We start from the raw sequence: 55,195 nt of genomic DNA, 5'->3' as shown, positions 1-55,195 counted from the left end.
GCTCGTCGAGCAGCACGATCTCCGGCTCGTTGACCAGCGCCCGGGCGATGGTGAGCCGCCGCTTCATGCCGCCGGAGAGCGGCTCGACCTTGCTGTCGGCCCGCTCGGCGAGCTGCACGAAGTCGAGCAGCTCGCCCGCGCGCGCCCGGGCCACCCGGCGCGGGATGCCGAAGTAGCGCGCGTAGGTGGTCAGATTTTCCCGGACGGTCAGCTCGGGATCGAGGTTGTCGAGCTGGGGGCAGACGCCGAGGCGGGCCCGGATGGCCGGCCCGTCGCGCACCGGATCCATGCCGAGGATGCGCAGCTCCCCGCCGCTGGGCGGCGAGATGCAGCCGATCATCCGCATGGTGGACGACTTGCCGGCGCCGTTGGGCCCGAGGAAGCCGAACGCCTCACCGGCGCGGACCTCCACGTCGATGCCGTCGACGGCGGTGAAGTCGCCGAACCGCTTCACCAGCCCCCGTGCCTGGATGAGAGTCACGTGCCGACCCTAGCGACCCGGTCCGACACTCCCCACCGAGTTACCGGCAAACCATGATCGGATACGCCACACCGACCCGACACGCCGAGCCACATGCCGCTCCCGCGTATTCGATCGTGCGTCCCGGCTCCGACGGTGAGGATGCCGTTGTCAGAAGCTGATCTGATACACGATGAAGCCTCGATTCAGTGCGACCTCGTCGTACAGTCGGCGCGCCGTGGCGTTGGACTGCCGACGAGGCGGCCATCGATCTTCGCGCCGAGGGCGTGCACTCTGGGGTCGTCGGCGAAGGCTGCCCAGGCGCGATCGATCTCCTCGGCGGTCAGGGAACCTCGTGAAGTCAAGATAGCCGCGGAAATGCTCTTCCCAGTGGATGCGGTCGCGCTGGTCGAGCTAGCCGACTGTGATCATGCCTGATCCTATGGGCTAGAGCCCGGGGGCGGCGCCCCGTCCGGTCAGGCGTCCCGGGGCGTCGTCGCGGCCCGGGCGGCGGCGACCAGGCGGTCGGTCTCGGCCAGCACCTCCGGGTCGTCGGCCGGGGTGCCGGGCTCGAAGCGGACCGTCCAGGTCAGACCGTCGACTCCGGGCACCCGGCGGGCGGCGATCCGGCCCGCTCCGCCGGGCACCGGGTGGGCCTCGGTGTACGCCACCGACTTGGTGACCCGGGCCCGTACCTGGTGCGGCAGGTCCCCGGGGTCGAGCAGCAGGTACGTCTCGGCGGGACAGTCGGCGACCACCAGGTAGCCGTCGCGTTCGGCGACGCGCTCGGCGGGGGTGACGGTCAGCTCCCGGCCGGACCAGACCGCCTTGAGGAGGTCGTGCCAACCCAGCAGCTCCGCGCGCCCCGGCAGCCAGAGCCCGAGGTTGGTGGCGACCAGCACGCCGTCGCCCTCGCCGTTGCCGGCGGCGGCCCAGGCCAGCACGCGCTCGTCGGGGCCGAGCGGCGGACGGTCGGCCGGCGGCAGCTTCGGCCGGCGACGGAACAGTGCCATCTAACGCCCTCCTGCGGAGAGTGCCACCTACAGCCCTCCCGCGGCCTGTTCGCGCAGCGCCCGGGCGTGCTGCTCCAGCGACAGCAGCTCGCCGAAGGCGGCGAAGTACTCGTCCTTGTTGCTGACCGGGTTGATCCGTTGGATCTTCGACTTCAGGTCCCGGATCCGGCCGGTGACCGAGCCCCACTGGAGGCGGGCCATGGTGACCGAGACGTAGCGCGGATCCGGCTCGCCGTCGATGCGCAGCGGCTCGACGGCCAGCTCGCCGACGAGCGCCTTGGCGGCGAGGTCGTCGCAGGCGTCCCGGACCGACTCGATCCACACCGCGCCGCCGGTGGCCGCCGCCGCACCGCCGGCCACGGCGACCGCCGCCCGGACCGCCACGTGCACGGGGTGCCGGTACTCCGGGGCCTCGACCGCGTCGAACATCGGCCCGGCGAGCACCGGCACCTGGAGGGCGAGCTTCAACGCCTCCCGCTCGACCATCGACCGCGGGCTGTCCACGCTCGGCTCGGCGGGGCCGGGACGCGGCGACGCGCCGTCGCCCCGTCCCGGCGGCGGGGCGTGTCCGGCCGCCAGCACGGCCCGCTGCACCGGCTCGATCTCCATGCCGAGGTCACCGGCGAGCTTGCGGACGTACTCCGGGCGCTTCTCCCGGTCCTTGATCTTGGCGACGAGCGGCGCCGCCCGGCGCATCGCCTCCACCCGGCCATCGACGGTGTCGAGGTCGTACCGGCTGATCACGTGGCGCAGCGCGAAGTCGACCAGCGGCTCGCGGCGCGCGACCAGGTCGCGGACCGCGAGGTCGCCCTTGGCCAGGCGCAGGTCGCACGGGTCCATGTTGTCGGGGCTGACGGCGATGAAGGTACGCCCGACGAAGCGCTGGTCGTCGTCGAACGCGCGCAGCGCCGCCTTCTGGCCGGCCGCGTCACCGTCGAACGTGAAGATGATCTCCCCGGCCACCGCGTCGGTGTCGAGCAGCAGCCGGCGCAGCACCCCGATGTGGTCGGCGCCGAACGCGGTGCCGCAGGTCGCCACGGCGGTCGGCACGCCGGCGAGGTGGCAGGCCATCACGTCGGTGTAGCCCTCGACCACGACCACCTTGCCCTGCTTGGCGATCTCCCGTTTGGCCTGGTCGATGCCGTAGAGGACGTGCGACTTCTTGTAGATCGGCGTCTCGGGGGTGTTCAGGTACTTCGGACCGTCGTCGTCGTCGAAGAGCTTGCGCGCGCCGAAACCGATGACGTCACCGGTCAAATCGCGGATCGGCCAGAGCAGCCGGCGACGGAAGCGGTCGATCAGGCTGCCGGAGCGCGCCGGCCGGGACAGCCCGGCGGTGACCAGTTCGTCGTGGGTGAAGCCGCGCTGGCGCAGGTGCTTGGTCAGCAGGTCCCACCCGTCGGGGGCGAAGCCACAGGCGTACCGCTCGGCGGCGGCCCGGTCGAAGCCGCGCCGGGCCAGGAACTCGCGGGCCGGGCGGGCGCCGGGCGTGGTGAGCTGGGCCTGGTAGAACTCGACGGCGGCGGCGTGGGCGGCGACCAGCCGCTGCTTCTGCCCCTGCTGCGGGCGCGCGCGCGGCGCCGAGTTGTCGCTCTCGACGTACCGCAGTTGGAGGCCGGCGCGCGCGGCGAGGCGCTCGACGGCTTCGACGAAGCTGAGGTGCTCGGCGTCCATCAGGAACTTGATGGCGTCGCCGCCGGCACCGCAGCCGAAGCAGTACCAGACGTTGCGGGCGGGCGAGACGTTGAACGACGGGCTCTTCTCGTCGTGGAAGGGGCAGAGCCCCTTCAGGTTGCCGCCGCCGGCGGACCGGAGGGTGACCGTCTCGGAGATGACGTCGGCGATCGAGGTGCGCTCGCGGACCAGCGCGATGTCCTCGTCCCGGATCCGCCCCGCCATTGGCCGCCACCTCCTCGCCGTACATCCTGCCCTGCCCCACCGACGATCCGTCGCCGGGGGACACCGCGTGTGGCGACCACCGCTGTGGTCCGCCACGGTCGGCGTCCCGCCGGCGCCGGGCGGTGGGCGCGGTCGGCGTCACGCCGGCGCCCGGCGGCGGGCGCGGTCAGCGCGGCCGGCGGCGGAGGTAGCGCCGGACCGGCGGCGGGTCCTCCTCCTCGTACGACCGGGCGGCCCGGATCGCCGCAGCCAGCCCGTACCGCCTGCTGGGGGCCGCCGGGCGGACCGCCGGGTCCTGGGACATCTCCTTGACCAGCGACACGGCGAGGCCGAGCATCACCACCACGAACGGCAGGGCAACCATGATCGTCGCCTGTTGCAGGGCGCTCAGGCCACCGACCAGCAGCAGCACCGCCGCGGTCGCGCCGATCAGCACTCCCCAGGTGACCACGAGGACCCGGTGCGGGCGCAACGCTCCCCGGGAGGTGAGCGACCCGAGCACCAGCGAGGCCGAGTCCGCGCTGGTGACGAAGTACAGCGCCACCAGCACCATGGCCAGCACGCTGGTCAGCGCCGCCAGCGGCAGCGCGTCGAGCAACCCGAACAGCGCCTGCTCGGTGCCGGCGGCGGCGTCGGCGACCAGGTCACGGGTGCCGGTGGCCTGCACCCGCAGCGCACTGCCGCCCAGCACCGCGAACCAGATCGCGCTCGCCCCGCTCGGCACCAGCAGCACGCCGACCAGGAACTGCCGCACCGTACGCCCACGGGAGATCCGGGCGATGAAGGTGCCGACGAACGGGGCCCACGAGATCCACCACGCCCAGTAGAAGATCGTCCAGGAGCCCAGCCAGGACGGGTCGGAGAAGGCACCCGTCCGGGTCGACATGAAGATCAGGTTGTCGAGGTAGTCCCCGATCGAGGCGGGCAGCACCTCCAGGGTGTAGATCGTCGGGCCGACCACGAACACGAACAGCATCAGCGCCACCGCCAGCACCACGTTGGTGGTGGACAGCCACTTGATGCCCCGGTGCAGCCCGGAGAAGGCCGAGATGACGAAGGCCAGCGTCAGCGAGCCGATCACCACCAGCTCCACCGTGGTGGTGTCGGGCACCCCGGCGACCAGGTCCAGGCCGGCGGCCACCTGGAGAGCGCCGAGGCCGAGGCTGGTCGCGGAGCCGAAGACCGTGGCGAAGACGGCCAGCAGGTCGATGATCCGGCCCGCCGTGCCGTCCGCGTGCGCGCCGAGCACCGGCCGGAACGCCGCCGAGATCCGGTTCTCCCGGCCCTTCCGGAACGTCGAGTACGCCAGGGCGAGCGCCACCACCGCGTAGATCGCCCACGGGTGCAACGTCCAGTGGAACAGGGTGAACTGCATGGCGGCGGAGGCGGCGGCACCGGTCTCCGGTTCGACACCGGTGGCCGGCGGCGGGGTCGCGTAGTGCTGGATCGGCTCGGCGACCGCGAAGAAGACCAGCCCGATGCCCATGCCGGCGCTGAACATCATGGCGACCCAGGCCAGCGTGCTGAATTCGGGCTGGTCCGAGTCGCCGCCCAGCCGGATCGCGCCGAACCGGGACAGCGCCAGCACCACGGCGAGCACCAGGAAGGCGTCCGCCGCGACGACGAAGAACCAGCCGAACGTGTCGATGACCCAGGCCAGCCCGGACGCGCCGACGCCGGCCAGCGACTCCCTGGCCAGTACGCCCCAGGCCACGACCGCCAGGACACCACCGACGCCGAGAGCCAGCACCAGGCGGTCCGGGCTCCCGGTGACGGGCCGTTGCCCCACCTGCTCGCCCATGGTCACCCCCTGCCCATACTGCGGGTCGGGCGAGCGACGCGCGGTCGATATCGACCGACGGCCGCGCCTCCCCCGGGTTCCTAACGAGGGCGGGCCGGGCGACGCGGCGTCAGGCGGCGAGGGCGGCCGACTCCTCGATCTCGACCTGGCGGTTCCAGTCCGGCTTGCTGGCCCGCCAGCCCTCGTCGTCCAGGCCGCGACGCCAGTAGCCGGAGATGGACAGCCACTCGCGGGGGATGCCGCGCTCGACGCGCAGCAGCCGGCGCAGCTCCTTGACGAAGGTCGCCTCACCGTGCACGAAGGCGTGCACGTCGCCGGGCGGGAAGTCCAGCGCGCGGACCGCCGCGACGAGCGCCTCCCCGACCGGCCGGTCGCCGCGGTGCAGCCAGGTCAGCTCGACCGCGCCAGGGCTGGGCAGGGGCTGCTCCTCGGCCGGGCCGCCGGTCTCGACGAGGACGGTGGCCGGCGCGCCGGCGGGCAGCCGTTCCAGCGCGGCGGCGATGGCGGGCAGCGCGCTCTCGTCACCGACCAGCAAGTGCCAGTCGGCCTCCGGGCTGGGGGCGTACGCGCCGCCGGGGCCGACGAATTGCACGGGGTCGCCGGGGCGTAGCGCGGCCGCCCACGGGCCGGCGAGCCCCTCGTCGCCGTGGTGCACGACGTCGACGGTCAGCTCGTTGGTGACCGGGTCGAAGGCCCGCACGGTGTACGCGCGCAGCCGGGGCCACTGCGCGGGTGGCAGGTCCCGACGGATCGCCGCGAGGTCCATCGGCTCGGGGTAGGCGACCCCGGGTACCGGGAAGAGGATCTTGATGTAGTGGTCGGTGAACTCGCCCACCGGCAGGCCGGCCAGTTCGTCGCCGCCGAGCACCAGCCGGACCAGGTGCGGGGTCGGCCGCCCGGTGCGGACGACCCGGGCGGACGTGACCTTCTTCGGGCGCTCCGTCATGCGGGTTAGGCTAACCTAAGTTGCGCGGGCCGCCCACCGCGGGTCGCCCGTCCGCCGCCTCGCCGGCCAGCCGGGCGTGCCAGGCCACGGCCGCCGGGTCGGTCAGCGAGGCGACCTGGTCGATCACCACGCGCAACCGGGCCGCGTCGTCGGGGGCCGCCCGCCACAGCGGCGCGAAGACCACGTCCAGCGCGTCCGGAGCCCGGTCGGTCAGGATCTCCACCAGGTCGGTGAGGATCCGCCGCTGCCGCTCGTAGCGGCCCCGGGAGCCGGGGCGGCGCATCACGTACCGCAATGCGATGCCCTTGAGCAGTGCGCACCGCGCCCGGATCCCGCGGGGGACGACCAGGTCGGCGGCGTAGCGGCGGTGCGGACCGGAACCGAAGTGCGCCTGCGTCGCGGCCACCGCCGCGGAGACGAAGCCGCCGGTCAGCACGCTGGTGGTGGCCTTCAGCGCGGCCTGCGCCCGGTGACTGCCGTCGTAGTGGGCCAGCGGCGCGAGCACCGGGTCGGCGAGCAGGTCGACCAGCACCTCCGCCAGGTCGGCCGGGGACTCGCCGGAGTACGTGGCCGCCACGTCGGCGCAGAGCGCGGCCCGCTCGTCCGCGTCGGCCAGCAACGGGCGCAGCGTCACGTACCCGCCGTGGATGCCGTCCTCGACGTCGTGCACCGAGTACGCGACGTCGTCGGCCCAGTCCATCACCTGCGCCTCCAGGCAGCGGCGCGCGTCCGGGACGCCGGCCCGCAGCCAGTCGAAGACCGGCCGGTCGTCGGCGTACACGCCGAACTTGCGCTCGCCCGGACGCCGGGTCCACGGGTACTTGCTCACCGCGTCGAGGGAGGCCCGGGTGAGATTCAGCCCGGCGGAGGCGCCGTCCGGACCGATGACCTTCGCTTCCAGGCGGGTGAGGACGCGTAGCGTCTGCGCGTTGCCCTCGAAGCCGCCGCACGGTGCGGCCAGGCCGTCCAACGCGTCCTCACCGTTGTGCCCGAACGGCGGGTGCCCCAGGTCGTGCGCCAACCCGGCGGCGTCCACCACGTCCGGGTCGCAGCCGAGCCGCGCCCCCATCTCCCGGGCGATCTGGGCGACCTCCAGCGAGTGCGTCAACCGGGTCCGCAGGAAGTCGTCGGTGCCGGCCATGTGCACCTGCGTCTTGGCGGCGAGCCGCCGGAACGCCGCCGAGTGCAGCACCCGGGCGCGGTCCCGCTCGTACGCCGTGCGGCCGTACCCGGTGTCCTTCGGCGGCTCGTCGACCCACCGCCGCTCGTCCGGATCGGGGCCGGTCACCCCCCACGCTGCCGCAGGACGCAGAACTCGTTGCCCTCCGGGTCGGCCAGCACCGTCCACCCCACGTCGCCCTGGCCGACGTCGACGTGCCGGGCGCCCATGTCCACCAGCCGCTCGACCTCCGCCTCCTGGTCGTCCGGACGCAGGTCGACGTGGAGCCGGTTCTTGCCCTCCTTGCCCCCCGTCACCGCGACGAACACGATGCCGGGGAACCGGTCGGGCGCCTGCCGGATCTCCACCTCGTCCGGCTTCTCCGTGACCACCTGGTAGCGCAGCGCCTCGGCCCACCAACGGGCCAGTCGGGACGGGTCACGCGCATCGACGGTGAGGCTCTCCCAGGCGCTGCTCATCCCGACAGGTTACGCCGGAGGGCATCGACCGGCGCGCCGGGCGACCGGCGTCGGCCGGCGTCGCAACCCCCGTTCAGTCGGGAGTTGCCGACCGATCGCCGAGGGTTACGGGATCGCGGGCGACGGCGGGCGGCCGGTAACGTTCCCGACGCGGAACGTCACCAACCAGCCAATCCGACGACGGGGGAGACTCTCGTGGACGTGGACACGATGGTGGGTACCGAACTGCTCCGGTTGCGGCGCCGCCGGCCGGAGGTGGCCGGCGCCGTGCTCGCGGGGACCGACGGACTGGTCATCGGCAGCGACCTTCCCGGGACGGAGGCCACCTACCTGGCGGCGCTCGCGGCGGCCGGCTTCGGAGTGGCCAGCCGGGTGGCGACCACGGTGCGGCGTGGCGCGTTCCAGGAGGCGCTGGTCCGCACGGCGGGCGGCACCGTCGTGACGTACCCGGCCGGGCGCGACGCGCTGCTCACGCTCATCGCCGACACCACCGACGACCTGGAGGGGCTGCACGCCGAGGCCCGAAAGGTGGCGCACCGGGCCGGTTCGGCGCTGGACGCACGGCCCCGCGCGGCGACGCCCGACGCGCACGCCCCACTCGCGCACCGTCCGGCGAGGACGACGCTGCCGCGCCGCACGACGCACCACACCTGGAGCCGACCGCCGATCCGCTGACGCGCCGATGGCGGGCCCGCGCCGGGCCCGCCATCGCGTCGTACGTCCGTCAGCGGCTGTCGGAGCCGGTGGTCTCCACCGCCGCGCGACCCGCCTCCAGTCGGGCGACCGGCACCCGGAACGGCGAGCAGGAGACGTAGTCGAGCCCCACCTCGTGGAAGAAGTGCACCGACTCGGGGTCGCCGCCGTGCTCGCCGCAGACGCCGAGCTTCAACCCGGGCCGCGCCGCACGCCCCTCCTCGGCGGCGATGCGCACCAGCCGGCCCACGCCCTCACGGTCGATCGACTCGAACGGCGAGATGCCGAAGATGCCCAGCTCCAGGTACCGCCAGAAGAACGCGCCCTCGACGTCGTCCCGGGAGAAGCCCCAGGCCATCTGGGTCAGGTCGTTGGTGCCGAACGAGAAGAACTGCGCCGCCTCGGCGATCTGGCCGGCGGTCAGCGCCGCCCGGGGCACCTCGATCATCGTGCCGATCAGCACCTCGACGCCGCTGTCCCCGACCACCTCGGCGATGATCTTCTCAGCCTCGGCGCGTACCGTCTCCAGCTCCTGCACCGCGCCGACCAGCGGGACCATGATCTCCGGCTTGGCCACCGCGCCGGCGCGGGTGACGGTGACCGCGGCCTCCGCGATCGCCCGGACCTGCATGGCGAAGAGACCGGGGATGACCAGGCCGAGGCGGACGCCGCGCAGGCCCAGCATCGGGTTCTCCTCGTGCATCCGCCGCACGGCCGCGAGCAGCGCCTCCTCCTTCGCCACGTCCTCGCCCCGCTCCTGGGCAACGGCGACGTTCACCGCGAGCTGCTCCAGCGGCGGCAGGAACTCGTGCAGCGGCGGGTCGATCAGCCGGACGGTGACCGGCAGGCCGTCCATCTCGCGGAAGATCTCCTCGAAGTCGGCCCGCTGCAACGGCAGCAGCGCGGCGAGCGCGGAGTCCCGCTCGTCGTCGGTGCGGGCCAGGATCAGCTTCTCGACCAGCTCCCGCCGCTCGCCGAGGAACATGTGCTCGGTGCGGCACAGCCCGATGCCCTCGGCGCCGAAGCGCCGCGCCCGCGCGGCGTCCGCTCCGGTGTCGGCGTTCGTGCGTACCAGCAGCCGCCGCCGGGCGTCCGCGTGCGTCATGATCCGGTGTACGGCCTTGACCAGCGCGTCGTCGGTCTGCTCCGGGTCCAGCTCGCCCTCGAAGTACTGCACCACCTCGGACGGCATGACCGGCACCTCGCCGAGGTACACCTTGCCGGTGGTGCCGTCGATGGAGACGACGTCGCCCTCGCGGACGGTCTGCCCGGCGACGGTGAACGTCCGCCCCGGGATGTCGATGTCCAGCTCGTCGGCGCCGGAGACGCAGGTCTTGCCCATGCCGCGGGCGACCACCGCGGCGTGGCTGGTCTTGCCGCCCCGGGAGGTGAGGATGCCCTGCGCGGCGATCATGCCGTTGAGGTCGTCGGGGTTGGTCTCCCGGCGGACCAGGATCACCTGCGCGCCCTCGCCGGCCAGCTCCACCGCCCGGGCGGAGGTGAAGACGACCTTGCCGACGGCGGCGCCCGGGGAGGCGCCGATGCCCTTGGCGACCGGCTGGAACTCGTGGTCGAGCTTGAAGCGCGGGAACATCAGCTGCGCGAGCTGGGCGCCGTTGACCCGGTGCAGCGCCTCGTCGAGGTCGATGAGGCCCTCGTCGACGAGTTGCCCGGCGATGACGAACGCCGCCGCGGCGGTGCGCTTGCCGACCCGGGTCTGGAGCATCCACAGCTTGCCGCGCTCGATGGTGAACTCGATGTCGCAGAGGTCCTTGTAGTGCCCCTCGAGGCGGGCCATGTAGTCGAGCAGCTCGTCGTACGACTTCTTGTCGATCCGCTCCAGCTCCTGCAGCGGCACGGTGTTGCGGATGCCGGCCACCACGTCCTCGCCCTGCGCGTTCGCGAGGTAGTCGCCGTAGATGCCCTGCGCGCCGCTGGCGGGGTCGCGGGTGAAGGCGACACCGGTGCCGGAGTCCGATCCGAGGTTCCCGAAGACCATCGCGACCACGTTGACGGCGGTGCCGAGGTCGGCGGGGATGCGCTCCTGGCGGCGGTAGATCACCGCCCGCTCCGCGTTCCACGACGCGAAGACCGCCTTGATCGCGAGGTCGAGCTGCTCGCGCGGGTCCTGGGGGAACTCCCGGCCGGTGTGCTTGCTGAAGATCTTCTTGTACGCGTCGACCAGGCCGCGCAGGTCGCCGGCGTCCAGGTCGAGGTCGTTGGTGGTGCCCTTGGCGCGCTTGGCGTCGTCGAGTGCGTGCTCGAACTCCTCGCCCGGCACGTCGCAGACGGTCTTGCCGAACATCTGGACCAGGCGGCGGTACGAGTCCCACGCGAAGCGGTCGTTGCCGCCGGCCTGCGCGGAGAGGCCGACGACGCTGCGGTCGTTGAGGCCGACGTTGAGGACGGTCTCCATCATGCCGGGCATCGAGAACTTGGCGCCGGAGCGCACCGAGACCAGCAGCGGGTCCTCCGGGTCGCCGAGCTTCCGGCCCATCGCCGCCTCCAGCGCCCCGACGCGGGCGCTGATCTGGTCGGCCAACCCGGCGGGCTGCTCACCGGTGGCGAGGTACGCCTTGCACGCCTCGGTGGTGATCGTGAAGCCCGGCGGTACGGGCAGGCCGAGGTTGGTCATCTCGGCCAGGTTGGCGCCCTTGCCCCCGAGCAGGTCCTTCTGATCCTTGTTGCCCTCGGCGAAATCGTAGACGTACTTGTGATCGACCGTCTCTTGCGCTGCCACCAGAGCCTCCCACGCGCGCCGGAATTGACACTTAACGAAGGTTCAGCTGCCACATACCCCGGAGCCGACCACCGGTAATCCCGGGGTACATGCCGATCGGTGGGCGAAGGTTAAGCGAACATCGAGTGGCCTGGGACCGTTCGGTGACAATAGGCACAGCTATCACGACCATCCGCGTTCGTGGCGTTTTTTGGGAACGCTTCCATGCGCAGGATCACGCAATCGCCGGCCCCCTCGTACTCTTGACGTCACCGCATCCCGGTGAAGGTCACCTTTGCCATAACAGCCGCGAATACACCCCTCGGAGCCGTCGTCGTGTCATCCGCCCCCACCGCCGCCCCGGACCCGCTGGACGCCGGGACCGCGCCGCGGCGCGCCGACGAGCCCACCCGCCACGCCGACCCCGCGCCGCCCGTCCTGGCCGACCGGGCGCCGGCGGCGCCGGAGCTGGCCCGGGCGGCCGCCCGCACGGCCGGGGACCTGCTGGCCCCGCCGTCGCCGGTCCGGCTCGGCGACGTCGTTCCGGCCCCCGAGCAGGTCACGCCCGACCCGGCGGCGGACTTCGTCCTCCTCCCCGAGGCGGCGGTCCGGGTCAGCACCGACCCCGCCGCGCTGGCCGTCGGAGAGCAACTGGCCGCGCTGCTGCGCCCCGCCACCGGGTACCCGCTGCCGGTCACCGACGCGGCCCGCCCGGAGCCGGCCGGCGGCATCGCGCTGGCGCTCGACGACGACCCGGCTCTCGGCCCCGAGGGGTACCGTCTGGACGTGACACCGGCCGGGGTACGCATCTGCGCCGCCACCCCGGCCGGGCTGCTGCACGGCGTACAGACCCTCCGGCAGCTCCTCCCGGCGGCCATCGAGAACCCGACCCCGGTGGCGGAGCGCTGGGTGGTGCCCGGCGGGTCGATCACCGACCGGCCCCGGTTCGCGTACCGGGGCGCGATGCTCGACGTCGCCCGGCACTTCTTCGGCGTGGACGACGTGCTGCGGGTGATCGACCACCTGGCCCGGTACAAGCTCAACCACCTGCACCTGCACCTCACCGACGACCAGGGCTGGCGGATCGCCGTCGACTCCTGGCCCCGACTGGCGACGGTCGGCGGGGCGACGGCGGTCGGCGACGCCCCCGGCGGGTCGTACACGACGGCCGACTACCGGCGCATCGTCGCGTACGCGGCCGAACGGCACATCAGCGTCGTCCCGGAGATCGACCTGCCAGGGCACACCAACTCCGCGCTGACCGCGTACCCGGAGCTCGCACCGGACGGGGTCGCGCCGCCGCCGTACACCGGCACCGAGGTCGGCTTCAGCTACGTCGACCCGGCCAACGAGCGGACGTACGACTTCGTCACCGACGTGCTCGGCGAGGTCGCCGCCCGCACCCCCGGCCCGTTCCTGCACGTGGGCGGGGACGAGGCCTTCAAGGTCAAGGGGACGGCGTACACCGGATTCGTCGAGCGGGTGCAGCGCATCGTGGCGGACCTCGGCAAGACCGTGGTGGGCTGGCACCAGCTCGCCCCGGCGGCGCACACCGACGGGCGGGTCCTCCAGTGGTGGGGCACCGACGGCGCGGACCCGGTGACCGCCGACGCCGTACGCCGCGGCGCCCGGCTGATCCTCTCCCCCGGTAACCACGCTTACCTGGACATGAAGTACGCCCCGGACACCCCGATCGGGCACGACTGGGCGGGCCTGATCGACGTGCGTCGGGCGTACGACTGGGATCCGGGGACACACGTGGCCGGCGTGCCGGCGGAGGCGGTCCTCGGCGTCGAGGCCCCGCTCTGGACCGAGTCGGTCACCTCGCTGGCGGAGATCGAGTTCATGCTCCTGCCCCGGCTGCCCGCCGTGGCCGAGCTGGGCTGGTCGCCGCGCGCCACGCACGACTGGACGGCGTTCCGCGAGCGGCTGGCCGGGCACGGCCGGCGATGGGCGGCGGCCGGCATCACCTACCACCGGGCACCGGAGATCCCGTGGCCCACGGACGAACCGGTCACCGCACACATCCCGACCCAACCGGGCACCCGCACCACAACCGCCTGACCTCCGCCCCGGCGCCTCCGACGCTCCGGCGTAGATCTGGAAGATTTCGGTCCCTCCGGCCATTCTTTCCCAAGATCCCACCGGCAGCGTCCGTCGTGTCCGACTGACCGGTTTCGGCCCTGGGGTCCCGTGGCCGGGGCCACCCGGCAGACGGAATCGGTGGGCCGCCCGGGCCGTTGTACATACCGTGACCAGGGCCGCCGCGCCCCACCGGTCCGCACCGCCCGGCCCCACCGGCCGGAATGGCCCGCGACCCCGGACGGTTACATCTCCGGACGCCCGAGCGGCATCCCCCAGCCGGGCGTGCGGCCCGAGTGTGACACCGGGCTCCGTGAGCGACGCCGGCGACGTGCATCCCCTTGCCCGCCGCGCGTCACCCCCGAGCGAAAGGCTTCGATCATCATGCGTACCGATTTCCTGCGTACCCGCAAGGCCGCCCTGGCCGCCGCCGGTCTCGCGGTGACCGGTGGCGTGATCACCGGTGTGATCCCCACCGCGTACGCCGACGACAAGCCGGCCGCCACCCAGGCCGAGCGCACCGGCGACTTGATGGGCGAGCTCAAGGGCGACCGCGAGCTGGCCGTCGACTACCAGGCTCAGCCGAACTTTTACTACTGCGGCCCGGCCGCCACCCGGAACGCCCTGTCCGTGCAGGGCAAGGCCGTAGACGTGGACGCCATGGCCGAGCGGATGGGCACCACCGAGGCCGGCACCGACTCCATCCACGACATCACCCCGGTGCTGAACGACGAGACCGGTGACGACGTCTACCGCAGCGTCGAGATCTCCGAGGGCCGGGCCGACGTGAAGCAGACCAACAAGCTGCGCAAGGACGTCAAGCGCACCGTCGACGAGGGCCGCGCCGTGGTGGCGAACATCGCCGGCACCGCGACCGACACCGAGGGCGGGGTGCACTCCTTCGAGGGCGGCCACTACATCAGCGTGGTGGGCTACCGCGACGGCGCCAAGCAGGTGAAGATCGCCGACTCGGCCAACCCGGACACCGCCTCGTACTGGATGACCACCGAGGCCCTGGCCGACTGGATCGCCACCCGCGGCTACAGCACCTCCTGACCCACCGGCGTCACGACAGGGCCGGCCCCCACCGGGGGCCGGCCCTTCGTCGTCTCGCCCCCTTCGCGAGGCAGCCGACATTTTCGGGGAAGTTGCTGCCTCGGCGCGGAGCGAGGGGACAACTTACCCGAAGTTGCCGCCGCCAAGCGCCGTCCGAGGCGGACAAGCCGGAGTCAGCCGCCGGAGTCGTCCAGTTCGGCGCCCTCGGGGACGGTGTCGTCGTCGCGGCTGGCCAGCCAGCCGTCCGGCAGGAAGACCTTGCCCGGAGAGTTGGTGCGCCCGCGCGGCTGGCCGAGCGTCTCCACCGGGAACGGCACGGCCGGGTCGAGCTTGCCGAGCAGGTCGTCGAGCTGGGCCAGGCTCTCGATCATGGCGAGCGACCGGCGCAGCTCGCTGCCGACCGGGAACCCCTTCAGGTACCAGGCGACGTGCTTGCGGAAGTCCGTGCAGCCGTCCCGCTCGCCCCGGGCGGCGTCGCGGGCGCCGGCGGTGAACTGCTCGACCAGCAACTCCGCGTGCCGCCGCATCGTCGCCGCGACCTCGCCCAGCATCGGCAGCCGGCGCTCGGGCGACCCGTTGAACGCGGCCTCCAGGTCGGCGAAGAGCCACGGGCGGCCGAGGCAGCCCCGGCCCACGACCACCCCGTCGACGCCGGTGTGGGCCACCATCCGCAGCGCGTCGTCGGCCTCCCAGATGTCACCGTTGCCGAGCACCGGCACGTCGAGAGCCGCCTTGAGCGTGGCGATCGCGTCCCAGTCGGCGGTGCCCGAATAGCGCTGCGCCGCCGTACGCCCGTGCAGGGCCACCGCCGCGACGCCCGCGTCCTGGGCGGCGAGGCCGGCCTCGACGTACGTCAGATGGTCGTCGTCGATGCCCTTGCGCATCTTGACCGTGACCGGCACCCCCGCGGGCGACGCGGCGTCCACCGCGGCCTTGACGAGGCGGGCGAAGAGCCGGCGGCGCCACGGCAGCGCTGAGCCGCCACCCTTGCGGGTGACCTTGGGGACCGGGCAGCCGAAGTTGAGGTCGATGTGGTCGGCGAGGTCCTTCTCGACGACGATCCGCACGGCGGCGGCGGTGATCTCCGGGTCGGTGCCGTAGAGCTGGAGGCTGCGGGGCGACTCGTCCTCCCCGAAGGCGATCATGCGCAGCGTCTTCGGGTTGCGCTCGACCAGCGCCACCGTGGTGATCATCTCGCAGACGTAGATGCCGCCACCCTGCTCCCGGCAGAGCTGGCGGAACCCGACGTTGGTGATGCCGGCCATCGGCGCGAGCACAACCGGCGGCCACACCTCGTGCCGCCCGATCGTCAGCGGGCGCAGCACAGGAGCCGTCATCGTGGTCACCGCCCAAGTGTAAGGAAGGGCCCCTTCTTAACGTCTCCGGTAGAGCAGGGGCCCATTCTTAACACGGCGCATATCACAAGCGGCCGCCAGCCGGGAGTTGTCCACAGGAGCGTCGGCTGTCCACAGATCCGGCCGCGCGGGCAGAAAGCGGACGAGCGACAACCGCATCCTGCGATGCATGCCTGAACACCCGCCCGAACTCGTGGACGTGGCCGAGCGCCAGCAGCAGATCGTCAGGCGCTCAGCTCCTGGCCGCCGGGTTCGACGACATGTACCTGTACCGGCAGACCCGGCGCGGCCTGTGGCAGCGGGTGCTGCCGGCGACGTACGCGCTGGTCACCGGCACCCTCACCGAGCGGGTGAGCGTAAGAAGGGGCCCCTTCTTACGCCAGGCGTTAAGAAGGGGCCCTTCCTTTCCGGCTCAGCAGCCGGGGAGGTGGTCGATGAGGTAGTGCTCGATCTGGTCCAAGGGGACGCGCTCCTGGGCCATGGTGTCCCGGTTCCGCACGGTCACGGCGTTGTCGTCGAGCGTGTCGAAGTCCACCGTCACGCAGAACGGGGTGCCGATCTCGTCCTGGCGGCGGTACCGGCGGCCGATGGCCTGCGAGTCGTCGAACTCCACCACCCAGCGCTTACGCAGGTCGGCAGCGAGCTGCCGAGCCTTGGGCGACAGCGCCTCGTTGCGGGACAGCGGCAGGACGGCGACCTTGACCGGGGCCAGGCGCGGGTCGAAGCGCATCACCGTGCGCTTGTCCACGCCGCCCTTGGTGTTGGGCGCCTCGTCCTCGTCGTACGCCTCCAGCAGGAACGCCAGCACCGCGCGGGTGAGGCCGGCGGCCGGCTCGATGACGTACGGGATCCAGCGCTCCTGCTTGGTCTGGTCGAAGTAGGACAGGTCGACGCCGGAGTGCTTGCTGTGCGTGGACAGGTCGAAGTCGGTGCGGTTGGCGATGCCCTCCAGCTCGGCGAACTCGGTGCCGCCGAACTGGAACCGGTACTCGATGTCGACCGTGCGCTTCGAGTAGTGGGAGAGCTTCTCCTTCGGGTGCTCGTAGAAGCGCAGGTTGGTCTCGGACAGGCCGAGGTCGATGTACCAGTTCCAGCGCTCCCGCAGCCAGTACTCGTGCCACCCCTCGTCGGTGCCCGGCTCGACGAAGAACTCCATCTCCATCTGCTCGAACTCGCGGGTACGGAAGATGAAGTTGCCCGGCGTGATCTCGTTGCGGAACGACTTACCGGTCTGGGCGATGCCGAACGGCGGCTTCTTGCGGGCCACCGTCTCGACGTTTTTGTAGTTGACGAAGATGCCCTGCGCGGTCTCCGGACGCAGGTAGTGCAGGCCCTCGTCGCTCTCCACCGGGCCCAGGAACGTCTTCATCAGGCCGTTGAACATCTTCGGCTCGGTGAAGGTGCCCTTGTTGCCGCAGTTGGGGCAGTTCAGTTCGGCCAGCGACGCCGGCGGGTTGCCGTGCTTCGCCTCGTACGCCTCCTCGAGGTGGTCCGCACGGAACCGCTTGTGGCAGAACTGGCACTCGGTCAGCGGGTCGACGAAGGCGTCCAGGTGGCCGGAGGCGGCCCAGACGTCCCGGGCCAGGATGACCGCGGAGTCGAGGCCCACGACGTCGTCCCGCTGCTGGACCATGGTCTTCCACCACTGCCGTCGGACGTTCTCCTTCAGCTCCACGCCGAGCGGACCGTAGTCCCACGCCGAGCGGGTGCCCCCGTAGATCTCACTGGAGGGGAAGACGAAGCCCCGGCGCTTGGCGAGGCTGACAACGGCGTCGATACGGTCGGCTGGCATGTTTCCTCCTACGCCGGCTGGCGGTCGGCGGGGACAGGGTGGGATGTGACGGGCAGTTCGGGACAACGGTACGACCAGGGACGTCCCGAGCCCAGGAGAATACCGGGGGCGGGTCAGTTGACCCCGCACACCTCCAGCTCGCCGGTCTGCCGGTCCTGTTCGAGGTTCACCTGCTGGCGGTCGCGGTCGCCGCCGGTGTAGGTCACGTCGACGGGCACGGTCAGCGTGTTCGGGTCGACGTCGCCGACGCGGAAGGACGCGACCTGCGGCTCGTCGGACACGCGCCGCTCGAACTCCCGGCGCGACTCCCGCCGCTGCGCCGCGTCGCACAGCTGGTCGTAGGCGGCGCCGTACCGGCGTTCCGCCAGGGCCCGGTAGTAGTCGGCGGAGACCGCCCGCCCCTGCTCGTCGATCGCCTGCACTCCGGTCACGGCGAGCCCGATCACCGCCGCGCCCCCGCCGCCGCAGCACAGCAGCAGGGCGAGCGCGCCGGCGCCGAGCCCCAGCCAGAGCCGGGTGTTGCGGCCCTCGGTGGGCGGTGCGGCGAACGGCGGCGCGACACCGGGGCCGGCCGGCGGGGTGGGGACCCCCGGGTGCGCCGGCGGGCCGGGCACGGCCGGCGGGTGCGCGCCGCCCTCCTGGCCGGGCACCGAAGGGTACGGCGAGGAGGCAGCCGGTCCGGGAGCGGTCATGAGATCAATGTAGTGGTTTCCGGCTCACCGGTAAGGACCGGCGGACCTATCGCTCGCCGCCACGACCACCTCACCGCCGGGCGCGGCGGTGGCGAGCGCCTCGTACGCGGACGGCTCGTCCACCGATTCGGCGAGCAGCGGGATCGCGGTGACCTTGACGTCGAAGTCGCCGAGCGCACGCCGGTAGGTGCCGACCGACTCCCACTCCGTCAGCAGGCACCAGTGCCGCGGGTCGTCCAGGGCGCGTACCAACTGGCCGCGCAGGTACCCGGGCCGGGCGGCGAGCGCGGCGAGCGCGGCGTGCGCCCGGGCGGTGAAGTCGTCGGCGACATCGACCTCGACCACGAACCGGTTGGTCACCAGCACCGGGTTCCTCCTCGTAGAGTCTGTGGGATGCAGCGTACGCAGAGCGGGTTGCCGGCCCGGTTGGCCCGGGCGAACCCGACGACGGTGTTCCTGGTCACCCTGGTTCTGGTGCTGGTCGCGTTCTTCACCCCGGGCGTGGTCGGCGGGCTGCTCACGCTGGCGCTCGCGGCGGGCGTCGCCGCGCTGCTGGTCACCACCTGGGCGGTGCAGACGCCGCCGACCCGGGTGATCCGGCTGCTGGTGCTGACGCTGCTGGTGACGGCGGGCCTGGTGAAGCTGCTCTGAACATGCACTCATGCGTTTTTGACAATCATTATCGTTGTCGCGGACAGTTGACGTCATGAACATCCGCTCCGCTCCGCGCACCCTCGCCGCCGCCGCGACCGCCCTGCTGGCCCTCGGCGGCGTCGCCGCCTGCTCCGACGACCAGGCCGGCGCCGACCCGCAGCGGGTGGACGTGGTGGCGGCGTTCTACCCGTTGCAGTTCCTGGCGGAGCGGATCGGCGGCGACGCCGTCACGGTGAGCAACCTGGTGAAGCCGGGCGCCGAGCCGCACGACGCTGAGCTCAACCCGGGCCAGGTCGGCGAGGTCGCACAGGCGGAGCTGGTCGTCTACCTCAAGGGCTTCCAGCCCGCCGTCGACGAGGCCGTCGAGCAGAACGCCGGGGACAAGGCCCTCGACGTCGCCACGGTGCAGCCGCTGCTCGACGCCGCCGCCGGTGGGCACGACCACGAGCACGAGGGCGAGGAAGCCGGGCACGCCGAGGAGTCGGGCGCGGCCGAGGAGCCGGGCCACGAGGAGGAGACCGGCGGCAAGGACCCGCACCTCTGGCTCGACCCGACCCGCCTGGCCACCGTCGGCGACCGGCTCGCCGAGCGGCTCGGCGCGGCCGACCCGGACCGCGCCGGCGACTACACGGCGCGGGCGAAGGCCCTCCGGACCGAGCTGGAGAAGCTCGACGCGGAGTTCACCACCGGCCTGAAGACCTGCCAGCGACGCGAGATCGTCGTCAGCCACACCGCCTTCGGCTACCTCGCCGAGCGCTACCAGCTGGAGCAGATCGGCGTCAGCGGGCTGAGCCCGGAGGACGAGCCGTCGCCGCAGCGGCTCGCCGAGGTCGCCGAGGAGGCGCGGGAGCACAAGGCCACCACGATCTTCTTCGAGACGCTGGTCAGCCCGAAGGTCGCCGAGACCATCGCCGGTGAGGTCGGCGCGAAGACCGCGGTGCTGGATCCGCTGGAGGGGCTGTCCGGCGACGACGGCGGCGACTACCTTTCGGTGATGCGCACCAACCTGGCCACCCTGCGGACGGCGTTGAACTGCTCGTGACGTCCCCTGTCATCACCGTCACGCACGGGGTGGTCGGCTACGACGGCCGCCCCGTGCTCCGTGACGTCTCGCTGGCCGTGACCGCCGGCGAGGTGGTCGCCGTGCTCGGCGCCAACGGCTCCGGCAAGTCCACCCTCATCCGCGCCGCGCTCGGGCTGGTCCCGCTCAGCTCGGGATCCGTCACCCTCTTCGACCACCCGTTGCGGCGGTTCCGGCAGTGGCACCGCATCGGGTACGTCCCCCAACGCCTCGGCGCCGGTAGTGGCGTCCCGGCCACGGTCCGCGAGGTGGTGGCCTCCGGTCGGCTGGCCCGCCGGGGCGTCCTGCGCCCGCCGGGACGCACCGACCGGGAGGCCGTCGAGGCGGCGCTGGCCTCCGTCGGTCTCGCCGACCGGGCCGGTGACCCGGTGTCCACCCTCTCCGGCGGGCAGCAGCAGCGCACCCTGATCGCCCGTGCCCTGGCCGGCAGGCCGGAGCTGCTGGTCCTCGACGAGCCGACCGCCGGAGTGGACGCGGCGAGCCAGGAGGCGTTCGCCGGCGCACTCAAGGACTTCGTGGCCGGTGGCGGCACCGTGCTGCTGGTCGCGCACGAGCTGGGGCCGCTGCGGCCGCTGATCTCCCGGGCGGTCGTCGTCCACGCCGGTGGGATCGCCCACGACGGCGCCGTCCCGGAGCCGGCCGGGCACCACGCCGACCCCGACCACGACCACGTGCACCCGCACGGTCCCGACGAGCCCGCCGGGCTCTGGAGCAGCTGAGCATGGAACTCTTCCAGTACCCGTACATGCAGCGTGCCCTCATCGGCGCGCTGGTCATCGGCCTGGCCGCCCCGGCGCTCGGCATCTACCTGGTGCAGCGGCGGCTGGCGCTGATCGGTGACGGGGTCGGGCACGTGGCGCTGACCGGTGTCGGCGCCGGGCTGCTGCTCAACCAGTCCCCGGTGCTCGTGGCGGTGATCGTGGCGACTCTCGGCGCGATCACCATCGAGCTGGTCCGGGCGCGCGGTCGCACCTCCGGGGACCTGGCGCTCGCGCTGCTCTTCTACGGCGGCATCGCCGGCGGCGTGATGCTCGTCGGGCTCTCCGACAACACCCGGGCGCTCAACGCGTACCTCTTCGGGTCGCTGACCACCATCTCCCCCGCTGACCTGACCACCATCACCGTGCTCGGCGCGGCGATCCTGGTCACCATGCTGGCGTTGCGCCCGGCGCTGTTCGCCGTCTGCCATGACGAGGAGTACGCCCGCGTCTCCGGCCTGCCCGTCCGTACCCTCAACCTCCTCCTCGCCGTCGCCACCGCGGTCACCGTGACGATCGCCATGCGCGCGGTCGGCGTGTTGCTGATCAGCGCGCTGATGGTGGTGCCGGTGGCCGCCGCCCAGCAGGTCACCCGGGGCTTCCGCGGCACGCTGGCGGCGGCGATGGCACTCGGTCTCTTCGCCGCCGGCTCGGGCGTCTACGTGGCGGCCAACGCCGACACGGCCCCCGGCGCGTCCGTGGTGCTGATGGCGATCGCGTCGTTCGCGGTGGTCGCGCTCGGCGGCGCGGTCTGGCGGGCGCTACGGCGCCGCGCCACCCCGGTCGCCGAAACCGCCACCGAGCCGCACGAGGTCGTGCTGCACCGGTCCTGACCAGCCGGATGCGGATGGCATTGGTTACCGTTGCAGGGTGAGCAGCGGGTCAGGCTACGACGCCTTCGAGGATGCCAGCGAGCTGCTGCGCGCGCTCTCCGCGCCGATCCGGCTGGCCATCGTCAGCGAGCTCGCCGACGGCGAGCGGTGCGTGCACGAGCTGGTCGACAAGCTCGGCGCCCCGCAACCCCTGGTCTCCCAGCACCTGCGGATCCTGCGTGGCGCGGGCGTGGTGCGCGGCTCCCGGCGCGGCCGGGAGATCGCGTACGCCCTGGTCGACGAGCACGTCGCCCACATCGTGGCGGACGCGGTGAGCCACGCCGGTGAGGGCACCGCCACCGCCACACCCGCCGCCCGCCCCTGAGGTGCAAGGAAGGGCCCCTTGTTAACGCCTGGCGTTGTATAAGGGTCCCTTCCTAACACGCCGCACGGGGTGCCCCGGGCGCGTCGCCGTGGCACGCTGTCCGGCGTGAAGATCTACGCCGATCGCTTCCCGACCGCCGCCCGTCAGTTGCTCACCGACCTCCTCGTCGTCGCCTGGGTGTACGCGTCGGTGCGCGGCGCGCTGTGGCTGCACGACCTGGTGCAGAAGCTCGCCGTACCCGGACAGAAGCTGGAGGGCGCCGGCGGTGGCCTGGCCGACAACCTGGCCGAGGCCGGCGGCAAGGTCGGCCGGCTCCCGCTGGTCGGCGACGAGCTGACCGCGCCGTTCGAGCGGGCCGCCGGGGCGGCGCGCTCTCTCGCCGAGGCCGGGCGGGACCAGCAGGAGCTGGTCGACCAGCTCGCCCTGGCCCTGGCCGTCGCCGTGCTGGTCTTCCCGCTCGGCCTGGTGCTCCTCGGCTGGCTGCCGCTGCGGGTGCGGTGGATGCGCCGCGCCGGTGCCGCCGCGAAGCTGGCCGCCGCGCCGCCGGCCGGGACCTGCTCGCCCTGCGGGCCCTGGCCACCCAGCCGCTGGGCCAGCTGGCCCGCATCACCCCCGACGTGGCCGAGGCGTGGCGGCGCGGCGACGACGACGCGGTCGAGGCGCTGGCCGCCCTGGAGCTGCGCGCCCTGGGCCTACGCGGCCGCTGAGTCCCGCCGCGCCCGGCCCCACGCCGACCGGACGTCGACCTGGCGGCTGTCGGCGGCGGTGTGCTGCCCGAGCATGACTCGTACCGCCCCGGCCCGACCCTGCGGTCCGCCGGCCCGAGCGGCGCGGCTTCGTGCCCGGCGTCCGACACCGGCCGGAGGCCGTTAAGGTCGTCGGGTGTTCTACTTCCTGATTGTCGTCGCCGTGCTGTTGCTCGGCTACGCCGCGTTCCTGGTCCGGTTCGTCCGGCAGGGGCGCCGGATCCCGCCGGCGGCGTACCTCGGGCTGGCCGTGCTGAACGGCCTGATCCTGGCGGCGGTGCTGGCCTGGGCCATCGCCCGCTGACCGCCGGACGCGGCCGGGCGGCCGGGCGGCCGGGCGGCCCGACGGCCCGACGGCCCGACCATGATCGACACGAGATCCTGCATATCGCGGTGTCCGGGTGACTGGGATACCGCGATACGCAGGATGTCGAGTGGATCGAGCTAGCGAGGGCGGTTCAGCGAGCTCCCTGCCGCGGCTCGCGTCACTCCGGGCGGGGAATGCGCCGGCGGGCGTCGGTGGCCGTCGACGGGCCGGGCGACCAGCGGGCGACCCACGGCAGGTCGGCCGACGGCGTGAGGACGCCGTCCTCCAGAGCGGCGTAGCGACCGGCGAGGATCCGCTTGGCTGCCGCCGTGTCGACCGAGTCCGTGTTGTCCCAGAGGGCCGTGAAGAGCGCGTCCACCCGGACCCGGGCCTGACGGCAGAAGAGGTCGGCCAACTCGACGTTCTCCGGCCGGGTGTCCCGCTCGGCCGCCGCGCGGACGCAGACCGCCGACATCGCGAACAGCTCCGCCCCGATGTCCACTACCCGGCCGAGGAACGCCTGCTTGCGCTCCATCTTTCCCTGCCACCGGGACATCGCGTAGAACGTCGACCGGGCCAGCTTGCGGGAGAACCGCTCCACCTGGCGCAGGTGGCCGGCGAGCGGGCCGAACTCGCCGTACGCCCCGGGAGCCTGCCCGCGACCGACCGCGAGGGTCGGCAGCCACTTCGCGTAGAAGACACCGGCCCTCGCGCCGGCGCGCGCCTTGCGGCCGAGACCGGCGTCCGGGTCGATGATGTCGCCGGCCACGGACAGGTGCGCGTCGACCGCCTCGCGGGCGATCAGCAGATGCATGATCTCGGTGGAGCCCTCGAAGATGCGGTTGATCCGCAGGTCACGCAGGATCTGCTCGACCGCGGCCGGGCGTTCGCCCCGGGCGGCGAGGGACTCGGCCGTCTCGTACCCGCGCCCACCCCGGATCTGGATCAGCTCGTCGGCGATCCGCCAGGCCATCTCGCTCGCGTAGAGCTTGACCAGCGCCGCCTCGATCCGGATGTCGTTGCGGTCGTCGTCGGCGAGCAGGCAGCACAGGTCCAGCATGGTCTCCATGCCGTACGTGGTCGCCGCGATGAAGGAGAGCTTCTGCGCGACGGCCTCGTGCTCGCCGACCGGCCGGCCCCACTGGATCCGGTCGGCCGCCCACTCCCGGGCCACGTTGAGCGCCCACTTCCCGGCGCCGACGCACATCGCGGGCAGCGAGAGCCGCCCGGTGTTGAGCGTGGTCAGGGCGATCTTCAGGCCCTTGCCCTCGCCGCCGATCACGTTCTCCTTCGGCACGAACACGTCGTGGAAGCGGGTGAGGCTGTTCTCCAGGCCGCGCAGCCCGAGGAACGCGTTGCGCCGCTCGACGGTGATGCCCTCGGAGTCGCCCTCGACGACGAACGCGGTGATCCCGCCCCGCCGCCCCTCGCCGGCCGGCACGCGGGCCATCACCACGAGCAGGGTGGCCACGGTGCCGTTGGTGGCCCAGAGCTTGACGCCGTTGAGCTTGTACCCGCTGCCGTCCGGCGTCGGCTCGGCCGTGGTCGCCAGGCGGGCCGGGTCGCTCCCGACGTCCGGCTCGGTGAGCAGGAACGCGGAGACCTCCCCCGCGGCGAGCCGGGGCAGGAAGCGCTGCTTCTGCTCGGCGGTGCCGAACATCTTGAGCGGCTGGGGCACACCGATGGACTGGTGCGCGGAGAGCAGCGCGCCGATCGCCGGGCTGACCGAGCCGGCGAGCATCAGGGCCCGGCAGTAGTGCAGGTTGCTCAGCCCGAGCCCGCCGTACGACCGGTCGATCTTCATGCCGAACGCGCCGAGCCGGGCCAGCCCCTGGAACACCTCGTCGGGGATGACCGCGTCCCGCTCGATGGCGGCACCGTCCACGTCGGAGGCGAGGTACTTCCGGAGCCGGCCGAGGAACTCGTCGGCCCGCGCCACGTCGTCGGGAGCCGACTGCGGCCAGGGGTTGATGAGGTCGAGCCGGAGCCGGCCCAGGAAGAGTTCCTTGCCGAAGCTCGGGCGGTCCCAGGAGGATTCCCGGGCGGCCTCGGCGACCTGGCGGGCCTCCTTCTCGGAGACCTGGCCGGCCTCGGTGGGCAGCGGACCGGCCGCGCCGGCGGTGGCGGGCTGCTCGGGGCCCGTGCCGTCGGGTGCGGACCGGTTGTTCTGCGTCGTGGTCACGGCTGCCTCCTCGAACCTCGGTCCGGATGCGTCGACGTGCTCGACATCTGCCACGCTACCCCCGGGTGTTACCCAGGGGTAGCGCTCAATGAAGATCGATTTGTCGGCGTCGTCGCCGGTCAGTACGACGTGGGGCTGTCCTCGTCGTCGTCCAGGTCGTCCTCGCCCCAGTTGCGGCGGGCGAACGGAAGGATCATCCAGTAGGTGAGGAACCAGACCGCGGTGAGCGCGCTGAGCACGAAGGCGACCGTCCGGTCGAGCACGAAGTCGGTGATCAGCAGGACGGCAGTGACCATCGAGACCAGCATGAGCGCGAGACCGCCGCTCGCCATCCGGTGGGCGAAGCGGACCAGCTCCGGCTTGCGCCCCTGCCGGAACAACGCCCGATGAAAGGCCACCGGGGAGATGATCAGGGCGGTGGCGCCGGCCGCGGCCAGCAGCGCGACGATGTAGACGTCCTTCTGGAAGGCGGTCGTCCGCTCGAACCCGGCGCTGAACGGCAGGGTGAGCAGGAAGGCGAAGAGGATCTGCACACCCGTCTGCGCGACCCGCAACTCCTGCAGCAGGTCGGCGAAGTTGCGCTGCCAGCGCTGCTTCTCGGTCTCCTTGGTCACGCGCTACCTCCGATGCGGACGTACTGCCGGCGGCGGCCCGTCCGACGGCAGGAACGCTTGTGCCCCACCGCGCGTTGCGCGAAACCGGTTCACGACACCGCCCGGCGTTGTTAACAGGGGCCCCTTTCCCTACCGGAGGCGTTAACAGGGGGCCCTTCCTTACCGCTCAGGCGCCGCGGCGGATGCGGCCGGTGTAGCGGGCCTCCAGGGCGTCGTTGTGCGCGTCACCGCCGGCGATGTTCGCCGACAGGTAGACCGGGGGCCGTTCCCCCGCGGCGAGCAGCCGGGCCACCACCTCGACCGTGACCTGCTGGGCCAGCAGCGCCGCCGTGATCGACGAGACCGCGCCGATCGCGCCGCCCCCGGGCAGCGGCAGGGTGGCGTCGCCGTACGGGGCGCCGTTGTCCAGCACCACGTCGGCGAAGTCGGCGAGCTTGCGCCCCGAGGGGTGCCGCGACTCCATCCGGCCGGAGTGCTCGGCCGAGGTGATGGCGATCAGCCCGTGCCCCTTGTCGCGGACCAGCGCGGCAAACTCGACCATCGCCCCGTTCACGCCCGAGTTGGACGCGAGCACGAAGACGTCCGGCGGCCGGATCGGCGCGAGGTCGTACAGGCGGTGCGCCACCGACGGGTCCCGCTCGAGGCGTGGCCCGAGCACGTCCGGCGACGCGCCGCCGACCAGGACGAGGTCGCGCAGGGCGATCCGGTTGGTGGGCACCAGCCCGCCGGCCCGCCCGGCGATCTCCATGGCGAGGGCCTCCGAGTGGCCGGTGCCGAACGCGTGCACCACGCCGTCCGCCCGCAGGGCCTCGGCGATCAGGTCGGCGGCCCTTGCCACCGCCTCCCGCTGGCTCGCCGCCACCCGGCGCATCGTCTCGGTGACCACCGCCAGGTACTCCTCGGCGGTCGGCGCCACGTCCGCTCCGTGCAATTCGGTCCCCCTCACTCAGGCGGTCGGTGACCCCGCAGCCGCCGCGAGGCTCGCCGACAGTCTGTCAGCCCCGGATCCGGGCCAGGATCGCCTCGGCGAGCGGCGCGGGCGCCTCGTCGGGGATCCAGTGGCTCACCCCGGCCAGCTCCGCGAACCGGTAGTCGCCGGTCACGTGCGCCGCGCAGGCCTCGGCCGCCGTCCGGCCGATCGCGGCGTCGCGGTCGCTCCAGACGTACGTGGTCGGCACCCGCACCGGGCCGACGGCCGCCAGGTCGTCCCGGGACATGGCCCGGTACCAGTTCAGCGCGCCGGTGAGCGCGCCGGGGGCGAGCATCGGCTCCGCGTACGCGGCCACCCGGTCGGCGGCGCCGACGCCGGACAGCATCCGGCGCAGCCCGGTCGCGTTCAAAGCCAGCAGCGCCTTCTCCGCCGCGCCGGCCTGCCGGAACAGCAGCATGTACGCCGAGCGGGCCTGCTGCTGCGGGTCGGCGGTGAGCGCGTGCGCCATCGCGGCGGGGTGCGGCACGGAGACGGCGGTCAGCGTGCGTACCCGGTCGGGGTGGCCGGCGGCCAGGCCCCAGCCGACGACGGCTCCCCAGTCGTGGCCGACGACGTGCGCCGCGTCGACGCCCAGCGCGTCGAGCACGGCGGCGGCGTCGGCGACCAGCTCCGCCAGCCGGTACGCCCCGACGGTCTCCGGCCGCGCACCGGGCGAGTATCCCCGCTGGTCGAGCGCGTAGGTGCGCAGCCCGGCGGCGTGCAGGGCCGGCACCACGTCGTCCCACTCACCGCCGTGCTGCGGGAAGCCGTGCAGCAGGAGAACGGGGGGACCGTCCTGCGGGCCGCCGGCGCGTACGTCGAAGGTGAATCCCCGGGCGTCGATGCGCATGATCGGCAGCGTACCCGGACCGGCAGGTCACTCGTACGGCTGCTTGGGGGCGGGCACCTGCCGCCACGACTCCACGTCGACGTAGGGGATCTCGGCGTCGTTCACCGGGTCCCGCCCGATCCGGTCGCTGTAGCGGCCGGTCACCTCCACCCAGGTGTCGTCGGCGAGGCCGGCGGGAGCGTTGCCGGTCATGCCCAGCTTGATCGGGCGGCCGTCGGCGGCGCAGCAGGAGAGGACCATCCGCGCGAGGATCGGCTGCCCGTCCGGGCCGGCGGCGATGAAGCCGGTGACCTGGACCCGCCGGTCCCCGATGGAGGCGCCCTTGTCGAACAGCGCCCGGGAGGCGTAGTCGAGCACGCTCACCGGCACCGGGTCGCCGGCCGGCAGCGGCGGGTAGTCGGACGGCTGCTGCTGGCTGGACAGGGCGGTGCCGGCCTGGCCGGCCGCGTACGAGCCGAGGGCCGGCGGGGCGACGAGCAGCAGGCCGAGCACCGGCAGGATAAGCAGCCAGCCGACCCGCGGCTCGTGGTGGCCGTGGCCGTGGTCGTCGTGGCCGTCGTGGTCGTCGTCGTGCCGGCGGGCGTCCGGCTGAGCCGGTCCGTCCCCGGTGGTCGCGGCGCGGGGGGCGGGGCGCAGCTCGTACCAGAGGGTCATGACGGCGGCGGCGACCAGCAGCACCCCGGCGGCGATCAGGAAGGGACGCAGCCCTTCCTTGACGTAGTTCAGGTAGAGGTCGGTGAAGCAGGCGCGGATCACCGCGCCGCCGAGCAGCAGCAGGACCACCGCCTGCGCCTGGCGGTTCACAGCAGCACCGCCCCGGCGCCCACGGCGACCGCCACCGCCACCGCGAAGGTGGCCGGCGCGAACCGCAGCGCGAACCGGCGGCCGAACACCCCGGCCTGCATCGAGATGAGCTTGAGATCCACCATCGGACCCACCACCAGGAACACCAGCCGGGACGTGAGCGAGAACTGCGAGAGTGAGGCCGCGACGAAGGCGTCCGCCTCCGAGCAGATGGAGAGCAGCACGGCGAGCACCGCCAGCGCCAGCACCGACAGCACCGCGTTGTCGGCGAGGGTCTGCAGCCACCGCTCGGGCACCAGCACGTTGATGCTGGCGGCGGCCATGGCGCCGAGGACGAGGAAGCCGCCGGCGTGCGTCACGTCGTGCCGTACCGCCGCCCAGAACGCCCGGCCCCGGGAGGCGTCGTCCAGGTCGGGCCGGCGCGGCAGCCGGATCCAGTCGGCCCGGCCGAGGCGCAGCCACAGCCAACCCATCACCATCGCCACGACCAGGCTGGCCAGCCCACGGGCGAGGACCATCTCCGGGTTGTTCGGGAAGGCGACCGCGGTGGCGGTGAGCACGATCGGGTTGATGGCCGGCGCGGCGAGCAGGAACGCCAGCGCGGCGGCCGGGGTGACGCCCCGCCGGATCAGCGACCCGGCGATCGGCACCGAGCCGCATTCGCAGCCCGGCAGCACCACACCGGCCGCGCTGGCCACCGGCACCGCGGCGGCGGGGTGCTTCGGCAGGGCCCGGGCCCAGAACGACCGGGGTACGAACACCGCGATCACCGCGGAGAGCAGCACCCCGAACACCAGGAACGGCACCGCCTGCACCATCACCGAGACGAACACCGTCGTCCAGGTCTGGATCCGGGGCGCGGCCAGGGCGCCGGCGAGCTGCTCCCGGAAGATGATCAGCAGCACCAGCAGGGCGGCGAGGACCTCGACCGACCCGATCCGGTCCCCCAGCCACCGTCGGGGCCGGTCGCCGCCGGCCGGCGCCGGCTCCTTCGGTGGTACGTCCGGCGCGGCCGGGCCGACCGTGGCGGTCGCGGTGGCGCCGTCGGGCGCGGCGGGCGTCTCCGGTGTCACGTGCTCTTCCCTCTGCCGGGTGGCGGACCGGCGGGCCTGAGACTACCGGCCGGAGCGGGCCCGGTCGATGGACTCCGCGAGAAGAGCTGGCATTCCCGCGCTGACCTGCACGGAGATCACTTTGCCGGATGATCTTCAGGGGTGTTAGCGTCGGTGGGACAACTTCACATCCGACAGGGGAGCGCACAGCGCTGAGAGTGCGGGCGGGGCCCGCAGACCCTCGAACCTGATCTGGGTAATGCCAGCGCAGGGAGTTCGGTCGACCTCCAGCCGCGCCGCCGTCCGGGCACACCGGGCGCGGCGTGCGTCTTCTCCTGGTTCGCATCGAGAACTGGGAGCACTCATGACCCACCCCACCACCACCCGGTGGCGCACCGTCGACATCGTGGTCGCCTCGGTGATCGCCGTCGCCTTCGGCGTCATCTTCTGGGCCTGGAACTTCGTCTGGGCCGCCACCGAGGGCGCCTTCGCCTTCTTCCCGCCGGCGCAGTCGGTCATCTACGGCATCTGGCTGCTCCCCGGTGTGCTGGGGGGCCTCGTGATCCGCCGGCCGGGGGCGGCCTTCTACTGCGAGTTCCTGGCGGCGTTCATCTCGGTGCTGCTCGGCAGCCAGTGGGGCACCGTGGCGATCCTGCAGGGGGCGTTCCAGGGAGTCGGCGCCGAACTGGGCTTCGCCGCGTTCCGGTACCGCTCGTTCCGGCTGCCCGCCGCTCTGCTCTCCGGCACCCTCGCCGGCCTGGCGGCGGCGATCTTCGATCAGGTCCGGTACTACGCCGCCCTCGACCTGTGGAGCGCCCGGGTGCCGATCTTCGTGGTCACCGTCCTCAGCGCCACCGTCGTCGCGGGTGCCGGCGCCTGGGCGCTCACCCGCGCCCTGGCGGGCACGGGTGCCCTGGACCGGTTCCCCGCCGGCCGCGAACGCGCCACCATCTGACCCCTCCGCCACGTTGATCAAGAGGTTTGCGTCAACAAACGGCGGCATTCCTGACGCAAACCTCCTGATCAACAAGACGTGGCCGCTGGGTGCGGGGAGGGGGTGAATTGGTGGGCGCCGTGATGCTGCGGGGGTTCGGGTGGCGGCACGCCGGGCGGAGACGGTGGGCGCTGCGCGGGGTCGACCTGCGGGTGGAGCACGGGGAACGGGTCCTCCTGCTCGGGCCTTCCGGCGCCGGGAAGAGCACCCTGCTCGCGGCGCTGGCCGGGCTGCTGCCCGACGACTCCGGGGAGCAGGAGGGCACCGTCGAGATCGACGGGCTCGACCCGCGCAAGGCACGGGAGCGGGTCGGCATCGTCTTCCAGGACCCGGAATCCCAACTCGTGATGTCCCGCTCCGGCGACGACGTCGCGTTCGGGCTGGAGAACCGCGGCGTGCCCGCCGACGAGATCTGGCACCGCGTCGACGAGGCGCTGCGCCGGGTCGGCTTCCCGTACGACCGGAACCGACCCACCGCCGCCCTGTCCGGCGGCGAGCAGCAGCGCCTCGCCCTGGCCGGGGTGCTCGCCCTGCGGCCGGGCCTGTTGCTACTCGACGAGCCCACCGCCAACCTGGACCCGGCCGGGGCGACCCTGGTCCGCGACGCGGTCACCCGGGCGCTGGACGCCGACACCACCCTGCTCCTCGTCGAGCACCGGGTCGCCGAGTCGCTGCCGCTGGTCGACCGCGTGGTCGTGCTCGAAGCGGGCGGCGGCGTCCGGGCCGACGGCACCCCGGAGGCGGTCTTCGCCGCGCACGGCGACGCGCTCGCCGCCGAGGGGGTGTGGGTTCCCGGCCGCCCGGTGCCGCCCCGCCGCGCCACCGGGCCTGCCGGCGACGTGCTGCTCGCCGCCGAACGGCTCGGCCTGCCGCCCCGGCTGGGCGCCGTCGACCTGGCCGTACGCGCCGGCGAGGCGCTCGCCGTGCTCGGTCCCAACGGCGCCGGGAAGTCCACCCTGGCACTGGTGCTCGGCGGCCTGCTCAAGCCCGGCACCGGTCGGCTCGCCGCCACCGCGGCGCTGGTCGGCGACGACACCCGTCCTGCCCCGCACCGCTGGCGCGCGCCGGCGCTGGCCCGCCGGATCGGCTCGGTGTTCCAGGACCCGGAGCACCAGTTCGTCACCAGTACCGTCTTCGACGAGCTGGCGCTGGGCCCGCGCCGCACCGGCCGGCCCGAGCCGGAGGTGCGTTCCACGGTGGACGCTCTGCTCGACCGGTTGCGGCTGACCACGCTGGCCCGCGCCAACCCGTACACGCTCTCCGGTGGTGAGGCGCGGCGGCTGAGCGTGGCGACGGCCCTGGCCACGGCACCCCGCCTGGTGATCTGCGACGAACCCACCTTCGGCCAGGACCGGCGGACCTGGTCGGAGCTGGTGGACCTCTTCGCCGAGCTACGGGACGCGGGGCACGGCCTGGTCACGGTCACCCACGACGCGGAGTTCGTCGCGGCGCTGGCCGACCGCCACGTACTGCTGGAGCGCCGAGCCGGGGAGGCGCCGTGATCGGCCTCGATCCGGTCGCCCGGCCGGGCGCGCCGCTGGCCCGGCGCAACCCGGTGGCGAAGCTCGCGGCGGCGCTGGTCTTCTCGGTCGTGCTGATCGCCACCCTGGACCCGGTGGCCCCGGCCATCGCCATCGCCGTCGAACTGGCCGCGCTGCCGCTGTTCGGTGTCCGCCTGCGCGTGCTCGCCCGGCGGACGTGGCCGCTGCTGCTCGCCGCGGGCGGCATCCTGGTCACCCTGGTCCTCTTCGCCGCCGACCGCTCCGGACGGGTACTGCTCGACGCCGGACCGGTGGTGGTGACCTCGGGCGTGCTGATCACCGCCCTCGGTCTGGTGCTGCGCATGTTCGCCGTGGCGCTGCCCGGGGTGATCGTCGTCGCCACGACCGACCCGACGGACCTCGCCGACGCGCTGGTGCAGAACGCGAAAGCGCCCGCCCGGTTCGCCTACGGCGCGCTGGCCGCGTTCCGGCTGGTGCCGCTGCTCGGTCAGGAGTGGCAGATGATCAGCATGGCCCGGCGGGCCCGGGGCGTGGACGCCGGCCGCAACCCGCTCGCCCGGCTGCGTCTCTTCACCTCGACCGCGTTCACGCTGCTGGTCGGGGCGATCCGCCGGGGCACCCGACTGGCGGTGGCGATGGACGCCCGAGGGTTCGACGCCACGACCCCACGCACCGTGGCGCGGCGGCAGCACTTCGGCCCCGCCGACGCTGTGCTGATCGCCGGCGCGGCGGCGCTCGCGGGCGCCGCGCTGAGCGCCAGCATCCTCCTCGGCACGTTCCGTCCGCTGATCAGCTGACCGGGGTGGTCCGGCGGCCCTGACGATCGTGGACGGTCACCCGACGAGGTGACCGTCCACGATCAGCGGATCAGCTGCGCCGGAAGGCGTACCGGCGGACCTGGCCGGTCCGCTGGCCGCGCCCGACGCCGCCCACGCCGGTGACCGGCGGACCGGCCTTCGGCGCCGCCGGGCGGGCCGCCGGCAGGGCCGGGACCGGCGCCACCGCGACCTGGTCGAGGTTCGCCGGCGTGACGTCCGCGACCTCGGGCGCGGGACGGGTGGTGCGGGACTTCCGGGTGCTGCGCTTGGCGGGCATCCGTGCCTCCTCACTCTGCGGGCTTCCCGGCCCGTGGCCGGTGGCCCCGCTGCGTCTCGTGGCCGCCGACGGCGACCGAGCGGGTGGGGACTGCTGCCCCGGGAACGACCACGGAGGACACCACCGGCCCGACGGCGGGTGGGGAGACGCGGACGCCCGGGAGCACGCGGGTCAGGCCGCGACGGCGGCGGACCCGGCTCGGGAAAGGGGCGTCAGTTGCGCATGCCGGCAGCCTAACCCGGCCCCCCGGCCGGGCGCAGCCGAATTGTCGACGTCGGCGGGACCGCGACGGCCCCGGTCCGCGCGCAGGACGACGGCGGGAGCCGCGCCGGCGACCGGACGCGCCCGACCGGTGACACACTGTCGACGACGCAGCCCTCTCCCCTGGACGCCGCGATACGGTCGCAACGGCAGGTTGACGACGGCGGAAGGCGGCGGACGGATGACCGAACAGGCGACGGCGCAGATCGGCGTGACGGGGCTGGCGGTGATGGGCCGCAACCTGGCCCGGAACCTGGCCCGCAACGGTTTCGCCGTGGCGGTGCACAACCGCTCGCCGGAGCGCACGCGCAGCCTGGTCGCCGAGCACGGGGACGAGGGGCGGTTCCTGCCCGCCGAGTCGTTGCCCGACTTCGTCGCCGCGCTGGAACGCCCCCGGGCGGTCATCGTGATGGTCAAGGCGGGCGGGCCGACCGACGCGGTCATCGACGAACTGGTCCCGCTGCTCGACGCCGGCGACATCATCGTGGACTGCGGCAACGCGCACTTCGCCGACACCCGGCGCCGCGAGGAGGCGCTGCGCAAGCAGGGGCTGCACTTCGTGGGCACCGGCGTCTCCGGCGGCGAGGAGGGCGCGCTGCGCGGCCCGAGCATCATGCCGGGCGGCTCGGCCGAGTCGTACCGCAAGCTCGGGCCGATCTTCGAGAAGATCGCCGCGCAGGTCGACGGCGTACCGTGCTGCCGGCACATCGGGCCGGACGGCGCCGGGCACTTCGTGAAGATGGTCCACAACGGCATCGAGTACGCCGACATGCAGCTCATCGCCGAGGCGTACGACCTGCTGCGGGCGGGTCTGGACGCGGAACCGGCGGAGATCGCCGACATCTTCCGGGAGTGGAACACCGGCGAGCTGGAGTCGTTCCTCATCGAGATCACCGCCGACGTGCTCGGGCACGACGACGCGGCCACCGGGCGTGCGTTCGTCGACGTCGTGCTGGACCAGGCCGAGCAGAAGGGCACCGGCCGGTGGACCGTGCAGAGTGCCCTCGACCTGGGCATCCCGATCACCGGCATCGCCGAGGCGACGTTCGCGCGGTCGCTGTCCGGTCACGCCGGTCAGCGGGAGGCCGCGCGGCGGGCGTTCCCGGCGGCGGGCGCGACGTGGCGGGTCGACGACCGGGAGACCTTCGTCGAAGACGTACGGCGCGCGCTGCTCGCCAGCAAGATCGTCGCGTACGCACAGGGCTTCGACCAGATCCGCGCCGGCAGCCGGGAGTACGACTGGGACATCGACCTGGGCGGCACGGCGACGATCTGGCGGGGCGGCTGCATCATCCGGGCGCGTTTCCTCGACCGGATCCGGCAGGCGTACGACGACCAGTCCGACCTGCCCAGCCTGCTGGTGGCGCCGTGGTTCGCCGACACCGTGCGGGACGGGGTGCCGAGCTGGCGGCGGGTGGTCGCCGAGGCGGCCCGGGCCGGCGTGCCGGCACCGGCGTTCGCCTCGTCGCTGGCCTACTTCGACGCCCTGCGCGCCGACCGCCTGCCGGCGGCGCTGATCCAGGGCCTGCGGGACAACTTCGGCGCCCACACCTACCGCCGGGTGGACCGCGACGGCTCGTACCACACCCTCTGGGCCGGCGACCGCCGCGAGATCGAGGCCTGACCCCTTCCCGCGACCCGCACATCCGGTTGGCGGCGCGGCGCCGGAACGGCGCAGGCCCGCCGGCGCCAGCCAGGCCACCCGGCAACCTTGCCGAGCCGCTCAGGGATGGCGGAGCGGGACGGGTCGGACGGGGGCGGTGCGGTCACGCGAGCGTGGCGTGCATCTCCCAGACCAGGATCTCCGCTGGTTCCGTTGCCGTCACCCGCTGGCCTCCCGGCCCGGTCAGGCGGGCGGCGTCGCCGGTCCCCAGGAGTCCGCTGCCCTCCAGCGTCACCGCGCCGTCCGGCACGTAGAGGTGGACGAAGGGGGCGTCGGGGAGGGTCACCTCGTCGCCGGGCCGCAGGCGGGCGGCGTGCAGCGTGGCGTACCGGTTGCGGATGCGGATCGCCGAGTCGCCCGCGTACCGGTCCATGCCGGAGGCAACCGGCACCAGGCCGCCGCGCAGCAACTGGTCGTCGATCTCGAGCTGCTCGTACCCCGGGTCGACGCCCGCCTCGTCCGGCACGACCCACATCTGAACGAAGTGGACCGGGTCGGTGTGCGGATCGCGGCCGTCGAGACGCCAGGCGTCGTTCTTCTCCGAGTGCAGGATGCCCGTGCCCGCGCTCATCCGCTGCGCCAGGCCGGGGTAGATCACGCCGGAGTGGCCGGTGGAGTCCTGGTGGACCAGTGAGCCGCGCAGCACCCAGGTGACGATCTCCATGTCCTCGTGCGGATGGGTCTCGAACCCGGCGCCGGGGCGGACCACGTCGTCGTTGTTGACCAGGAGCAGCCCGTGGTGGGTGTTCGCGGGGTCGTAGTGCCGCGAGAACGAGAAGGAATGCCGGGAATCGAGCCAGGAGATCCGGGTGTGGAACCGGTCGCCGGCGCGCCGGATGTCGACCGCGGAAGCGGGCGCGGTCACCAGGCGCGCTGCCCGGTCTCGGTCGGCGCCCAGGTCAGCGCCGGCTCCCCGGTGGCCAGCTCGCCGATCTCGCCCGCGCGGACCTGCGGGACATGACCCACCTCCTGGCAGTGCTGCTCGGCGATCTCGGCGCAGATCTCCGCCACCTGCCCGCAGAGGGGCTCGCCGATGTCCGCCGCGTTCAGCGCCATGAGCATCTTGTACCGCAGCTCCCGCATCCTCCACCCCCTGTCCCGATCGTAGGCCGCCGGGAGTCCAGGCCGCCCCGGAACGCGCGACGCCGCCACCCGGCGTACGCGGGAGGCGGCGTCGTGTCGGGGCCGGCCGGGTCAGAACCAGCGGCGGCGCTTGGCCTTCGCCGGGCGGAGCATGTCGGCGCCCTTGTTGAGCAGGCGGGAGATGCCGGACGGGCCCCGCCGCGCCTCGATCGTGTGGCTGAGCTTGCGCGCGCCCGCGGCCGCCACCGGCACGGCGAGGGCCATGAACGCCCACTGGGCGATCCGCTTCTGGATCATCGTGGTTCACCTCCGTCAGTAACTGCTGACCAGAGAGATACCCGGCGCGACCGCCCGGTAAGCGTCAGGTGGTGGGTGCCACCGGATTGGGCAGCGCCCCGCCGAAGCGTCGGTCCCGCTGGGCGTACAGCTCGCAGGCGTACCAGAGGTGCCGGCGGTCGAAGTCCGGCCAGAGCGTGTCGAGGAAGACCAGCTCGGCGTAGGCGCTCTGCCAGAGCAGGAAGTTCGAGGTGCGCTGCTCACCGGAGGGACGCAGGAAGAGGTCCACGTCGGGGACCTCGGGGTGGTAGAGGTACTTCGCGATGGTCTTCTCGGTGACCTTCGCCGGGTCCAGCCGGCCGGCCGCGGCGTCCCGCGCGATCGCGGAGGCGGCGTCGGCGATCTCGGCCTGCCCGCCGTAGTTGACGCAGAACTGGAGCGTCAGCGTCGAGTTGCCCCGGGACATCTCCTCGGCGGTCTGCAACTCCGAGATGACGCTCTTCCACAGCCGGCCGGCCCGCCCCGACCAGACGACCCGGACACCGAGGTCGACGAGCTGGTCCCGGCGACGGCGGATGACGTCCCGGTTGAAGCCCATCAGGAAGCGCACCTCGTCGGGCGAGCGCCGCCAGTTCTCGGTGGAGAACGCGTAGGCCGACAGGTACGGGATGCCCAGCTCGATCGCACCCTCGATGGTGTCGAAGAGCGAGAACTCACCGGCCTCGTGCCCCTTGGTGCGGGGCAGGCCACGCTCCTTGGCCCACCGGCCGTTGCCGTCCATCACCACCGCGACGTGGCGGGGCAGCGCCTCCCGCGGCAGCGCGGGTGGGCGGACGCCGGACGGGTGCGGGGTCGGTGGCACCGGCTCCCGCCGGGTGCCCCTCATCGATCGGATCACTGCACTCTCTTTCTGCTCGCGTCCTACGCCCCCGCCGGTCCCCCGCCCGGCTCGGCGACCGGCCCGCCGGCAGGTCGCCCGGCCGGATCCGCGGCCGCCCGGGCGGCGGGCGTCGGGACCGCACCGGCCGCCGGAGCGCCCCGGTCGACCAGCGGCAGCGAGCGTAACGCGCGTTCCAGATGCCACTGCAGGTGCGCCGCGACGAGGCCGCTGCACTCCCGGCGTACGCCGGTCTCGGTGGCGTCGGCGACCCGCCAGTCGCCGCTGGTCAGCGCGGACATCAGGTCGATCGTGGCCGGCGCGGGGTGGGCGGCGCCGGGCGGCCGGCAGTCCGGGCAGACCGCGCCCCCGGCCGGCACGGAGAAGGCCCGGTGCCGCCCGGGGGTGCCGCAGACCGCACACGCGCCCAGCGCCGGCGCCCAACCGGCCAGGGCCATGCCGCGCAGCAGGTACGCGTCCAGCACCAGGGTGGTGGCGTGCTCCCCGTCGGCGAGCGCCCGCAGCGCACCGAGGGTGAGCTGGAACAGCCGCAGTGACGGCTCCCGCTCCACCGGGGTGAGCCGCTCGGCCGTCTCGCAGATCGCGCTGGCCGCGGTGTAGCGGGGGTAGTCACCGAGGAAACGCTTGCCGTACAGGTCGATGCCCTCGACCTGGCTCACCGTGTGCAGCGAGCTGCCGTGGTTGCCCTTCGGGTCGCCGGCGAGCTGGAGGTCGACGTGGCCGAACGGCTCCAGCCGCGCCCCGAACTTGCTCGTGGTGCGCCGCACCCCGCGAGCCACCGCCCGCAGCCGCCCGTGCCGGCGCGTGAGCAGGGTGATGATGCGGTCGGACTCGCCGAGCTTCTGCACACGCAGCACCACCGCGTCGTCGCGGTAGAGCTGTCGGCGGTACCCGGCCATCGGGCCATTCTCCCTCGGGGTGGGAAATCAGGGTCGGTTCGGGGTGGACGCCCGGACGGCCCCCGATGCGGCGGACCGGCCGGCGGCCGTAGCGTCCTCGGCATGGCACTGCACCGGAGCACCGTCCGCACCCGGGGCACGGCGTCCGCCGTGTCCGCGTTCGCGGCCGCCACGCTCATCGTCGTCGCCGGGTGTGACAGCCTGTCGTTCCGCCGGCTCGACTTCGACAACACCGAGGCGGTGAAGATCACCACCGTACGGGTGCTGCCCGGTGCCGGTGACGTGGTCGTACGGGCCACCGGCGCTCCCGGGTCGGTGCGGATCAAGCGGGTGGTGCGCTACCAGAGCGACCAGCCGGAGACGACGTACCGCGTCGACGGCACGGAACTGGTGCTGGACACCGACTGCGGTCCCCGGTGCAGCATCTCCTACGAGGTGACCGCCCCGCCCGGCGTCGCGGTGCAGGGCGAGACCGGCTCCGGGGACGTCGACGTGAGCCGGACCGGCGCCGTCGACGTGACGGTGGGCTCCGGCGACGTCCGGGTGGCCAACGCCGGCGGCCCGGTACGCGTCGAGACCGGCTCCGGCGACATCGAGGTGGTCGACGTGACCGCGCCGGTGCGGCTGCGGGCGTCGTCCGGCGACATCACGGCCCGCCGGCTGGGCGGCGGCGTCGACGTCGAGGCGAACTCGGGCCGGGTGACGGTCGAGCTGGCCACTCCCGCCTCGGTCCGGGCGCACGCCTCCAGCGGGGACGTCGAGCTGACCGTCCCGGCCGGCAGCTACCGGGTGCGCTCCGAGGTGGGTTCGGGCCGCGCGGAGGTGGGCGTGCCGAACGTACCGTCGGCGACGCTGGTGCTCGACGTCGCCACGGGCAGCGGGGACCTCACCGTCTCCCAGCGGTGATCTCCACCGTCTCCGGCTCCCGGATGTGCTGCCCCGGCACGACGGCGCGTCCGGCCGGCACTGCCGCACTCCCGCCGGCCGACTTGCCGGGGTGGCTCGCCGGCCGCCGTACCGGGCCGGCCGGGGCGGACCGCCGCCCGCCCGGGATCAGCTCCGGCCGGCGCCGGGCGGCCACGTCCTCCACCCACCCGACGAGCAGCGTGACGACGCCGACGAGCGCGAAGACCAGCGCGATCCGGATCGCGAGGCCGACCGGATCCTGGTGCGACCAGCCGACCACGTCCACCAGCGGGGTGAGCGCGACGACGAACGGCATGTGCCAGAGGTAGACGGTCAACGCCCGGCGGTTGAGGATGGTGACCAGCCTCCCGATCAGCGCGTTCCAGTCCACCCACGCCGCGCTCGCCGGCGCCCGGCCGAGCAGGACCAGGATGAAGCCGGCCGACCAGAGGGCGTTGCCGAGCGGGATGTCGTTGAGGTCGTAGCCGCGCGGGCCCGGGTGGGTGAGGATCCAGGCCCCGCCGGCGATCACGAGGACCGCGGCGGCCGGCCAGAGCACCCGGTTGGCGAGCCGGCGGAGCGTCCCGTCCTGGTGGGCGAACCCGAGCAGCCAGGCCCCGAAGTACAGCCCGAACTGCTGGACCGCCGCCGGCGCGTTCGGGTACACGCCCGACTCGATGGCCGCGAGCACGGCGTACGGGGCGAGGAGGGTGGGCAGCGGCGCGCGCCGGAACAGCCACAGCGCCACCGGTGAGGCGAGCACGAACCACAGGTAGTTGCGCAGGTACCAGATCGGGCTGAGCGCCACGGCGCCCCAGTCGTTGGCCGGTGGATCGGCCACCGGGACCAGCCAGAGCAGGACCTTCGGCGTCAACGGCAGCCCGGTGAGCAGCATCGCCGGTACGAAGACCACGGCGAGCACCCACAGCGACGGCAGCAGACGGCGCAGCCGGCGGCCGACCGCCGGTGGCCCGGATCGCCGCAGCGACGCCGCCATCAGCGAACCGGCGAGGGCGAACATCACCGACATCGCCGGGAAGACGAGCGTGAGCGTCGCCCAACCGGTGACGTGGTAGACGACGACTCGAACGATGGCCAGGAAGCGCAGGAGGTCCAGATATCTGTTTCGCATCAGCCTGCATCTGTGTCCGGGGCGGAGGGGGCGTACGCTCACCTACCCTCTGCCCGGCGAACGCGAAACGGCGAGAGAGTCGGACGGATAGTGACAATCCCCATCGACCTGGCCGATAACGATCAGCGGATCGGTAGCAGCGGGACGTCCGGGCGGGTGTCCCGAGCCGCGCGACCGGCGCGGGCCGGCCGACGCGCCGGTGCCGGCGCGGACCGGCCGACACGGGCCGGTGCCGGTCCAGGTCGACGCGGCCGGCGCCCGGGTCAGAAGCCGAGCTTGCGCAGCTGCTTCGGGTCCCGCTGCCAGTCCTTCGCGACCCGGACGTGGAGGTCGAGGTACACCCGGGTGCCGAGCAGCTCCTCGATCTGCCGCCGGGCCCGGGTGCCGACGTCCTTGAGTCGGCTCGCCCGGTGGCCGATCACGATCGCCTTCTGGCTCGGCCGCTCGACGTACACGTCGGCGTAGATCTTCGTGACCTGCCCCTCGGGGACCATCTCCTCCACAACCACGGCGATGGAGTGCGGCAGCTCGTCGCGCACGCCCTCCAGCGCCGCCTCCCGGATCAGCTCGGCGACCAGCACCTGCTCCGGGTCGTCGGTGAGCATGTCGTCCGGATAGAGCTGCGGCGACTCCGGCAGGTAGCGGGTCATCACGTCGACCAGCGTGTCGACCTGGTGCCCGGAGACCGCGCTCACCGGCACCACCTCGGCGAACTCGCCGAGCTCGCTGACCGCGAGCAGTTGCTCGGCCAGCCGCTTGCGGTCCACCAGGTCGGTCTTGGTGACCACGGCGAGGACGGTGGCCTTCAGCTCGGCCAGCTCGCCGGAGATGAACCGGTCACCCCGGCCGATCGGCTCGTCCGCCGGGATGCAGAGGCCGATCACGTCGACCTCGCTCCACGTCTGCCGCACCAGGTCGTTGAGGCGTTCGCCGAGCAGCGTACGGGGACGGTGCAGGCCCGGCGTGTCGACGAGGACGAGCTGCGAGTCGGGCCGGTGCAGCACCGCCCGGATGACGTGCCGGGTCGTCTGCGGCTTGCTCGACGTGATGGCGATCTTCTGCCCGACGATCGCGTTGGTCAGCGTCGACTTGCCGGCGTTCGGTCGCCCCACGAAGCAGGCGAACCCCGCCCGGTACGGCCGCCGCTCCAGCTCCTCCGGCCTCACTCGACCACCGTGCCGAGGACGCTGCCGTCCGGGGCCGCCACGTGGACCGGCGCGTCGGCGGCGAGGTCGCGGACGGCGGCGTGACCGGCGCCGTCGAGCGTCGACGCCTCGGTCACCACGACCGCCGCCTCCAGCCGGGTGGCGCCGGCCGCGGCCGCCGAGGCGACGGCGAGCTGGAGCGCGGTGAGCGCCAGCGACGGAAGGGACACGCTGGCCGCGGCGTACGTGCGGCCGTCCTGGTCCCGGACGGCGGCGCCCTCGACGGCGCCGACCCGGCCACGCGCGCCCCGCGCCAGGACGACCAGCTTGGCGTCCTCGGCGCTCAGCTCCACCGGGACGGACGACGCGGTCGGTGCGGCGGGTGACTCAGGCATCGGCGGGCAGCCTCTCCTCGGCTCGGTCGGTACGGGTCTCGGCCGGCTCGCCCCGGCCCCGGTCGTCCTGCTGGTCGGTCGGCTCCGCACGGCGCACCAGCACGGTGTCGATCCGGTTGCGCCGGCCGGTGGTGCCCTCGGCGAGCAGCCGCAGGCCGGCCACCTCGACCTGGGCGCCCGGGATGGGCACCCGACCCAGGGACTGGGCGAGCAGGCCGCCGACGGTCTCCACCTCGTCGGTGGGCAGGTCGGTGTCGAACAGCTCGCCGAGATCCTCGACGGGGAGCCGAGCGGTGACCCGCACCGCGCCGTCGTCGAGGTGCTCGACCGGCGGGCGTTCGACATCGTACTCGTCGGTGATCTCGCCGACGATCTCCTCCAGGATGTCCTCGATGGTGACCAGGCCGCCGGTGCCGCCATACTCGTCGACGACGATGACGAGGTGGTTGCGGGCGGCCTGCATCTCGGAGAGCAGGTCGTCGACGGGCTTGGACTCGGGCACGAAGGTCGCCGGGCGCATCAGCTCGGCGACCGGAAGCTGCCGGTCCTCCGGGACGCCGCCCTGCGTACGCCGGATCAGGTCCTTGAGGTAGAGCACACCAAGGACGTCGTCGACGCTCTCGCCGATCACGGGGATGCGGGAGAAGCCGGAGCGCAGGAAGAGCACCAGGGCCTGGGCGAGGGTCTTGTGCTTCTCGATCCACACCATCTCGGTGCGCGGCACCATCACCTCGCGGGCGATCGTGTCGCCGAGCGCGAAGACCGAGTGGATCATCTGCCGCTCGCCGTGCTCCACCACGCCCCGCTGCTCGGCGAGGTCGACCAGTTCGCGCAGCTCCACCTGGGTGGCGAACGGGCCCTCCCGGAAGCCGCGCCCCGGCGTGACCGCGTTGCCGATGAGGATGAGCAGCGAGGCGAGCGGGTTGAGCGCCCGGCCCAGCCAGCGCACCAGCGGCGCGACCCCGCGACTCACCGCGTACGCGTGCTGGCGGCCGATGGTGCGCGGCCCGACGCCGACCACCACGAAGCTGACCACGGTCATCGCCCCGGCGGTGATCAGCGCGGCCCGCCAGCCGGCGCCGAACGTGTCCACCGCGACGAGCGCGACCAGGGTGGTCGCGCCGAGTTCGGCGAGCAGCCGCAGCAGCAGGAGCAGGTTGAGGTGGCGGACCACGTCACCGGCGACGGCCTGGAGGGCGCGCGCACCCCGCGCGCCGTCCCGGGCCAGCTCGGCGGCGCGCGCCGGGGAGACGGCGGCGAGTGCCGCCTCGGTCATCGCGATCAGGCCGGCGAGCACGACCAGCCCGGCCGCGAAGAAGATCAGTTGCAGGTCGGGAAGGCCGCTCGCGCCGGCCGACGCTGCCGCAAGGGGGGACATCACTGGGCCCGGGTCGCCCGCCAACTGGCCAGCAGTCGGGCCTGGAGCGCGAACATCTCCCGCTCCTCCTCCGGCTCGGCGTGGTCGTAGCCGAGCAGGTGCAGCACGCCGTGCACGGTGAGCAGGTGCAGCTCGTCGGCGGCGGAGTGCCCGGCGGCGGCCGCCTGCTTGGCCGCCACCTCGGGGCAGAGCACGATGTCGCCGAGCAACGCGGGCTCGGCGCCGGCGGCGGCGTTCTCCCCCGGCCCGTGGTCGACGCTGCCCTCGTCCATGGGGAAGGCGAGCACGTCCGTGGGGCCGTCGCCGCCCATCCACCGGTGGTTCAGCTCGGACATGTAGTCGATGTCGACGAGCAGCACGGACAGCTCGGCGAGCGGGTTGACCCCCATCTCGTCGAGGGCGTGCCGGGCGACGGCGAGCACGGCGTCGGTGTCGACGTCGACACCGGACTCGTTGGCGATCTCGATGGACAACTGTCTTCCTTCAGGTCGTTAGCGGCGGCGACCGGCCCGGCCACCGCCCTGGGCGGTCCGCCCGGGCACGGCGTGCACACTCTGCGCCTGCTGGTTCTCCCGCTCGGCGTCCCAGCGCGCGTACGCGTCGACGATCTCCCCGACGAGCCGGTGCCGGACCACGTCGGAGCTGGAGAGCTGGGCGAAGTGCACGTCCTCCACGTTGCTGAGGATTTCCCGGACGACCCGCAGGCCGCTGGTCGTCCCGCCGGGAAGGTCCACCTGGGTGACGTCGCCCGTAACGACGATCTTGGAGCCGAAGCCGAGCCGGGTGAGGAACATCTTCATCTGCTCGGGCGTGGTGTTCTGCGCCTCGTCCAGGATGATGAACGCGTCGTTCAGCGTACGACCGCGCATGTACGCCAGCGGCGCCACCTCGATCGTGCCCGCCGCCATCAGCTTGGGGATCGAGTCCGGGTCGAGCATGTCGTGCAGCGCGTCGTACAGCGGCCGCAGGTAGGGGTCGATCTTCTCGTTGAGCGTGCCGGGCAGGAAGCCCAGCCGCTCACCCGCCTCGACCGCCGGCCGGGTGAGGATGATGCGGTTGACCTGCTTGGCCTGGAGCGCCTGGACCGCCTTCGCCATGGCGAGGTAGGTCTTGCCGGTGCCGGCCGGGCCGATGCCGAAGACGATGGTGTGCGCGTCGATCGCGTCGACGTAACGCTTCTGCCCGAGGGTCTTGGGGCGGATGGTGCGACCACGCCGGGAGAGGATGTTGAGCGTCAGGACCTCGGCGGGCCGCTCGGCGCTGCCCTGCTCGAGCATGCCGACGGTACGCCGGACGGCGTCAGTGGTCAGGGTTTCGCCTTTCTCGATGAGTTCGAGCAGTTCGCCGAAGAGCCGCTCGGCGAGGGCGTTGTCCGCGGGAGCACCGGTGATCGTGATCTCGTTGCCCCGGACGTGCACGTCGCTGTTGACCGAACGCTCGACCAGTCGCAGGATCTCGTCACCCGCGCCGAGGAGATTGACCATGATCTTCGAATCCGGAACGGTGATCCTGGTCTGCGCCCGGGGCGGGCCGGGAGGTGGGGTGCTGGTCATAGGTCGGGCCGAGGGGCCCTGAGCCACCTGCTCTCGATCTCGGCGCCGGGCCGGTGCCACGGCGTGCTGGCGTTGCTCTCATCGTATCCGTTCAACACCGCCACCACCTCGCCCATTTCCCCGCCACGCAACCCGAACCCATCCCCCGCGATCGTGCACATTCCGACCCTGATTCGCACCTTTTCACGACATTTGTCGAGCCGACAACTACAAGATCGCGAAGCCGGCCGGGGGTCAGCCGGTGCGGAAGTCGTACCGGTCGAACGTCTCCTGGGTACGGGTGAAGCGGTACGTCGCCCAGTGCATCCGGATCACCGTTCCGTCCCCGTTCCGGGTGAGCCGGAGCAGCTCACCCACCTCCCGACCGGAGACCGTCCGGTAGACGTCCGGCCGGTCCGGCAGCGGGGCGAAGACGGCCGGCGGCTTCCCGGCCGGGTCGTCGGCGCCCCGGGCGCGCAGCGCGCCGTCGTGCCAGCTGAACACGTACTCGAAACCCTCGCCCCACCAGCGACCCAGCAGGGCGCGGATCTCCGGTGGGGCCGGCGGCCCGGGCCGCCAGGGCGTCACCTCGGCCGGGTCGTGCTCCGCCGCGGCGGCGAGCAGCCGGTGCGGCAGGTCGAACAGCTCACCCGCGGTGCCGGAGGACCCGAGCACCGCGGCGCCCATCGCGCCGGCGGTCCCGTCGCCGCCCCGGCGGCCGTAGACCGCGGCGAGGAACCCGGGCATCGCGCCGTCGTGGCCGACGTGCATGACCCGCTTGCCCTGCGGCACCAGGATCAGCCCCAGGCCGAACCCGCCGCCCCAGAGCGTCTCGTCGGTGACCGTGACCGGCCAGCGCATCTCCTCCAGTGTGGCGGGCGCGAGCACCCGGCCGGCCGCGTCGAGCGCCGCCGGGTCGGCGAGGAAGGCCGCCCAGCGGGCCATGTCGCCGGCCGTGCTCCACAGCTGCGCGGCCGGGCCGACCGCGCCGAAGTCGGTGGGCGGCTCCGGATGCGCCTCGTCGGAGTACGCGTCGACGAGGAAGCCGATGGCGGCCCGCCGGCCGGGCTCCACGGTGGTGGCGGTCAGACCCAGCGGAGTCAGCACCCGCTCGGCGAGCACCTCCGCCCAGGTGCCGCCACGCAGCCTGCCGACCAGGTGGCCGAGCAGTGCCATGCCCAGGTTGGAGTAGTGGTAGCGACGCCCCGGAGGCAGCACCCGTTCCGCCCTCGCCAGGTCCGCCAGGAGCTGGTCGGTGTCCGGCGCGCGCAGCGTGTCCCAGACGTCGCCGTACGGCTCGCGCTGCAGGCCCGCCGTGTGCGACAGCAGCCGCCGGACGGTCAGCGCGCCGTGCGCCGGCAGGTCCAGGTGCCGGCTCAGCGGGTCGTCCAGGTCGAGCAGGCCGTCGTCGCGGCACTGCATCGTCAGGACGGCGGTGAAGGTCTTGGTCACCGAGCCGATCCGGAAGCGGGTCTCCGGGTCCAGCGCGGTGTCGTTCCCGGTCCCCCCGACCGCGCACGTCCACAGCGGACGGTCGGCGCGGTGCAGGGCCGCCGAGACCGCCGGTATCCGGGCCCGCGCCTGGACCTGCCGCACCATGCGGTCCAGGCGGTCCGCCGGCGTCACGCGAGGTTCCGCGCCAGCATCGGCCCGAGCGGGGCGCCGCCGAGCAGGTGCGCGTGCACGTGGAAGACCTCCTGGCCGCCGTACGCCCCGGTGTTGAACATCAGCCGGAAGCCGTCACCGAGCAGCCCCTCGTCCTCGGCGACGGCGGTGGCCGTGGCGAGCACCTCGCCGGCGAGCCCCGGGTCGCCCTGGGCGAGGGTGGCCACGTCCGCGTAGTGCTCCTTGGGGACCACCAGCACGTGCACCGGCGCCTTCGGGCCGATGTCGCGGAAGGCGAGCGTGGTAGGCGTCTCCCGGACGACGGTGGCCGGGATCTCGCCGGCGACGATGCGGCAGAACAGGCAGTCAGGTGTGCTCACCGGGGCAGTCTAAGGAAGGGCACGGGTGGAACGCCGCCCGTAGCGGGCGAACAACCCCGGGCGCACCAGGCCGCACCGCCGGTCGCCGGGGGCCGGCCGCGCCGGGGCCGGTGGCGTCCGGGCCGGGTCCGGCGTCAACAGCGCCGCTGCGCTACGGCAGGATGGCCGCCGTGACATCACGGGCGGTGCTGGTGACGGGAGCCTCGCGGGGCATCGGGCGGGCGGTGGCGCGCGCGTTCGCGGCCGGCGGGGACCGGGTGGCGATCCACCACCGGGACTCGGCGGACCTGGCGGAGGCGCTCCGCGTCGACCTGCCCGGCGCGGGCCACGTGGTGGTCCGCGCCGACCTGGCCGACCCGGACGCCGTCCGGGTGATGGCGGACGAGGCCGCGGAACGCCTCGGCGGACTCGACGTACTGGTCAACAACGCCGGTGTGTTCGGGCCGGCGGACCCGCCCCACCCGGTGTTCGAGACCACCTACGAGCAGTGGCGGCAGCGCTGGCGGGCGGTGGTCGACACCAACCTGTTCGGCGCGGCCAACGCGTGCTGGTGCGCCGCCCAGCACATGCGGGAGCGGGGCGGTCGGATCGTCAACGTCTCCTCTCGGGGCGCCTTCCGCGGCGAACCGGGCAATCCCGCGTACGGGGCGAGCAAGGCGGGCCTGAACGCGCTCGGTCAGTCCCTCGCGGTGGCTCTCGCCCCGTACGGCATCGGGGTGGCAACCGTCGCGCCCGGCTTCGTCGAGACCGACATGACAAACGAACACCTCAAGTCGCCGCGCGGCGACGCGGTCCGGGCGCAGTCCCCGTTCAACCGGGTGGCCCGGCCGGAGGAGATCGCCGCCGCGGTCCACTGGCTGGCGTCCCCGGAGGCGGAGTGGGCCTCCGGCACCATCGTCGATCTCAACGGCGCCTCCTACCTGCGCAGCTGAGCCCGGTGACGTCGGCGTCGACGTTCTTCGCCTGGGGACTCGGCCCGGGCGCGCCCGCGGCCGGCCACCACAGGTCGCTGTGGCCCCTTTGCTCTGCTTCAACGGACGCAGCGGAATCGCCGCGAAACCTGTGCGCCGGTTGAAGCAGAGCAAAGGGAACGCGGCGGAGGGTGGGGCCGGGCCGTCCGGCCCGGTGGCGGGCGGGATCCGGTCGCCGGTGGCCTACCAGCGGCCGAGGCGGGCGGACAGCACCGCCAGGGCCGCCACCCCGGCCGTCGAGGTGCGCAGCACCGACGGGCCCAGCCGCACCGGCCGGGCACCGGCCTCCGCGAAGGCGTCCAGCTCGCGGTCGGCGATGCCCCCCTCCGGCCCGACCACCAGCACGATCTCACCGGTCGCCGGCAACCCGACCGTCGTCAGCCGCTCCTCGGCTCCCTCATGGAGGACGAACGCGGCGGCGGCACCGCCGAGCCGGCGGCCCACCTGCGTCGTCGACTCGTCCGGTGATCCGGCCACCACCGGCAGCCAGGGCCGGCGGGCCTGCTTGGCCGCCTCCCGGGCGGTCGTCACCCACTTCTCCCGGGCCCGTACGCCCCGGTCACCGCGCCAGAGGACAATCGATCGTTCGGCCGCCCAGGGCACGATCTCGTCCACCCCGACCTCGGTCATCGCCTGCACGGCCAGCTCGCCCCGGTCCCCCTTGGCGATGCCCTGCACCACGACCAGGCGGGGGACCGGCGCGTCCGCGTACCCCCGGGAGGTGATCTCGAGGTCGAGCGTGTCCTTGCCGACGGCGCCGACCACCGCGGCGGCCGTGCTGCCCCGCCCGTCGGCGAGCAGCAGTCGCTCGCCGGGCCGGAGCCGCTGCACGGTGGCGGCGTGGCGCCCCTCGGGGCCGTCCAGGGTCATCCGGTCGGCGGTGGGCAGCGAGTCGACCAGGAACAGCGGCGCGGACACGATCACCAGGCTAGCGGCCCGGCCGGTCGCCGGGCCGCGGACGGTCAGGCGTGGCCGTTGAAGGCGTCCCGCATCCGGGAGAAGAAGCCGCCCTGCTTGGTCAGCTCGGCGACCTCCTCGCCCCGGGTGCGGGCGAACTCGCGCAGCATCTTCTCCTGCTCGGCGTCGAGCTTGGTCGGGGTCCGCACGTCGAGGTGGACGTAGAGGTCACCGCGACCGGTGCCGCGCAGGTGCGGTACGCCGCGGGCGCGTAGCCGCAGCGTGCTGCCCGGCTGGGTGCCGGGCTTGACGTCCACCGGCTCCTCGCTGTCGAGCGTCTTGATGGTCAGCCGGGTGCCCAGGGCGGCCGCCGTCATCGGGACGGTGACCCGGCAGTGCAGGTCGTCGCCCTTGCGGGAGAAGACGTCGTGCGGGCGCTCGTGGATCTCCACGTAGAGGTCGCCGGCCGTGCCGCCGCCCGGGCCGACCTCACCCTGCTGCGCCAGCCGGATCCGCATGCCGTCCTCGACGCCCGCCGGGATCTTGACGGTGAGCGAGCGGCGGGTGCGCACCCGGCCGTCACCGGCGCAGGTCGGGCAGGGGTGCGGGATCGTGGTGCCGTAGCCCTGGCAGACGGTGCAGGGCCGAGCGGAGACCACCTGGCCGAGGAAGGTGCGCTGCACCGACTGCACCTCGCCGCGGCCGCCGCACGCCTCGCAGGTGGCCAGGTGGGTGCCGGCGGCGGTGCCGGCGCCGGCGCAGGTGGTGCACAGCACGGCGGTGTCGACCGTGATCGGGGCCTCGACGCCGAACGCCGTCTCGTGCAGGTCCAGCTCGAGCCGCAGGATCGCGTCAGCCCCCGGCCGGGTACGCGGGCGCGGGCCGCGGGCACCACCGGCCGCGCCCCCGAAGAACGCGTCCATGATGTCCTGGAAGCCGACGAACGGGCCGGCGCCGCCGGGGCCACCCGGACCGCCGGCACCCCCGCCACCGGGTGCGAGCGGGTCACCGCCGAGGTCGACGATCTGCCGCTTCCGGTCGTCGGAGAGGACCTCGTACGCGGCGTTGATGTCCTTGAACTTCTCCTGCGCCTCCGGATCCGGATTGACGTCCGGGTGGTACTGACGCGCCAGCTTGCGGTACGCGCGCTTGATCTCGTCGTCGGAGGCGTCCCGGCTCACACCGAGGATGCCGTAGTAGTCCCTGGCCACTGCGTTCCGTGTCCTCATGTTCGTCTCGCGTTGCGCCGGCCGCCGGCCGGAGCGGCCGGACGGTACTGCCTAGTTCTGGGCCAGCAGGTCGCCCACGTAGCGTGCCACGGCCCTCACCGTGGCGATGGTGCCGGGGTAGTCCATCCGGGTCGGCCCCAACACGCCGAGGCCGCCGACGATGGTGGCCCCCGGGCCGTAGCCGGTGCTCACCACCGAGGTCGAGCGGAGATTGTCGATCTCGTTCTCGTCGCCGATGCGGACCCGCATCGTGCTCGGCTCGACCTCCCCGATGAGCTTGAGGAGCACGACCTCCTCCTCCAGCGCTTCCAGGATGGGACGCAGCGACCCCTGGAAGTCGAGCAGGCCGCCCCGGGTGAGGTTGGCGGTGCCGGCCAGCGCGATGCGCTCCTCGTGCCGCTCGACCAGCGTCTCCAGCAGCACGGTGGAGAGCGTGGCCATGGCCGGGCGCAGCTCGGCCGAGGCCTCGTCGACCAGCGCCTGCACCAGCGGCGGCGTCTCGGACAGCCGGGTGCCGACCAGCTTCTCGTTGACCAGCCGGCGCAGGTCGGTGACGTCGTCGGCGGGGATCGGCCCCGGCATCTCGACGAGGCGCTGCTCGACCCGCCCGGTGTCGGCGATCATGACGAGCATCAGCCGGGTGGTGGAGATGGGCACCAGCTCCAGGTGGCGCACGGAGGAGCGGGCCAGGCTCGGGTACTGCACGACGGCGACCTGCCGGGTCAGCTGCGCCAGCAGCCGTACCGTGCGGTGCACCACGTCGTCCAGGTCGACCGCGCCGAGCAGGAAGCGCTCGATGGCCCGGCGCTCGGCGGGGCTGAGCGGCTTGACCCGGGACAGCCGGTCCACGAAGAGCCGGTAGCCACGGTCGGTGGGCACGCGGCCGGCGCTGGTGTGCGGCTGCCGGATATAGCCCTCCTCCTCGAGGACGGCCATGTCGTTGCGGACGGTCGCCGGGGAGACCCCGAGCTGGTGCCGCTCGACCAGCGCCTTGCTGCCGACCGGCTCCTGCGTGGCGACGTAGTCCTCGACGATCGCGCGCAGTACCGCGAGCTTGCGGTCGTCGAGACCCATGGGCCCACCTCCTGTCGCGCGTCGGCCGCCGCTGCCCGGCGCCATCCTGGCACTCGACTGTAGCGAGTGCCAGTCTACGTCGGCACCGCCCGCGCCGCGATGATCAACGTCGGGCGGATGACGCGTCCCGGCGGCGGATTCGCCAGGGCCGTTCATCCGGACATCCGGGACGGTTCTGCTCTGGTGCCCCGTTGTGCGCTCCCCCTACCGTGATCCTCATGACTGAACCACCTCGCCCTCCCGGAGCGGGAGAGCCGGACCCGACCGTCCCCGGCTCCGACGAGCCGACCACACCACTGTCCGGGGCACCGGGCCCGGGCGGCTATCCCCCGCCCGGCGGCTATCCGCCGCCCACCGGTGACGTTCCGCCGTCGGGCGGCTACCCTCCGCCCGGCGGTTATCCCCCACCCGGCGGCTACCCACCACCTGGCCCGGGCTACCCGACCGGCGGCGCCTACGGCGCCCCCGCCGGCTACGCGAACAACGAGGACAAGACCTGGGCGTTGATCGCGCACTTCGGCGGCGCGCTCGGGATGCTCGTCGGTGGCGGTGTCTTCGGCTGGGTCGCCCCGCTGGTCGCCCTGATGGCCCGCGGTAACCAGTCGCCGACCGTACGGGCCCACGCGCTCGCCGCGCTGAACTTCCAGATCATCTGGTCGGTGATCGCGCTGGTGGGCTGGATCTTCACCTGCATCATCGTCGGCTTCTTCGTCGGCGTGGCAGCGACGATCATCGGCATCGTCTTCGGCGCGATCGCCGGGGTGAAGGCCAACGAGGGCACGTTGTACCGCTACCCGATGTCGGCGAGTTTCATCAAGTGAGCACCGACCGGCCGCTCCCCCGGCCGGTCGGCGCCACTCGGGGCCGACGTGACCGGCCCCGAGCCGCGCCAATCAGGGAAGCAGGTCGCGCACGACGGCGTCGGCCAGCAGCCGGCCGCGCAGGGTGAGCACGGCCCGGCCGGCGGCGTGGTCGGCGTCGGCCAGCAGGCCGGCCGCCCGCGCGCGCTCGGCGCCGGCGCGGCCGGCCGGGTCCAGCACGTCCAGCGGCAGGCCGGAGGCGAGCCGCAGGCGCAGCATGACGTCCTCCATGTGCGCCTCGTCGCGGGTCAGCACCTCCCGCGCCAGGCCGGGTGACTCCCCCGCGGCGAGGCGCTTCGCGTACGCCGTGGGGTGCTTGACGTTCCACCAGCGCACGCCGCCGACGTGGCTGTGCGCCCCCGGGCCGAGGCCCCACCAGTCCCCGCCGGTCCAGTACAGCAGGTTGTGCCGGCACCGGGCGGCCGGCGTCCGCGCCCAGTTGGACACCTCGTACCAGGAGAAACCGGCGGCGTCGAGGGCGGCCTCCGCGGCCAGGTAGCGGTCCGCGGCGACGTCGTCGGAGGGGTACGCCAGCTCGCCGCGCCGCATCCGGGCGGCGAGCCGGGTGCCCTCCTCGACGATCAGGGCGTACGCGCTGACGTGGTCCACGCCGGCGGCGACCACCTGGTCGAGCGTGGCGGCGAAGTCCTCCGCGCCCTCCCCCGGCGTGCCGTAGATCAGGTCCAGGTTGACGTGCTCGAACCCGGCGTCGCGGGCCTCCCGCGCGGCGACCACGGCCCGGCCGGCGCTGTGCCGACGGTCCAGGATCGCCAGCACCCCGGGCGAGGCGGACTGCATGCCCAGCGAGATGCGGGTGTAGCCGGCCGCCCGCAGGGCCGCCAACGACTCCGGCGTGACCGACTCGGGGTTGGCCTCGGTGGTGACCTCGGCGTCGACGGCCAGCCCGAACGTGCGGTCGACGCCGTCGAGGATCCGGGCCAGGTCGTCGGCGGGGAGCAGGGTCGGCGTACCGCCGCCGACGAAGACCGTGTCGACCCGGGGCGGCGTGTTGTCGCGCAGCACCCGGGCCGCGAGGGCCAGCTCGGCCAGCACGGTGTCCGCGTACTCCTCGCGGCCGGCGCCGCCGCCGAGCTCGGTGGCCGTGTACGTGTTGAAGTCGCAGTAGCCGCAGCGGCTGGCGCAGAAGGGGACGTGCACGTACACGCCGAAACCGCGCGCGCCGACCGAGGTCAGGGCGGTGGTGGGCAGCGAACCGTCGGCGGGGACGGTCTCACCTTCTGGAAGGACGCCGGGCATGGCCACTAGTCTGCCCGGCATGACCTCTCCGGACGCGCTCGTGCGGGTCGCCACGGCCCGCGGGGTGACCACCCTCACCCTGGACAGCCCGCACAACCGCAACGCGCTCTCCACGCCGCTGATGACCCAGCTGCTCGACGGCCTCGCCGCCGCGGTGGCGGACGACGCCGTCCGCGTGGTCGTGCTGGACCACACCGGGCCGGTCTTCTGCGCCGGCGCCGACCTGAAGGAGACCGCCGCCGCGTACGCCAGCGGGACGGTGCCGGCCGGGATGCTGGGTGACGTGCTCGCGGCGGTCCGGGAGTGCCCGAAGCCGGTGGTGGCGCGGGTCGCCGGGCCCGCCCGGGCCGGCGGCCTGGGGTTGATCGCGGCGGCCGACCTGGCGGTGTGCGCGCAGGAGGCGACGTTCGCGTTCACCGAGGTTCGGATCGGGGTGATCCCGGCGGTGATCTCCGCGACCGTGCTGCCCCGGCTGCACCCGCGCGCCGCGGCCGAGCTGTACCTCACCGGGGACACCTTCGACGGGCGGCGGGCCGCCGAGATCGGCCTGGTGACGGCCGCGGTGCCGGCGGCGGAGCTGGACGACGCGGTGGCGGGCTACTGCGACTCGCTGGTCCGGGGCGCGCCGGGCGCCCTGGCCGGGGCCAAGGCGCTGCTGCGCCGCCCGGCCGCCGCGGACCTGCGCGCCGAGATCGCCGACCTGGCCGCGCTGTCGACCGGCTATTTCCTGTCCGACGAGGGGCGGGAGGGTGTGCTGGCGTTCCGGGAGAAGCGGCCGGCGAGCTGGGTACCGGCCGAGTAGCTGGTTTCCGCGCGCGGTGACGCGGGAAGGCCCCGTCCGCCCCTCGCCCGGCTGACCTGCGGTTTCCGCGCCCGCCACGGCGGCACGACCGTCGCGGCCACGCCCGGCGGAGCCGTCCGGAACCGGTCGGACGACTTGAGGGGCGCGACGGGGGACGTACGCTTGTCGAACTGTCAGACTGGGGGTGCAGGTGCGAACTCGGGCAGTCGTCGCGGGTGGTGTGGTCCTCGTTCTCGTCGCCGTGGTCGGGCTGTTCATCGTCCTCCGGCAGTTCGGCGACCGGCTCAGGCTGCCGCTCGCCGCGCGGACGTGCACGGTGCAGGCGGACGGCGAGGTGGCCCTGGACGCCGATCAGATGGCGAACGCGGCGACCATCGCGGCCATCGGCATCCAGCGCGGGATGCCGGACCGGGCCGTCGTGGTGGCGCTCGCCACCGCGTACCAGGAGTCGGGCCTGCGTAACCTGGCCGGCGGCGACCGCGACTCGGTGGGCCTGTTCCAGCAGCGGCCGAGCCAGGGCTGGGGCACGCCGACGCAGATCCGCGACCCGCGGTACGCCGCCAACAAGTTCTACGCGGCCCTGGCCAAGGTGCGCGGCTGGGAGCGGATGCGGGTCACCGACGCCGCGCAGAAGGTGCAACGGTCGGCGTTCCCCGAGGCGTACCAGAAGTGGGCCGACGAGTCGGAGGTGCTGACCCGCGCGCTGCTCGCGCACGCGACCGGCGCGGTCGCCTGCACGGTCGGCGACAATCCGCTGCGCCGGGGCGCGGCGGCGACCGCCGCCCTGACCCAGGGCCTGACGCTCGACTGGGGGCTCGCCACGACGGCCGCCGCGGTCAGCCTGACCGGCCTCACGCTCACGCCCGACGACGAGCGCGGCGGCTGGCGGTACGCGCACTGGCTCGTGTCGCACGCCGAGGACAACGGCGTGCGGCTGGTCCGCTTCGGCGACCGGCAGTGGACCGCCGAGAAGGGCACCTGGGACCGGGTGACGGGCACGGAACCGACCGCCCGCGTGGTGGCGGAGGTCTTCGCCGCGACCTGAGCCGGCGGCGGCGCGGGCGCGGCCTCAGCCGGCGGCGGCGCGGGCGCGGCCTCAGCCGGCGGCGGTGACGCGGCGGCGGACCTTCTCCCGGATCCACGACGGCAGGTCCTCCGCGTCGAGCAGCCGGGGCAGCAGCTCCGGTTGCAGGTTCAACGCCCGGAACACCTCGCCGATCGTCACCCCGTGCGCGGGCCGGTCCACCACCTGGACCGGGTCCCCCGCGCCGATCTCACCCTCGCGGAGCACCCGCAGGTACGCACCCGGGCGGGCGCGCACGGTGAACCGCTTGATCAGATCCGGTACGCCCCAGAACCCGGCGAACGTGGTGCACGGCGTGCGCGGCATCGTCACCTGGAGCACCACCGACCCGATCGACCACTGCTCGCCGATCACCGCGCCGGTCACGTCGACGGCGTGGGTGGTCAGGTTCTCGCCGAAGGCGCCCGGACCGATCCGCCGGTCCAGCTCGGCCGCCCACCAGGCGGCGTCCTCCTCGGCGTACGCGTACACCGCCTTGTCCGGGCCGCCGTGGTGGGCGCGCTCCCCGATGAAGTC

55 protein-coding genes, 1 pseudogene and 1 riboswitch (2 of these 57 running past the window's edge) are annotated in these 55,195 nt (G+C 73.4%); of the genes and pseudogenes, 19 read left to right on the top strand and 37 right to left on the bottom strand.

Annotated elements, in window-relative coordinates:
* From AB0873_RS12985 to AB0873_RS12955, 7 genes and pseudogenes are all read right to left on the bottom strand, one after another.
* A protein-coding gene (locus tag AB0873_RS12985) for an ABC transporter ATP-binding protein (protein WP_366599852.1) crosses the window boundary here: on the bottom strand, positions 1-481 show its 5' portion. It extends 440 nt beyond the left edge of the window; the window shows 481 of its 921 coding nt (coding positions 1-481); the start codon lies at positions 479-481; the stop codon falls past the left edge of the window.
* Positions 482-936: 455 nt separating this feature from the next.
* A complete protein-coding gene (locus tag AB0873_RS12980) occupies positions 937-1,473 on the bottom strand; it encodes a hypothetical protein (RefSeq protein WP_366599850.1) in 537 nt (178 codons plus the stop codon).
* Between the two features lie 27 nt (positions 1,474-1,500).
* Positions 1,501-3,397: pseudogene (gene dnaG / locus AB0873_RS12975) on the bottom strand (DNA primase).
* A gap of 141 nt (positions 3,398-3,538) precedes the next feature.
* Positions 3,539-5,173 carry a BCCT family transporter gene (locus AB0873_RS12970; RefSeq protein ID WP_366599848.1) on the bottom strand — a complete coding sequence of 545 codons (1,635 nt, stop codon included), beginning with the start codon at positions 5,171-5,173 and terminating at the stop codon, positions 3,539-3,541.
* Between the two features lie 109 nt (positions 5,174-5,282).
* Positions 5,283-6,119, bottom strand: a complete 837-nt coding sequence (locus tag AB0873_RS12965; protein WP_366599847.1) for a siderophore-interacting protein — start codon at positions 6,117-6,119, stop codon at positions 5,283-5,285.
* A 10-nt stretch (positions 6,120-6,129) separates the two neighbouring features.
* A complete protein-coding gene (locus AB0873_RS12960; RefSeq protein WP_366599846.1) occupies positions 6,130-7,407 on the bottom strand; it encodes a deoxyguanosinetriphosphate triphosphohydrolase in 1,278 nt (425 codons plus the stop codon).
* Positions 7,404-7,757 carry a VOC family protein gene (locus AB0873_RS12955; protein ID WP_366599845.1) on the bottom strand — a complete coding sequence of 118 codons (354 nt, stop codon included), beginning with the start codon at positions 7,755-7,757 and terminating at the stop codon, positions 7,404-7,406. Before AB0873_RS12955 ends, AB0873_RS12960 begins: the two co-directional genes overlap by 4 nt.
* 195 nt (positions 7,758-7,952) lie before the next feature.
* Between AB0873_RS12955 and AB0873_RS12950 the strand changes: the two genes are divergently transcribed.
* Positions 7,953-8,432, top strand: coding sequence for a roadblock/LC7 domain-containing protein (locus AB0873_RS12950; RefSeq protein ID WP_366599844.1), 480 nt, complete (start codon positions 7,953-7,955; stop codon positions 8,430-8,432).
* A 49-nt stretch (positions 8,433-8,481) separates the two neighbouring features.
* Here AB0873_RS12950 and ppdK read toward each other — a convergent pair whose 3' ends face one another.
* Positions 8,482-11,190 (bottom strand): pyruvate, phosphate dikinase, encoded by a 2,709-nt coding sequence (gene ppdK / locus AB0873_RS12945; protein ID WP_366599842.1) that lies wholly within the window; start codon positions 11,188-11,190, stop codon positions 8,482-8,484.
* Positions 11,191-11,505: 315 nt separating this feature from the next.
* Between ppdK and AB0873_RS12940 the strand changes: the two genes are divergently transcribed.
* Complete coding sequence (locus tag AB0873_RS12940; RefSeq protein WP_366599841.1) at positions 11,506-13,233, top strand: beta-N-acetylhexosaminidase; 1,728 nt, start codon at positions 11,506-11,508, stop codon at positions 13,231-13,233.
* A 402-nt stretch (positions 13,234-13,635) separates the two neighbouring features.
* On the top strand, positions 13,636-14,307 hold the full coding sequence (locus AB0873_RS12935) for a C39 family peptidase (RefSeq protein ID WP_366599840.1): 672 nt from the start codon (positions 13,636-13,638) through the stop codon (positions 14,305-14,307).
* Positions 14,308-14,480: 173 nt separating this feature from the next.
* Here the strand turns inward: AB0873_RS12935 and dusB are convergent, their stop codons facing one another.
* From dusB to AB0873_RS12915, 4 genes are all read right to left on the bottom strand, one after another.
* Positions 14,481-15,644, bottom strand: coding sequence for a tRNA dihydrouridine synthase DusB (dusB, locus tag AB0873_RS12930; RefSeq protein ID WP_366600001.1), 1,164 nt, complete (start codon positions 15,642-15,644; stop codon positions 14,481-14,483).
* A 430-nt stretch (positions 15,645-16,074) separates the two neighbouring features.
* Positions 16,075-17,454: a glycine--tRNA ligase gene (locus tag AB0873_RS12925; RefSeq protein WP_366599839.1), complete on the bottom strand. Its 1,380-nt coding sequence runs from the start codon at positions 17,452-17,454 to the stop codon at positions 16,075-16,077.
* A 113-nt stretch (positions 17,455-17,567) separates the two neighbouring features.
* Entirely contained in the window at positions 17,568-18,146 is a 579-nt protein-coding gene (locus AB0873_RS12920; RefSeq protein WP_366599837.1) for a hypothetical protein, read from the bottom strand.
* A 24-nt stretch (positions 18,147-18,170) separates the two neighbouring features.
* Positions 18,171-18,512 (bottom strand): antibiotic biosynthesis monooxygenase, encoded by a 342-nt coding sequence (locus tag AB0873_RS12915; protein ID WP_155330759.1) that lies wholly within the window; start codon positions 18,510-18,512, stop codon positions 18,171-18,173.
* Between the two features lie 27 nt (positions 18,513-18,539).
* Between AB0873_RS12915 and AB0873_RS12910 the strand changes: the two genes are divergently transcribed.
* The 7 genes from AB0873_RS12910 (at position 18,540) to AB0873_RS12880 (ending at position 22,886) form a co-directional block, all read left to right on the top strand.
* The gene (locus tag AB0873_RS12910; RefSeq protein WP_155330758.1) at positions 18,540-18,797 is read left to right on the top strand and encodes a hypothetical protein; all 258 of its coding nucleotides are present in this window, start codon (positions 18,540-18,542) and stop codon (positions 18,795-18,797) included.
* Between the two features lie 55 nt (positions 18,798-18,852).
* A complete protein-coding gene (locus AB0873_RS12905) occupies positions 18,853-19,842 on the top strand; it encodes a metal ABC transporter substrate-binding protein (protein ID WP_366599836.1) in 990 nt (329 codons plus the stop codon).
* The gene (locus tag AB0873_RS12900) at positions 19,839-20,600 is read left to right on the top strand and encodes a metal ABC transporter ATP-binding protein (RefSeq protein WP_366599835.1); all 762 of its coding nucleotides are present in this window, start codon (positions 19,839-19,841) and stop codon (positions 20,598-20,600) included. The genes AB0873_RS12905 and AB0873_RS12900 overlap by 4 nt, the downstream gene beginning before the upstream one ends.
* Before the next feature lie 2 nt (positions 20,601-20,602).
* Complete coding sequence (locus AB0873_RS12895) at positions 20,603-21,472, top strand: metal ABC transporter permease (protein ID WP_366599834.1); 870 nt, start codon at positions 20,603-20,605, stop codon at positions 21,470-21,472.
* Between the two features lie 37 nt (positions 21,473-21,509).
* Positions 21,510-21,836: a metalloregulator ArsR/SmtB family transcription factor gene (locus AB0873_RS12890; RefSeq protein ID WP_155330754.1), complete on the top strand. Its 327-nt coding sequence runs from the start codon at positions 21,510-21,512 to the stop codon at positions 21,834-21,836.
* Positions 21,837-21,941: 105 nt separating this feature from the next.
* The gene (locus AB0873_RS12885) at positions 21,942-22,709 is read left to right on the top strand and encodes a hypothetical protein (RefSeq protein WP_366599831.1); all 768 of its coding nucleotides are present in this window, start codon (positions 21,942-21,944) and stop codon (positions 22,707-22,709) included.
* Positions 22,710-22,718: 9 nt separating this feature from the next.
* Positions 22,719-22,886, top strand: a complete 168-nt coding sequence (locus AB0873_RS12880) for a hypothetical protein (protein ID WP_196255853.1) — start codon at positions 22,719-22,721, stop codon at positions 22,884-22,886.
* A 181-nt stretch (positions 22,887-23,067) separates the two neighbouring features.
* Here the strand turns inward: AB0873_RS12880 and AB0873_RS12875 are convergent, their stop codons facing one another.
* The 6 genes from AB0873_RS12875 to AB0873_RS12850 all read right to left on the bottom strand — a co-directional run bounded on the left by AB0873_RS12875 (position 23,068) and on the right by AB0873_RS12850 (position 29,259).
* Positions 23,068-25,071, bottom strand: coding sequence for an acyl-CoA dehydrogenase family protein (locus AB0873_RS12875; protein ID WP_366599829.1), 2,004 nt, complete (start codon positions 25,069-25,071; stop codon positions 23,068-23,070).
* A gap of 119 nt (positions 25,072-25,190) precedes the next feature.
* Positions 25,191-25,685 (bottom strand): DUF6328 family protein, encoded by a 495-nt coding sequence (locus tag AB0873_RS12870; RefSeq protein ID WP_155330751.1) that lies wholly within the window; start codon positions 25,683-25,685, stop codon positions 25,191-25,193.
* A 166-nt stretch (positions 25,686-25,851) separates the two neighbouring features.
* Positions 25,852-26,601 carry a sugar isomerase domain-containing protein gene (locus tag AB0873_RS12865; protein WP_155330750.1) on the bottom strand — a complete coding sequence of 250 codons (750 nt, stop codon included), beginning with the start codon at positions 26,599-26,601 and terminating at the stop codon, positions 25,852-25,854.
* A gap of 79 nt (positions 26,602-26,680) precedes the next feature.
* Positions 26,681-27,505, bottom strand: a complete 825-nt coding sequence (locus tag AB0873_RS12860; RefSeq protein ID WP_366599827.1) for an alpha/beta hydrolase — start codon at positions 27,503-27,505, stop codon at positions 26,681-26,683.
* A gap of 27 nt (positions 27,506-27,532) precedes the next feature.
* Positions 27,533-28,309, bottom strand: a complete 777-nt coding sequence (locus tag AB0873_RS12855) for a TIGR03943 family protein (RefSeq protein ID WP_366599826.1) — start codon at positions 28,307-28,309, stop codon at positions 27,533-27,535.
* Positions 28,306-29,259, bottom strand: a complete 954-nt coding sequence (locus tag AB0873_RS12850; protein WP_155334085.1) for a permease — start codon at positions 29,257-29,259, stop codon at positions 28,306-28,308. Before AB0873_RS12850 ends, AB0873_RS12855 begins: the two co-directional genes overlap by 4 nt.
* A 288-nt stretch (positions 29,260-29,547) precedes the next feature.
* A riboswitch (TPP riboswitch) is annotated at positions 29,548-29,653 on the top strand.
* Between the two features lie 72 nt (positions 29,654-29,725).
* On the opposite strand from AB0873_RS12850, the gene AB0873_RS12845 reads away from it, so the two are divergent.
* From AB0873_RS12845 to AB0873_RS12835, 3 genes are all read left to right on the top strand, one after another.
* Positions 29,726-30,316, top strand: coding sequence for an ECF transporter S component (locus AB0873_RS12845; protein WP_366599825.1), 591 nt, complete (start codon positions 29,726-29,728; stop codon positions 30,314-30,316).
* Between the two features lie 110 nt (positions 30,317-30,426).
* Entirely contained in the window at positions 30,427-31,857 is a 1,431-nt protein-coding gene (locus tag AB0873_RS12840) for an ABC transporter ATP-binding protein (protein ID WP_366599824.1), read from the top strand.
* The gene (locus AB0873_RS12835) at positions 31,854-32,654 is read left to right on the top strand and encodes an energy-coupling factor transporter transmembrane component T (protein WP_366599823.1); all 801 of its coding nucleotides are present in this window, start codon (positions 31,854-31,856) and stop codon (positions 32,652-32,654) included. Before AB0873_RS12840 ends, AB0873_RS12835 begins: the two co-directional genes overlap by 4 nt.
* Positions 32,655-32,724: 70 nt before the next feature.
* On the opposite strand, the gene AB0873_RS12830 is transcribed toward AB0873_RS12835, so the two are convergent.
* Entirely contained in the window at positions 32,725-32,952 is a 228-nt protein-coding gene (locus AB0873_RS12830; RefSeq protein ID WP_155330744.1) for a hypothetical protein, read from the bottom strand.
* 442 nt (positions 32,953-33,394) lie between these two features.
* Between AB0873_RS12830 and gndA the strand changes: the two genes are divergently transcribed.
* Positions 33,395-34,837 (top strand): NADP-dependent phosphogluconate dehydrogenase, encoded by a 1,443-nt coding sequence (gene gndA / locus AB0873_RS12825; RefSeq protein WP_366599822.1) that lies wholly within the window; start codon positions 33,395-33,397, stop codon positions 34,835-34,837.
* 142 nt (positions 34,838-34,979) lie between these two features.
* On the opposite strand, the gene AB0873_RS12820 is transcribed toward gndA, so the two are convergent.
* The 5 genes from AB0873_RS12820 to recO all read right to left on the bottom strand — a co-directional run bounded on the left by AB0873_RS12820 (position 34,980) and on the right by recO (position 38,032).
* On the bottom strand, positions 34,980-35,741 hold the full coding sequence (locus AB0873_RS12820) for a pirin-like bicupin family protein (protein ID WP_155330742.1): 762 nt from the start codon (positions 35,739-35,741) through the stop codon (positions 34,980-34,982).
* Positions 35,738-35,959 (bottom strand): thioredoxin reductase, encoded by a 222-nt coding sequence (locus AB0873_RS12815; protein ID WP_366599821.1) that lies wholly within the window; start codon positions 35,957-35,959, stop codon positions 35,738-35,740. Before AB0873_RS12815 ends, AB0873_RS12820 begins: the two co-directional genes overlap by 4 nt.
* A gap of 111 nt (positions 35,960-36,070) precedes the next feature.
* Entirely contained in the window at positions 36,071-36,256 is a 186-nt protein-coding gene (locus AB0873_RS12810) for a hypothetical protein (protein ID WP_155330740.1), read from the bottom strand.
* A gap of 64 nt (positions 36,257-36,320) precedes the next feature.
* Complete coding sequence (locus tag AB0873_RS12805; protein WP_366599819.1) at positions 36,321-37,121, bottom strand: isoprenyl transferase; 801 nt, start codon at positions 37,119-37,121, stop codon at positions 36,321-36,323.
* Between the two features lie 35 nt (positions 37,122-37,156).
* The gene (recO, locus tag AB0873_RS12800; RefSeq protein WP_366599818.1) at positions 37,157-38,032 is read right to left on the bottom strand and encodes a DNA repair protein RecO; all 876 of its coding nucleotides are present in this window, start codon (positions 38,030-38,032) and stop codon (positions 37,157-37,159) included.
* A 102-nt stretch (positions 38,033-38,134) separates the two neighbouring features.
* On the opposite strand from recO, the gene AB0873_RS12795 reads away from it, so the two are divergent.
* The gene (locus tag AB0873_RS12795; protein ID WP_366599817.1) at positions 38,135-38,938 is read left to right on the top strand and encodes a DUF4097 family beta strand repeat-containing protein; all 804 of its coding nucleotides are present in this window, start codon (positions 38,135-38,137) and stop codon (positions 38,936-38,938) included.
* Here the strand turns inward: AB0873_RS12795 and AB0873_RS12790 are convergent.
* The 8 genes from AB0873_RS12790 to AB0873_RS12755 all read right to left on the bottom strand — a co-directional run bounded on the left by AB0873_RS12790 (position 38,919) and on the right by AB0873_RS12755 (position 46,505).
* A complete protein-coding gene (locus AB0873_RS12790) occupies positions 38,919-40,070 on the bottom strand; it encodes an acyltransferase (protein WP_366599816.1) in 1,152 nt (383 codons plus the stop codon). The genes AB0873_RS12795 and AB0873_RS12790 overlap by 20 nt on opposite strands.
* A gap of 263 nt (positions 40,071-40,333) precedes the next feature.
* Positions 40,334-41,236 carry a GTPase Era gene (gene era, locus AB0873_RS12785; RefSeq protein ID WP_155330736.1) on the bottom strand — a complete coding sequence of 301 codons (903 nt, stop codon included), beginning with the start codon at positions 41,234-41,236 and terminating at the stop codon, positions 40,334-40,336.
* Positions 41,233-41,610, bottom strand: a complete 378-nt coding sequence (locus AB0873_RS12780; protein ID WP_366599815.1) for a cytidine deaminase — start codon at positions 41,608-41,610, stop codon at positions 41,233-41,235. The genes era and AB0873_RS12780 overlap by 4 nt, the downstream gene beginning before the upstream one ends.
* Positions 41,603-43,012: a hemolysin family protein gene (locus AB0873_RS12775; protein ID WP_366599814.1), complete on the bottom strand. Its 1,410-nt coding sequence runs from the start codon at positions 43,010-43,012 to the stop codon at positions 41,603-41,605. Before AB0873_RS12775 ends, AB0873_RS12780 begins: the two co-directional genes overlap by 8 nt.
* Complete coding sequence (gene ybeY, locus AB0873_RS12770; protein ID WP_155330733.1) at positions 42,988-43,461, bottom strand: rRNA maturation RNase YbeY; 474 nt, start codon at positions 43,459-43,461, stop codon at positions 42,988-42,990. The genes AB0873_RS12775 and ybeY overlap by 25 nt, the downstream gene beginning before the upstream one ends.
* An 18-nt stretch (positions 43,462-43,479) precedes the next feature.
* Positions 43,480-44,472, bottom strand: coding sequence for a PhoH family protein (locus AB0873_RS12765; RefSeq protein ID WP_366599813.1), 993 nt, complete (start codon positions 44,470-44,472; stop codon positions 43,480-43,482).
* Between the two features lie 303 nt (positions 44,473-44,775).
* A complete protein-coding gene (locus AB0873_RS12760) occupies positions 44,776-46,119 on the bottom strand; it encodes a serine hydrolase domain-containing protein (protein ID WP_366600000.1) in 1,344 nt (447 codons plus the stop codon).
* A gap of 23 nt (positions 46,120-46,142) precedes the next feature.
* Positions 46,143-46,505, bottom strand: coding sequence for a histidine triad nucleotide-binding protein (locus AB0873_RS12755; RefSeq protein WP_155330731.1), 363 nt, complete (start codon positions 46,503-46,505; stop codon positions 46,143-46,145).
* A gap of 170 nt (positions 46,506-46,675) precedes the next feature.
* On the opposite strand from AB0873_RS12755, the gene AB0873_RS12750 reads away from it, so the two are divergent.
* Positions 46,676-47,437, top strand: a complete 762-nt coding sequence (locus tag AB0873_RS12750; protein ID WP_366599812.1) for an SDR family oxidoreductase — start codon at positions 46,676-46,678, stop codon at positions 47,435-47,437.
* A 222-nt stretch (positions 47,438-47,659) separates the two neighbouring features.
* Here AB0873_RS12750 and AB0873_RS12745 read toward each other — a convergent pair whose 3' ends face one another.
* The 3 genes from AB0873_RS12745 to hrcA all read right to left on the bottom strand — a co-directional run bounded on the left by AB0873_RS12745 (position 47,660) and on the right by hrcA (position 50,676).
* Positions 47,660-48,394: a 16S rRNA (uracil(1498)-N(3))-methyltransferase gene (locus AB0873_RS12745; RefSeq protein WP_366599811.1), complete on the bottom strand. Its 735-nt coding sequence runs from the start codon at positions 48,392-48,394 to the stop codon at positions 47,660-47,662.
* A gap of 44 nt (positions 48,395-48,438) precedes the next feature.
* The gene (dnaJ, locus tag AB0873_RS12740) at positions 48,439-49,584 is read right to left on the bottom strand and encodes a molecular chaperone DnaJ (RefSeq protein WP_366599999.1); all 1,146 of its coding nucleotides are present in this window, start codon (positions 49,582-49,584) and stop codon (positions 48,439-48,441) included.
* Positions 49,585-49,653: 69 nt separating this feature from the next.
* A complete protein-coding gene (hrcA, locus tag AB0873_RS12735; protein WP_155330727.1) occupies positions 49,654-50,676 on the bottom strand; it encodes a heat-inducible transcriptional repressor HrcA in 1,023 nt (340 codons plus the stop codon).
* Between the two features lie 218 nt (positions 50,677-50,894).
* On the opposite strand from hrcA, the gene AB0873_RS12730 reads away from it, so the two are divergent.
* Positions 50,895-51,497 carry a DUF4870 domain-containing protein gene (locus AB0873_RS12730; protein WP_196255851.1) on the top strand — a complete coding sequence of 201 codons (603 nt, stop codon included), beginning with the start codon at positions 50,895-50,897 and terminating at the stop codon, positions 51,495-51,497.
* Between the two features lie 72 nt (positions 51,498-51,569).
* On the opposite strand, the gene hemW is transcribed toward AB0873_RS12730, so the two are convergent.
* Positions 51,570-52,793, bottom strand: a complete 1,224-nt coding sequence (hemW, locus tag AB0873_RS12725; protein WP_366599809.1) for a radical SAM family heme chaperone HemW — start codon at positions 52,791-52,793, stop codon at positions 51,570-51,572.
* Positions 52,794-52,812: 19 nt separating this feature from the next.
* On the opposite strand from hemW, the gene AB0873_RS12720 reads away from it, so the two are divergent.
* Together AB0873_RS12720 and AB0873_RS12715 are read left to right on the top strand one after the other, a co-directional pair.
* Positions 52,813-53,595, top strand: coding sequence for an enoyl-CoA hydratase family protein (locus tag AB0873_RS12720; RefSeq protein WP_366599808.1), 783 nt, complete (start codon positions 52,813-52,815; stop codon positions 53,593-53,595).
* A 184-nt stretch (positions 53,596-53,779) separates the two neighbouring features.
* Complete coding sequence (locus tag AB0873_RS12715; protein WP_366599807.1) at positions 53,780-54,640, top strand: hypothetical protein; 861 nt, start codon at positions 53,780-53,782, stop codon at positions 54,638-54,640.
* 51 nt (positions 54,641-54,691) lie between these two features.
* Here the strand turns inward: AB0873_RS12715 and AB0873_RS12710 are convergent, their stop codons facing one another.
* On the bottom strand, positions 54,692-55,195 hold the 3' portion of the coding sequence (locus AB0873_RS12710; protein WP_155330723.1) for an MOSC domain-containing protein. The gene runs 138 nt beyond the window's last position; only the last 504 of its 642 coding nucleotides appear in the window; its start codon lies off the right edge, out of view; the stop codon is at positions 54,692-54,694.

The organism is Micromonospora sp. NPDC047707 (assembly GCF_040704235.1).
Lineage (GTDB): Bacteria > Actinomycetota > Actinomycetes > Mycobacteriales > Micromonosporaceae > Micromonospora.
This window is presented reverse-complemented; position numbering and strand designations above follow the sequence as displayed.

Excerpts from the sequence above, each read along its gene's own strand:
- AB0873_RS12980 (WP_366599850.1), bottom strand. The coding sequence starts at position 1,473 with ATGGCACTGTTCCGTCGCCGGCCGAAGCTGCCGCCGGCCGACCGTCCG.
- AB0873_RS12970 (WP_366599848.1), bottom strand. The coding sequence starts at position 5,173 with ATGGGCGAGCAGGTGGGGCAACGGCCCGTCACCGGGAGCCCGGACCGC.
- AB0873_RS12965 (WP_366599847.1), bottom strand. The coding sequence starts at position 6,119 with ATGACGGAGCGCCCGAAGAAGGTCACGTCCGCCCGGGTCGTCCGCACC.
- AB0873_RS12955 (WP_366599845.1), bottom strand. The coding sequence starts at position 7,757 with ATGAGCAGCGCCTGGGAGAGCCTCACCGTCGATGCGCGTGACCCGTCC.
- AB0873_RS12935 (WP_366599840.1), top strand. The coding sequence starts at position 13,636 with ATGCGTACCGATTTCCTGCGTACCCGCAAGGCCGCCCTGGCCGCCGCC.
- dusB (WP_366600001.1), bottom strand. The coding sequence starts at position 15,644 with ATGACGGCTCCTGTGCTGCGCCCGCTGACGATCGGGCGGCACGAGGTG.
- AB0873_RS12925 (WP_366599839.1), bottom strand. The coding sequence starts at position 17,454 with ATGCCAGCCGACCGTATCGACGCCGTTGTCAGCCTCGCCAAGCGCCGG.
- AB0873_RS12920 (WP_366599837.1), bottom strand. The coding sequence starts at position 18,146 with ATGACCGCTCCCGGACCGGCTGCCTCCTCGCCGTACCCTTCGGTGCCC.
- AB0873_RS12910 (WP_155330758.1), top strand. The coding sequence starts at position 18,540 with ATGCAGCGTACGCAGAGCGGGTTGCCGGCCCGGTTGGCCCGGGCGAAC.
- AB0873_RS12905 (WP_366599836.1), top strand. The coding sequence starts at position 18,853 with ATGAACATCCGCTCCGCTCCGCGCACCCTCGCCGCCGCCGCGACCGCC.
- AB0873_RS12895 (WP_366599834.1), top strand. The coding sequence starts at position 20,603 with ATGGAACTCTTCCAGTACCCGTACATGCAGCGTGCCCTCATCGGCGCG.
- AB0873_RS12860 (WP_366599827.1), bottom strand. The coding sequence starts at position 27,505 with ATGCGCATCGACGCCCGGGGATTCACCTTCGACGTACGCGCCGGCGGC.
- AB0873_RS12845 (WP_366599825.1), top strand. The coding sequence starts at position 29,726 with ATGACCCACCCCACCACCACCCGGTGGCGCACCGTCGACATCGTGGTC.
- AB0873_RS12830 (WP_155330744.1), bottom strand. The coding sequence starts at position 32,952 with ATGCCCGCCAAGCGCAGCACCCGGAAGTCCCGCACCACCCGTCCCGCG.
- gndA (WP_366599822.1), top strand. The coding sequence starts at position 33,395 with ATGACCGAACAGGCGACGGCGCAGATCGGCGTGACGGGGCTGGCGGTG.
- AB0873_RS12815 (WP_366599821.1), bottom strand. The coding sequence starts at position 35,959 with ATGCGGGAGCTGCGGTACAAGATGCTCATGGCGCTGAACGCGGCGGAC.
- AB0873_RS12810 (WP_155330740.1), bottom strand. The coding sequence starts at position 36,256 with ATGATCCAGAAGCGGATCGCCCAGTGGGCGTTCATGGCCCTCGCCGTG.
- AB0873_RS12805 (WP_366599819.1), bottom strand. The coding sequence starts at position 37,121 with ATGAGGGGCACCCGGCGGGAGCCGGTGCCACCGACCCCGCACCCGTCC.
- recO (WP_366599818.1), bottom strand. The coding sequence starts at position 38,032 with ATGGCCGGGTACCGCCGACAGCTCTACCGCGACGACGCGGTGGTGCTG.
- AB0873_RS12795 (WP_366599817.1), top strand. The coding sequence starts at position 38,135 with ATGGCACTGCACCGGAGCACCGTCCGCACCCGGGGCACGGCGTCCGCC.
- AB0873_RS12790 (WP_366599816.1), bottom strand. The coding sequence starts at position 40,070 with ATGCGAAACAGATATCTGGACCTCCTGCGCTTCCTGGCCATCGTTCGA.
- AB0873_RS12780 (WP_366599815.1), bottom strand. The coding sequence starts at position 41,610 with ATGCCTGAGTCACCCGCCGCACCGACCGCGTCGTCCGTCCCGGTGGAG.
- AB0873_RS12765 (WP_366599813.1), bottom strand. The coding sequence starts at position 44,472 with ATGGTCAATCTCCTCGGCGCGGGTGACGAGATCCTGCGACTGGTCGAG.
- AB0873_RS12760 (WP_366600000.1), bottom strand. The coding sequence starts at position 46,119 with ATGGTGCGGCAGGTCCAGGCGCGGGCCCGGATACCGGCGGTCTCGGCG.
- hrcA (WP_155330727.1), bottom strand. The coding sequence starts at position 50,676 with ATGGGTCTCGACGACCGCAAGCTCGCGGTACTGCGCGCGATCGTCGAG.
- AB0873_RS12730 (WP_196255851.1), top strand. The coding sequence starts at position 50,895 with ATGACTGAACCACCTCGCCCTCCCGGAGCGGGAGAGCCGGACCCGACC.
- hemW (WP_366599809.1), bottom strand. The coding sequence starts at position 52,793 with ATGCCCGGCGTCCTTCCAGAAGGTGAGACCGTCCCCGCCGACGGTTCG.
- AB0873_RS12720 (WP_366599808.1), top strand. The coding sequence starts at position 52,813 with ATGACCTCTCCGGACGCGCTCGTGCGGGTCGCCACGGCCCGCGGGGTG.